A 55956-nucleotide genomic window follows, 5' to 3' on the forward strand; every position below is an offset into this window, starting at 1 on the left:
GGGGGTGTTGTTTTTTTTGGTTGTGGGGGGGGCCGGGGGGGGGGGGGGGGGGGGGGGGGGGCGGGGGGGGCCCCCCCCCCCGCGGACGCTAGGACGGCCCTGCGGCGGGACCGGCCGCGTCGTCCACAGCCGGCTGCCCGTCCACAGACCGCCGCCGCGGGCCTCCGCCCGGCCGGGCCGGGCGGAGGCTCGCGGGGTGGTCTCAGGAAGCGGACGTGGTCAGCGTGCCGGCCGGCTCCCCGGCGGTGCCGCCGACGACGACCGAGCGGCGCTTGGAGACCACGACGGCGCCGATGACCACCAGCGCCGCGGCGCCGGCGATGAGCAGCCGCACCGTGGTGTTGGCGCCCTCCCCCACGTGCAGGCTGACGACCGCCGGCGCGATGAGCAGCGCCACCAGGTTCATCACCTTGATCAGCGGGTTGATCGCCGGGCCCGCGGTGTCCTTGAACGGATCGCCCACGGTGTCGCCGATGACGGTGGCCGCGTGCGCCTCGCTGCCCTTCCCGCCGTACGCGCCGTCCTCGACCATCTTCTTGGCGTTGTCCCAGGCCCCGCCGGAGTTGGCGAGGAAGACCGCCATGAGGGTGCCCGCGGCGATCGCGCCGACCAGGTAGGCGGCCAGCGGGCCGAAGCCGAGGCCGAACCCGACCGCCACCGGCGCCAGCACGGCCAGCAGCCCGGGGGTGGCCAGCTCGCGCAGCGAGTCCTTGGTGCAGATGTCGACGACGGCGGAGTAGTCCGGCCGCTCGGAGAAGTCCATGATCCCGGGGCGGGTGCGGAACTGCTCGCGGACCTCGAACACCACCCGCCCGGCGGCCCGGGACACCGCGTTGATCGCCAGCCCGGAGAAGAGGAACACCACCGCCGCGCCGATGACCGCGCCGACGACGTTGTCCGGCTCGACGAGGCTGAACGCCTGCCCCAGGTCGGCGCCGTCGAGCGCGGCGCGGACCTGCTCGTTGTAGGAGCCGAACAGCGCGGTGGCGGCCAGCACGGCGGTCGCGATCGCGATGCCCTTGGTGATGGCCTTGGTGGTGTTGCCGACGGCGTCGAGGTCGGTGAGCACGCGGGCGCCGTCCTCGTCGATGTCGCCGGACATCTCGGCGATGCCCTGCGCGTTGTCGCTGACCGGGCCGAAGGTGTCCATCGAGACGATCACGCCGGCGGTGGTGAGCAGCCCGCACCCGGCCAGGGCGACGGCGTACAGCGCCGCGCCACCGCCGATGAGGAAGGCTCCGTAGACGGCGGCGCCGATGAGCAGGGCGGCGTAGACGGCCGACTCCAGGCCCAGCGAGATGCCGGAGAGCACCACGGTCGCGGGGCCGGTGAGCGAGCTGCGGCCGACGTCGCGCACGGGCTTGCGGCTGGTCTCGGTGAAGTAACCGGTGAGCTGCTGGATGGCGGCGGCGAGCACGATGCCGATCAGGACGGACACGAAGCCGAGCACCTGGGGGTTGACCACCGAGTCGGGGACGTCGGCGACGCTCGGCAGCACGGTGAAGGCCGCGGCGGCGACGAGGACGAGGGAGACGACCGCGGAGGTGAAGAAGCCGCGGTTGATGGGGGCCAGGCCGCTGGCGTCGCCCTTGCCCGGGTTGCTGGCGAGGATGCCGACGACGGAGGCGAGCACGCCGATCGCGGCGACGACGAGCGGGAAGACCATGCCGACCGCGCCGAAGAAGACCTGCCCGAGGATCAGCGCGGCCACGAGGGTCACCGCGTAGGACTCGAAGAGGTCGGCGGCCATGCCGGCGCAGTCGCCGACGTTGTCGCCGACGTTGTCGGCGATGGTGGCGGCGTTGCGCGGGTCGTCCTCGGGGATCCCGGCCTCGACCTTGCCGACGAGGTCGGCGCCGACGTCGGCGGCCTTGGTGAAGATGCCGCCGCCGACGCGCATGAACATCGCCAGCAGCGCGCCGCCGAAGCCGAAGCCCTCGAGCACGACGGGGGCGGTCTCGTCGAACAGCAGCAGCGCCAGCGAGGCGCCGAACAGGCCCAGGCCGACGGTGATCATCCCGCAGACCCCGCCGGTGCGGTACGCGATGCGGAAGGCCGGCCGGTAGCCGCCGGCGCGGGCGGCGGCCGCGACCCGGACGTTGCCGCGCGTGGCCAGCGTCATGCCGATGAAGCCGACCGTCGCGGAGAACAGGGCGCCGACGAGGAAGAAGACCGCGCGGCCGATGCGGGTGCCCCAGCCGCCGTCGTGGACAGGCAGGACGAGCAGGAGCAGGAAGACGATCACGGCGAAGACGCCGAGCGTGCGGAACTGCCGCCGCAGGTAGGCCCCGGCGCCCTCCTGCACGGCCCGGGCGATGTCCCGCATGCGGGTGGTGCCCTGCTCGGCGGCCAGGACGGCGCGCACGAGGGACCACGCGAACACCAGTGCAGCCAGCGAGACGACGAGGGCTGCCGTCACGAGGACGACGTCCCCGCCGGAGAGATCATTGTCCGGCATCGGTACCTCCCAGCGGTCGGCTGCCGACGGGCGGCTCGCGTCCCCGGTCGGCGGAGAGCACGTCGGCGGGCGGGACCGCCCGGAGACGAGGCGCGAGTGTAAGCGAGATCACACTCCGCAGTCTGCCCCCTCCCCGGAACCGCTGTGGGGGCAGTGCGTGACCGCAGGTGGGCGGAGGGTCGCTCCCCTCCCCGGGACGAGGGGCGGCTTGCCCCCGGGTGTGACAGTGGAGGGGTGACCACGCTCCACCCGGTCCGGTCGGTTGCTCCCCCACCCGGCCGCGGAGGGTCCTCGGGGGGCGAGGCGCCGGGCACCGCGGTGGAGGAGCCCACCGTGGAGGGCACTGCCGTGGACGGCACGCCGGTCCACGGTGCGGCCGCCGCGCACGGGTCCGCGGCCCCCGAGAGCGCCGGGTCCCCGGACGCCGTGCCGCCGGGCGCCGAGCTGCTCGGGGACCTGCTGGCCGGCACCCCGGAGGAGGAGTCCCCGGTCACCCACGTGCACCGGCTGGCGGTGCGGGAGAGCCGGACGCTGCCCTGGCCGGAGTGGGTCGAGCCGGGCCTGCGGGAGCGGCTGGAGCAGCAGGGCGTCCGCGAGCCGTGGCGGCACCAGGTGGAGGCCGCCCAGCTCGCCCACGACGGCACCTCGGTGGTCGTGGCCACCGGCACCGCGTCGGGCAAGTCGCTGGCCTACCAGCTGCCCGCGCTGACCCGCCTGGCCGAGGACCCGCGCGCCTGCGTCCTCTACCTCGCGCCGACCAAGGCGCTGGCCCGCGACCAGCTGGCCTCGGTCGCCGCGCTGGCCGACCCGTCGGTGCGGCCGGCCGCCTACGACGGCGACACCCCCGCCGAGGAGCGCGACTGGGTGCGCCGGCACTCGCGGTGGATCGTCACCAACCCGGACATGCTGCACCGCGGCGTGCTGCCGGCCCACCAGCGCTGGTCCTCGACGCTGCGCCGGCTGGCCTACGTCGTCATCGACGAGTGCCACGCCTACCGCGGGGTGTTCGGCTCGCACGTCGGGCACGTGCTGCGCCGGCTGCGCCGCATCTGCCGCCGCTACGGCGCCGACCCGGTGTTCGTGCTGGCCTCGGCGACCGTGGCCGAGCCGGCCGCGGCGGCCAGCCGGCTGGTCGGGGCGCCGGTCGTGGCCGTGACCGACGACGGTTCCCCGCGCCCGGGCGCGACCTTCGCGCTGTGGGAGCCCCCGCTCACCGAGCAGACCGGCGAGCACGGGGCGCCGCTGCGCCGGTCGGCCGCCGCGGACACCGCCGGGCTGCTGGCCGACCTGGTCGACCGCGGCGCGCGGACGCTGGCGTTCGTCCGGTCCCGGCGCAGCGCCGAGTCGGTGGCCGAGCAGGCCCGCCGGCTGCTGGCCGACCGGGGCCGCGGCGACCTGGTGCGGCGGGTGGACTCCTACCGCGGCGGCTACCTGCCCGAGGAGCGGCGCGAGCTGGAGCGGGCGCTGTCCGCGGGCGAGCTGCTGGGCGTGGCCACCACCAACGCCCTCGAGCTCGGCATCGACATCGCCGGCCTCGACGCCGTGGTGCTCGCCGGCTACCCCGGCACGCTGGCCTCCCTCTGGCAACAGGCCGGCCGCGCCGGGCGGGCGCAGCGGGAGTCGCTGGTCGTGTTCGTCGCCCGCGACGACCCGCTGGACCACTACCTGGCCCACCACCCCCGCGCGGTCTTCGGCCGGCCGGTCGAGGCCACCGTCACCGACCCCGCCAACCCCTACGTGCTGGGGCCGCAGCTGTGCTCCGCGGCGGCCGAGCTGCCGCTGACCCCCGAGGACCTGCCCGACTTCGGCGGCCCCGTGGCCGAGGCGCGGCTGGCGGAGCTCGTCGCCGCCGGGGACCTGCGGCGGCGCCCGGCCGGCTGGTACTGGGCCGGGCGTGGGCGCCCCGAGGTCGACATCCGGGGCAGCGGCGGCGAGCCGGTGGCGATCATCGAGGGCGACACCGGCCGGCTGCTGGGCACCGTGGACGGCGGGGCGGCACACTCCACGGTGCACACCGGCGCGCTGTACGTGCACCGCGGCGAGACCTTCGTCGTCGACGAGTTCGACCCCGAGGACGCCTGCGCCGTCGTGCACGCCGAGAGCCCGGAGTGGACCACCGTGGCCCGCGACGTCACCGACCTCTCCGTCGTGGACGTCGAGCGCACCCGCCGGCTGGGCACGGTCACCGCGCACACCGGCGTCGTCGACGTGACCAACCAGGTCGTGGCCTACCAGCGCCGGCGGGCCGGCACCGGCGAGGTGCTCGCCGAGTTCCCGCTGGACCTGCCGCCGCGCCAGCTGCGCACCCGCGCGGTGTGGCTGACCCTCGACGCCGACGCGGTGGCCCGCGCCGAGGTCGACGACCTGGCGCTGCCCGGGTCGCTGCACGCGGCCGAGCACGCGGCGATCGGCATCCTGCCGCTGCTGGCCACCTGCGACCGCTGGGACCTGGGCGGGCTGTCCACCGCGCTGCACCCGGACACGGGGACCGCGACGGTGTTCGTCTACGACGGGCACCCCGGCGGCGCCGGCTTCGCCGAGCGCGGTTTCGCGGCGCTGCGGCGCTGGCTGCGGGCCACCCGGGCCACCGTCGCCAGCTGCGAGTGCGAGAGCGGCTGCCCCTCCTGCGTGCAGTCGCCCAAGTGCGGCAACGGCAACGACCCGCTGGACAAGGCCGGCGCGGTGCGCGTGCTCGACGTCGTGCTCGACGAGCTGGCCGCGGCCGAGGACACCACGGACGCCGACGACGCCGAGGAGTCCGAGGCCGAGGGCACCGCCCACGTGATGCCGACCGGGCCGGTCCGGGGGCTGCTGCGGCGGCCGGGCACCGGGCGGACCGCTCCCCGGCCCGGGCCCGCGCAGGAGCCCGACGCCGAGGGGCCCGCGGAAGCCGCCGCGGACGCCGGCGCCGGCCACGTCGAGGACGGCCTGGTCTTCTGAGCCCGCGGGCGGCGCCGGCCCGGCGCGCGCGACCGCCTCGGCGCGGCGGGCGCCCAGCGGCCCGAGCGGCACGGTGACCGCGACCCGGACGTCGACGACCGCGCCGTCCCCGACCGTGCAGGCGGCCAGGTCCGCGCCGTTGGCCCGCGCCACCTCGGCGGCGGCCGCGCACGCGGCCGGGTCCCCGGTGACCGCCCGCGCCGTGGCGGCGAGCGCGGCGAGGTCGGCCGCGGACCCGGCGCGGTGGCGGGCCACCACCGCCGCCCCGACGAGGACCGCGGCCAGCCCGACCAGCGCGAGCACGCCGGCCAGGGCCACCGTCCACACCGTCGCCGAGCCCCGCTCCCGCTCGCTCACCCGCCGGCCACCCCGGGCTCCAGCCGGGCGACCGCACTCGCCCCGACCCCGACGGCCGGGCCGACGCCCAGCGGCGCCACCGACGCGCCGACGGTGACCCGGACCTCCTCCCCCGCGACGACCACCGCGGTCACCGCCCCGTCCGGCGCCACCCGGGCGGCCAGCGCACGGACCTGCGCCGCGTCCTCCCCGCGGGCGGCGGCGCGGGCGCCCTCCCGCGCAGCGTCCACGCAGCGCAGGTGCGCGCCGACCACCACGACGGCGGAGACGACGGCCGCGAGCACCAGCACCAGCACGGGCAGCACGACGGCGGTCTCGGCGGTGACCATCCCGGCCTCCCGCCGGCCCGGGGGCACCGCGCGGCGGCGCACGGTCAGGAGAGGGCGCCGAGCGCGGACTCGACCAGGTCGCCGAGCGCGCTGACGACCGATCCCCCGGTCACCACGCGGTAGAGGACCGCGGCGAAGGCGCAGGCCGCGACCGTGCCGACGGCGTACTCGGCGGTGCTCATGCCCGCCTCGGCGGTCGCGCGGACCCGAGCCCAGCGGGCGGCGAGCCCGCGCCGAGCGGGTTCCTCGGGGATCGGCCCGGCCGGGTCCTCAGCGGGCGGGTGGTGGGTGGTCACGGCTCCTCCTCGGGTCGGGCGGCCCCGGTCGCGGGGCGCGTCCCGACCCTCACCGCGCCGGGCGCCTCCGCCGGTGCCCGCCCGCAGGCTGTGGACGACGGGCCGCCTGTGGACGGCGGACGGCGGGGTGTCGGTGCTTCCGCTTCAGGTGGTCCCCGCAGATGCCGAATCAGCGAGGAGGTGGCGCGCACGCGTCACCGCAGGCCGGGAGGAGGACCCGTGGCACACGGCACCGACCGCCCCGAGGGCCGCCCCCTCGTGCTCGCCGGCTACGTCGTGGCGCTCGCCGCCGCGGCCGCCGCGTTCGGGCTGGACCGGACGCTCGGCGTCGTCGCCGGCGCGCTCAACGTGGTGTTCGGCGTCTACTTCTGCCGGCACCTCTCCTTCGCCGTCGCCGCCGCCCGCTGGGCCGAGCGCGACCTGCTCGCCGCCGACGTCGGGCTGGACAGCTACACCCCGCCGGTCGCGGTGCTCGTGGGCTGCAAGAACGAGGAGCTCGTCGTCGACGGGATGGTGTCCGCGCTGCTCGCCCTGGACTACCCGGCCGACCGGCTCACCCTGGTCGTCGTCGACGACGGCTCCGACGACGCGACCGGCGCGAAGCTCGACGCCTGGGCGGCGCGGGAGCCGCGGCTGCGCGTGCTGCACCGCCCGCCCGGCGCCGGCGGCGGCAAGTCCGGCGCGCTCAACGAGGCCCTGCACCTCGTCGACGCCGAGGTCGTGCTGGTCTTCGACGCCGACCACGAGCCCGAGCCCACGGCGCTGCGCCGGCTGGTCCGGCACTTCCGCGACCCGGTGGTCGGCGCGGTGATGGGCCGCTGCGTGATCCGCAACGGCAAGGACTCGTCCATGGCCGGCGTCGTCTTCGTCGACTACCTCTCCGGCTACCTGGTCAACGAGTACGGCCGCCAGGCGCTGTTCGAGCTGCCCGCCTACGGCGGCGCCAACTGCGCGGTGCGGATGAGCACGCTGCGCGCGCTCGGCGGCTGGAACCCGGAGACCGTCACCGAGGACACCGACCTGACGCTGCGCATCCTCATGGCCGGACAGCGGGTCCGCTACGACGTCTCGGCCATCGACTTCGAGGAGGCGGTGGTCAGCGCCCAGCGGTTCTGGAAGCAGCGCTACCGCTGGGCCCGCGGCCACCAGAAGTGCCTGCGCGACTACTGGCGGCCGCTCATGCGCACGCGGCACCTCTCCCCGCTGGAGAAGGTCGAGACGTCGCTGTTCCTCGCCGTCTACCACGTGCCGCTGCTGTCCGGCCTGGGCCTGCTGCTCACCGCCCTGCGGGCCTTCGGGATCGGTGACCTGCCGGTCGTCGGGCTGCTGCCGCTGTCGATGCTGCTGTTCATCGGCCCGCTCGCCGAGCTGTGCGTCGGGCTGCTGGTCGGCCGGGTCGAGCGGCGGTCGGCCTGGCGGCTGCTGGGCTTCCTCCCGGCGTTCGCGCTGTCGATCTGGATCACCTCTCGCGCCTACGTCGACGGGATGCTCGGGCGGCCCTACAGCTGGGTGAAGACCAGCCGGTCGGGCGCCACCTCGACCGTGCTGCCGGCAGCCGTCCCGGCGCCCGCCGTGGAGGAGAGCGCCGCCTTGCCCGCCGGCCGGCCGCGGTCGTTCGCCGTCACTGCCTGGGAGGAGCGGTGAGCGCCGCCGGTCTCGCGGTCCCGCCCGTCCGCCGCAGGGCGTGGCGCGGGACGAACCGCCGGCTGGTGCCGGTGCTGTTCGACCTCGCGCTCGCCGCCGCGATCTGCGTGCTGGGCTTCCGCTACCTGTCCGGCCCGCTGCAGGTGGTCGAGGCGGCCGGGGTGGCGACGGTGCTCGGCTGGATCGCGCCGGGGCAGGTGTCGGGGGTGCTGCCGCAGCACGTGCTGCTCTTCCCCGGCGACGGCGGGATCATCGACGCGGTCGTGACGGCGTCGTGCTCGTCGGTGCTGTCGGTGCTGGGGCTGACCGCGCTGACCGCCGTCGTGCTGCGCAGCCGCAGGCTGCACGCCGTCGGGGGGCTGTTGGTCGCCGTCGCGGCGCTGTTGCTGCTCAACCACGGCCGGCTGCTGCTGTCGGCGGGGGCGGGCCTGCTGTGGGGCGAGGGCGCGCTGGTCCTCTTCCACGACTGGGTCGGCACGGTGTGGAACCTCGTGGCCACCCTCGGCGGCTTCCTGCTCATGGTGTGGATCACCCTGCCGACCCTCGAGCGGGCCGAGCAGGACGTGTCGGGCCGGCACACCGCCCGCCGTCCCGACAGCTGGGCGCGTCCCGGCCTCGGCTACCGCGACCCGGGTGGTGACGAGCGGCGCGCCCGGAAGCGGCGCACCACGGTCACCGGGCTGCTGCACCGCCACGTCTACCCGCGCCGGCTGTCGGCCTGGCTGGCCGCCCGCCGGGAGTCCGGGCGGGTGGACTACCGGCTCGGCCACCTCCCTCCGGACCGCCGGGCCGAGCGCGTCCGCGAGCTGGCCGCCGACGGCCTGGGCGCGCACAGCGCCTCGCTGGTGGCCGTGGCCACCTACGAGACCGACCTCGCCGTCCTGGACTGCCTGGCCGAGTGCGTCGCCGCGCGGCAGTGGGAGCCGGTCACCGGCAGCCGGGTGGCCTCGCTGCGGCTGTGGGCGCGGGGCTGGCTGCTGGCCCGGCCGGCCGTCGACGACGGGGTGGCGGCCCGGCCGGTCCACGCGCCTCAGCCGACGGTCCCGGTCGCGCGGATCGCGGTGCCGCCCGCCGCGTCCCCGGCCGCACCGCCGCCCGCCGCCCTGCCGCCGCCCGGCCCCGCCGCCCCGCACCCCGCCAGCTTCGCCCGCCCGAACGACTCGGAGACGCCCCGGTGACCTCGACCCTGCACCCCGCGCCCACGCCTCCGGCCCGCGGTCGGCACGCGGACCCGGACGCGGCGCGCCCCGCCGTCCTCGTCACCGGGGCGGGCGGCCCGGCCGGCGTCGCGGTCGTCCGCCGCCTGGTCGCCCTCGGGCACCGGGTGGTCGGCGTGGACGCCGACGGGACCGCCGCCGGCGCGGCGCTGGCCACCGTCGGTGCGGTCGTCCCGCGCGCGGACCACGTGCGCTTCGTCGACGCCCTCGTGTCCCTCGCGACGACGCACGGCGTGGATGCGCTGATCGGCACGGTCGCCGAGGAGTTGCCCGCCCTCATCGCCGGTGCGGAGCAGCTGGCCGCGGCCGGGGTGGCCACCTGGCTGCCGTCGGCGGACAGCGTGGAGCTGTGCTGCGACAAGGCCGCGTTCGCCCGCGCGCTGCGCGACGCCGGGGTCCCCCACCCCGCCACCACCGGCACTCCCGCCGGGCTGGTGCGGGTCCCGGGCCCGTGGGTGGTCAAGCCGCGCGCCGGGCGCGGCAGCCGCGGGGTGCGCCTGCTCGACGCCCGCTCCGCGGTCGCCGAGGCCCTGTCCGAGGACGCCTCGCTCATCGCGCAGACCCGGCTCGAGGGGTGCGAGTTCACCGCCGACGCCCTCGTCGGCCGCGACGGCGGGCTGCTCACGGTGGTGCCGCGCTGGCGCGACGACACCCGGGCCGGCATCTCGGTCAAGGGCACCACCTTCGACTCCCCCGCCGTGACCGACGTGGTCGCCGCCGCGCTGGAGGCGGTGCGGCTGACCGGCCCGGCGAACGTGCAGGGCTTCGTCGCCGACGACGGCCGCGCCACCGTCGTCGAGATCAACCCGCGGTTCTCGGGCGGGCTGCCGCTCACGCTGGCCGCCGGGGCCGACGTCGTCAGCGCCCACCTCACCGGCATCCGCGACCCGCAGGCCCGGCTGCCGCACCTGTGGTTCACCCCGGGCGTGCGGATGAGCCGCTACTTCGCCGAGACCTACACCGCCGAGGACGGCACCCCGGTGACCGACCCGTGCGCCGCGCAGGCGGTGTCCGCGTGAGCCGCCGGCGGCACGTGCTCGTGCCCTTCGGGACCCGCCCCGAGGTGGTCAAGCTCGCCCCGGTGGTGGCGGCCCTGACCGCCGCGGGGCACCGGGTCGACGTCGTCGACACCGGCCAGCACACCGACCCGGCGCTCTCCACCCGGCTGCAGGAGACCCTCGGCCTCGCGCCGACCTGCCGGTTCGCGCTGCCCACCGACGACCCCGCGGCCCGGTACGGCGCGCTGCACGCCGACGCCGCCCGCGCGGTGGCCCGGTTCCGGCCCGACGTCGTCCTGGCGCTGGGCGACACGAACACCGTGCCGGCCTACGCGCTGGCCGCCCGCGGCGCCGGCGTGCCGTTCGCGCACCTGGAGGCCGGGCTGCGCAGCCTGAACCCGCGCAGCGTCGAGGAGGTCAACCGGCGGGTGGCCGCGGCGGTGGCCGCCCTGCACCTGGCCCCGACCCGGCGGGCCGCCGCGTTCCTCGCCGCCGAGGGCGTGCCCGCGGAGCGGGTGTTCGTGGTCGGCAACCCGGTCGTGGACACGCTCGTGGCCCGCGGCGTCCGCCCGGTCCCGGTGGCGCAGCGGTCCGGCGTGCTGGTGACCGCGCACCGGCCCACCAACGTCGACGACCCGGTGCGGCTCAAGCGGCTGGTGGGGGTCGTCCGCGCGCTGGCCGACCAGGTCGGGCCGGTGACCTTCCCGGTGCACCCGCGGACCGCGGCCCGACTGGCGGCCGCCGGCCTGGACGCCGAGCTCGACCACCCGGCGATCACCCGCACCGGCCCGGTCGACTACGACACCCTGCTGGCCGCGCTGGCCTCGGCCCGGCTGGCGGTGACCGACTCCGGCGGCATCCAGGAGGAGGCCGCCTTCCTCGGCGTCCCGGTGGTCGTGCTGCGCGGCTCGACGCCGCGGTGGGAGGGCGTCGAGGCCGGCACCACCACGCTGGCCGGCCTGGCCGACGACTCCGCCGCCGACGCCGTCCTGGCCGCGGCCGCCGCGCACACCAGCCCCGCGGGGCAGGCCCGCGCGGCCGGCCTGCCTTGCCCCTACGGCGACGGCACGACCGGGCCGCAGGTGGCCGCCGTCCTCGCCGACGAGGCCACCGACGCGCTGCTGGCGCTGGACGAGCCCGACTTCACCGACGGCCGGCTGCCGTGGTGAGCACCGCGCCGGACTGGGACGGCCCGCCACCGCTGGCCGTCGTCGTCGACCTCGACGACACCCTCTACCCGCAGGCCGCCTACCTGGCGGCGGCCGCGGCGGACGTCGGGGCCGCCGCCGGCGCGGCCGGGCTGGACGGCGACGCGGTGCACGCCGCGCTCGTCGCGGAGCTGGCCGCCGGGTCCGACGCCGGCGGGACGATCGACCGCGCGCTGCTCGCCGCCGGGGTGCCCGCCGGCGACCTGCCCCGGCACCTACCGCCGCTGGTCGCCGCGTTCACCGCCTGCACGCCGGCGTCGCTGGACCCCTACCCCGGCGCCCCGGAGGCCCTCGCGGCGCTGGCCCGGGCCGTGCCCGTCGGCTGCCTGACCGACGGCAACCCGGTCATCCAGGCGGCCAAGCTCGCCGCGACCGGGCTCGGCCCGCTGCTGACCGAGGTGCTGGTCACCGACACCCTCGGCGGCCGGGCCGCGCGGAAGCCCGCCCCGCAGGGGCTGCTCGCGCTCGCCGCGCGCCTGGGTGTCCCCGCCGACCGGGTGCTGGTGATCGGCGACCGCCCCGGCAAGGACGTCGCCGTCGCCGCGGCCGTGGGCGCGCGGGCGATCCGCGTCCGGCAGGGCGAGTACGCGGCGGCGCCGGACGTCCCCGCCCCGTGGGCGGGGACCGGCACGTTCCCCGAGGCCGCGGAGCTCGCCCTGGCGGTGGTCGCCCGGGCCGTCGCGGTCTGAGCACGGCCGGTCCCTCCTCGGGGGGACCGGACCCGCGGCCGCCTGCACGCGGCGCCCGGGCCGTTCTTCGGACCTCCGGCGGGGCCGGGGGCGCGCCGGTCCGGGAGGAGCCCCACGGCAGGCAGGACACGGCGGCGCGCGGTCCCCGCCGTCTCCTGGCAGGTCCACGGCTCTTACCACGTCGCCTGGCGGGACCTCGGGCCCCGCTGCCCGCCCTCGACGGAGCTGCCGGCCGACGGCAACGGCATGCGCACCGTCGTCACCCTCGCGGCCACCGGCGCGGTGGGCGGCACCTCGGTGGGCCCCTCCCGGCGGCGCCACGACCGCGGGACGACCGCGGGACGCCCGCGCCCACCACCGGCTGACCGGTTGCGCACGACCGGGTCTCCCCCCGAGGGGGGAGGTCCGGTCGCCGCGCTGGAGGGCGCCGCCGGCGGCGCCGATGCACAGGTGTCGGGCGGGGATGCCGCCCCTGGCGAGCAGAGGACGGCTGTCGTGGACGGCACGACGACGAGGGGCCCGGGACGCAGTGTCCTGGCGATCGGCGCCCACCCCGACGACATCGAGCTCGGCTGCGGCGGCGCGCTGATGGCGCACGTGGCGGCCGGGGACACGGTGACCATGCTCGTGATGACCGGCGGTGAGAACGGCCCCGGCGACGACGGCCAGATCGCCGGCCGGCGTGCCGAGCAGCAGCGCGCGGCCGAGCTGATCGGCGCGCGGCTGGCCTGGGGCGGGCTGCGCGACTGCGAGGTCGTGGCCGACTCGGACACGATCCGCCGCATCGAGCAGGTGCTGCAGGAGACCGCCGCCGACCTCGTCTACGTGCACGCCCCCGACGACAGCCACCAGGACCACCGCGCCATCGCCGCCGCCACCCTGGGTGCCGCCCGGCGCCTGCCGCGGATCCTGCACTACCAGAGCCCGTCGACGCTGGCCTTCGCGCCGAGCGTGTACGTCGACGTCACCGCGCACCTCGCCGGCAAGCTCGACGCCCTCGCCGCGCACGCCTCCCAGGTGGAGCGCTCGGCGATGGTCGAGCCGGACGCCGTCGTGGCCTCCGCCCGCCACTGGGGCGCGCAGGCCCGCATCGGCTACGCCGAGGCCTTCCAGCCCACGCGGATGGTGCTCGACCTCGCCCCGGTCGCGCCGGCGGTCCCCGCGGCGGTCCCCGCGGCCTGGGCGCTGGTGCCCCACACCTCCGCGATGGCCGCCGGCCGCCGCTGACGACCCCCGGGGGGCTCACCCGAACACCTGGCCCGCGATGCCGATGGCCATCGGCGCGATGCCCAGGCACACGAACGCCGGCAGGAAGCACAGCCCGAGCGGCGCGAGCACCCACACCCCGGCCCGGCGCACGCCCGCCTCCGCTCGGCTGCGCTCCACCGTCCGCGCCTCCGCCGCCAGCACGCGCAGAGCCGGCACCGCCGCCGCGCCCGACTCCCCCGCGCGGACCAGGACCCGGCCCAGCCCGGCCAGCTCCGGTGGCGCGTCGTGCCACGCCGTGCGGGGCGCGGCCCCGAGGCGCAGCCGGCCGGCGACGTCGGCCAGCGCGGGACCCAGCGGCCCCGGCACCGCGGCCGCGACCGCGCCGAGCGCGGCGCCGACCGGCAGCCCGGCGCCCAGGCAGACCCCCAGCAGGTCGCAGGCCACCGGCAGGTCGGCGGTCACCAGTGCGGGCGCCGGGCCCCTGCCGGGCGCCCGCCGCAGCCACCGGTCGGCGAGGACCGCCCCGACCGCTCCCAGCGCCACCCCGGCCCCACCACCGACGAGCAGCGCCGTGGCGGCACCGGCCAGGAGGGGGAGCACCAGCCGCCGGAGCGGACCGGGAGACGTCTCCGGCGGCCGCTCCGGAGTGGCGGGCGCGCCGAGGGCACGCAGCCGGGCAGTGCGGCGCGCCGCCGGCGTCGGCCACGCGGCCACCGCGCCGGCGACGGCCAGCAGCGCCAGCGTGTGGGCGCCCGCGGCGCTCACCGCAGCGCCCGCCGGACCAGCCGCGCCGACCAGGCCAGCCCTGCCGCCTCCAGCGCCACCCCCGCGACGAGCAGCGCCTGGCCGGGCACCGTCGTGGTGAGCACCGCCCACGGGTCCGCGCCGATGCCGCTGCCCATGGCGAGCGCCAGCAGCGGCAGCCCGGCCAGCAGCGCGGCGCTGGCCCGCGGCCCGGCGGTCACCGAGCGCAGCTCCTCCCGCCGGCGCCGGCGGGCCCGCAGGTCGTCCTCGACCGCCCCGGCGACCGCGGCCAGCGAGCACCCCGTCCGGGCGCTGAGCTCGACCGCCGCCGCGAGCCGCCCGTGCGCCGAGCCGAGCTCCGACGCCGCCTCCGCCGGCACCGTTCCCGGCGCGCGGAGGGCGCGGGCGAGCGCACGGGCGCCGTCCGCGTCGGGGACCACCGCCACCGCCGCCGCGGTCGCCGCGTCGAGCGGCCGGCCGCCGCGCAGCTCCGCGGCCAGGGCGGCCAGGGCGTCGGCGAGGACGTCGAGGTCCCGCTCGTCCCGTTGCCGCGCGCGCTGCCGGACTGCCGCCCGGGCGGCGCCGGCGGCGGCCGCACCGGTCAGGACGGCCAGCAGCGGCGGGCCGGCCAGCGCCCCGGCGGTGGCGCCCGCGGCCGCGGCGAGGACCGGCCAGGACCGCGGCGCCGTGACCAGCGGTCCCCGCGCCGGGCGGCCCGCCCCGGTGAGCCGGCGCAGCCGCGCCCGCCGTCGGGCCGCCCCGCCCGGCCACAGCAGCAGCGCCAGGGCGCCCGCGGCCAGCGCCGCGGTCATGCCGTCCCGCCGTCGAGGAGGGCGGCCAGCCGGTCCGCGCCCGGGCACGGGCCGCCGTCGGCCCGCCAGCCGGCGTCGACGGCCACCAGGTCGCCGTCGCGGCGGACCACCCCGACCTCGGCCACCCGGCGGCCCGCGGGGGTGCGCCGCAGGTGCACCACCACCGCGAGCGCGGCCGCGGCCTGGCTGTGCACCGCCCGCCGGTCCAGGCCGGCCGCCACGCCCAGCGCCTCGAGCCGGGCGGGCACCTCCCCCGGCCGGTTGGCGTGCAGGGTGCCGCAGCCGCCGTCGTGCCCGGTGTTGAGCGCGGCGAGCAGGTCGGTGACCTCCGCGCCGCGGACCTCGCCGACCACCAGCCGGTCGGGTCGCATGCGCAGCGCCTGGCGCACGAGGTCGCGCAGGGTCACTTGCCCGGCACCCTCCACGTTCGGCGGGCGGGTGAGCAGCCGGACGACGTGCGGGTGCGCCGGGGTGAGCTCGGGGGCGTCCTCGCAGAGGACCACGCGCTCGTCCGGCGGCACCTCGCCGAGCAGCGCCGAGAGCAGGGTGGTCTTGCCCGACCCAGTGCCGCCGGTGACGAGGAAGGCCAGCCGCCGCCGGACCACCGCCCGCAGCAGCGCCTCCGACCGCCCGGGCAGCGTCCCGCGCACGGCGAGGTCGGCGAGGCCGAGGGAGCAGCGCCGCAGCACCCGCAGCGACAGGCAGGTGCCCGCGGCCGAGACCGGCGGCAGCACCGCGTGCATCCGGGTGCCGTCGGGCAGGCCCGCGTCGACCCACGGCGCGGCGTCGTCGAGGCGGCGCCCGGCGCTGGCGGCCAGCCGGACCGCGAGCCGGCGGACGGCGTCCTCGTCGGGGAACCGCACGTCCGCGGGTTCCAGGCCGCTCCCCCGGTCGACCCACACCTCGGCGGGGCCGTTGACCAGCACGTCGGTGACGCCGGGCGCCCGCAGCAGCGGCTCCAGCGGCCCGGCGCCGGCCAGCTCGGCGACCGCGTCGCGCACCGCGGCGAGGACGTCGGTCTCGCCGAGCAGACCGGCCTCCTCCCGCACGAGCGCCGCCACTGCGGCCCGGCTCGGCGGGCCCGGCTCGAGCGCCAGCCGAGCGCGCACCCGCTCGACCAGTGGCAGGCCGCTCACGCCGCCCGCTCCGGCCGGGACAGCTCCCCGAGCAGCCGGCGGACGAGCGCGCCCAGCGGGCTGCGCGGGACCACCGACGGCGGCTCGCCGCGCTCGCCCCGGGGCAGTGCGCCGCGGTCGTGCCCCAGCTCGGCGAGCACCGGCCGCCCGGCCACGGCGGCCACCTCGGCGGCGGACAGGCCGCCCGGGACGGTGCGCACCACCAGCCGGGCCGCCGACCAGGGCGCCCCGGCCACCAGTGCCCGGGCGGCCGAGGCGGCGCGCAGCCGCGCGGGCACGACCAGCAGCGCCAGGTCGGCCTCGGCCAGCACCGCCTCCGCCGCGGGGTCGGGCGCCGCCGCGCGCGGCAGGTCCACCACCACCGGCAGGCCGTGGTCCCGGGCGGCGTCGACGACGGCGGTGAGCGCCTCGGCCGGCACCGGCGCCGGGTCGTCGCGTGCCGCGGCGAGGACGTGCACCCCCGCGGCGACGGGCAGCGCGGCGAGGAGGGCGTCCCCGGCCACCCGGCCGCGCACCCCGGTCAGCTCCGGCCAGCGCAGCCCCTCGGCGTTCTCAGCACCGAGCAGCAGGTCCAGCCCGCCGCCCCACGGGTCGGCGTCGACCAGCAGGACGCCCTCGCCCCGGCCGGCGGCGGCCACGGCGAGCGCGGTGGCCAGCGTGCTGCCGCCCGCCCCTCCGCAGCTGCCACCGACGACGGTCAGCCAGCCGCGCGCCACCGGCGACCGCCCCGCCTCCCCCGCCCGGGCGGCGAGCCAGGCCTCGTCGTCGGGCAGCACGGCGACGCGCTCGGCGCCGCGCTCCACCGCGGCCGCCCACGCCGGCGCCGGCAGGGCGTCGGGCGCGACGACGACCACGCCCGGGCGGCGGGGCAGGGCGCGCACCGCCGGGCTGTCGAGGACGTCGGCGCCGAGCAGCACCAGCGCGGCCTCGCGGTGGGCGCGGCGCAGCGCCGCCCCGCCGGTGGCCACCTCGGGCTCGGTGCCGGCGGCGGCGAGGACCCGCAGGACCTCGTCGAGGAGGTCCTCGTCGGCGCTGACGACCAGCGGGCGGGACGGCGGGGGGACCGGAGGCGCGGGCACGCCCCGGAGCCCATCGCGGACTGCCGGTGCGCGCGTGCCGGACGGGGCAACTGTGGACGACCCGAAAGGGTGTGGACGGAGATGCGAGCCCCGTCACACCCGGGGCGTCCGCTTACAGTCGTGAACCGTGACGCACGCCGCGGCGTTCTTCGACCTGGACAAGACGGTCATCGCCAAGTCCAGCACCCTGGCCTTCGGCCGCCCCTTCTTCGCGGGCGGGCTGATCAACCGCCGGGCGGTGCTCAAGGGCGCCTACGCGCAGTTCGTCTTCTCCCTCTCCGGCGCCGACGCCCAGCAGATGGAGCGGATGCGGGCGCAGATCACCGACATGGCGACCGGCTGGGACGTCGCGACGGTGCACGAGATCGTCCGCGAGACGCTGCACGAGGTCGTGGACCCGCTGGTCTACGCCGAGGCGGCCGACCTCATCGAGTCCCACCGGGCGGCGGGGCGGGAGATCGTCATCGTCTCCAGCAGCGGCGCGGAGATGGTCGAGCCGATCGGCGAGATGCTGGGCGCCGACCGGGTGGTGGCCACCCGGATGGTGACCGTCGACGGCCGCTACACCGGCGAGATCGAGTTCTACGCGTACGGGGAGAACAAGGCGGAGGCGATGCGGCAGGTGGCCGCCGAGAACGGCTACGACCTGGCCGACTGCCACGCCTACAGCGACTCGGTCACCGACCTGCCGATGCTCACCGCGGTCGGGCACCCGACGGCGGTCAACCCCGACCGGGCGCTGCGCAAGGTGGCCGCCGAGCGGGGCTGGCCGGTGCTGGAGTTCACCCGGCCGGTGTCGATGCGCTCGCGGTTCGCGGTGCCGCCGGCCCCGGTGGTCACCGGCGCCGCGATGGGCGTGGGCGCCGCGGTCGCCGGGCTGGCCTGGTACGCGCGGCGGCGGGCGCTGCGCGCGGTACCCGCCGTGGCGGCCGCCGCGACGGCGGCGGTCCCGGCCGCCGGCCGGTGGCGGCGCCGGGGCGCCTGAGGCCCGTCCGCTCAAACGCCCAGCCGCCCGCGGAGCCCGTCCACCCGCTCCCGGACGCCGTCCACCAGCGTGCGCACCGCCGACACCGGCGTGAACGCCCGCGCCGCCGCGGTGAGCGCCGCCTGCTCGTCGGGCCGCAGGTCGACGTCGCCGGCCGCGGCGTTCGCCTCCACCTGCTCCACGCTCGAGGCGCCGGGGATGACCACCACCTGCGGCAGCGAGACCAGCCAGGCCAGCGCGATCGTCCCGGGCCGGACCCCGTGCGCGTCGGCGACCTCGCGCAGGACGTCGAGCAGCGGCCCGGCGCGCCGCAGGTTCTCCGTGCCGAACAGCGGGTTGGCCGCCCGCACGCCGCCGGGCCGGTCGTCCACGTCGTACCGGCCGCCGAGCAGGCCCTGCGCCAGCGGGCTGTAGGCGATGACGACCCGCCCCTCGCGCTCGGCGAAGGGCACGAGGTCCTCGATCGCCCCGGGCCGGGCTAGGGAGAACTGCACCTGGTTGGTGAGGACCGGCCGGCCCAGCGCCGCGTCGGCCGCCCGCCAGCGGGCCAGGGAGTAGTTGGAGACGCCGGCGGCGCCGATGCGGTCCTCGTCGAGCAGCTGCCGCAGGCCCGGCATGACCACGCTGTCGGGGACGACCGGGTTGGGCTGGTGCACCTGGTACAGCGGGATCCGCGTCAGGCCGAGCCGCCGGGCGCTGCCCTCGAACCGGGACCGGACCACGGGCGGGAACGGCGCCACGGGGAACACCTTCGAGGCGACGACGACCTCCCCGCGCTCCTCCCCCAGCGCCTCGCCGAGGATGCGCTCGCTGCGGCCGAAGCCGTAGACCTCCGCGGTGTCGAACAGCGTGACGCCGAGCTCCCGGGCCCGGCGGACGATGTCGTGCGCCGCGCCCTCGGCGTAGCCCTCGCCGTAGCCCCACTCGCGGGACCCGAACTGCCAGGTGCCCAGCCCGATCCGGCTGACCGGGCCGAGCCCGTCGACGTCGAGGTAGCGCATCTGCCCACTGTGCGCCGCGGCCGGACCGGGCGCAGGGCGGGCCGGTCAGCCGCGCAGGATCGCCTCGGCGATGGCCAGCCCCTCGCGGGCGCCGAGCTCGGTGGCGCGGCAGCAGTGCACCAGCCAGGCGGCGACGCCGTCGGGACCGCCCGCGGCGTAGCCGGCCAGCCGCTCGCGGTAGGCGTCGGCGCCCAGCTCGACGAAGCCGACCTCGGGGACCGACACGGCCTTGGGGTCCAGGCCGCGGCCGATGGTGGTGAGCCGGGCCGCCGCCCGGGCGACGACGCCGTCGGCGGTGCCGAACGGCGCCAGGGCCGCGAGCTCGCCGTGCACCAGCCCGGCCACCAGCACCGCCGGCACGGTGGAGGTGCCGGTCACCACCTGGAACAGGCCGGACAGCCGCGGGCCGGCGTGCAGGCCGGGGCGGCCGAGGCCGGCCCGGTCGGTGAGGTCGGCGGCGGCCAGCACGTGCAGCCGGGCGAGCACCTGCCCGGGGGCCTTCGCCCACGTGTCGACCAGGGAGCCCAGCCCCACCGACACCCGCAGCGAGCCCTGCACGACCGGGTCGTCGACCGAGCCCGCGCGCAGGTCGGCCAGCGGGACGTCGACGCCGTCCAGGGCCGCGGACGCGCGGGCCCCGCGCAGCGCCGACTCGGTGCTGACCTCGGCCGACCGGTTGCGCATGAGCCGGTGGGCCAGCAGCCGGTCGATGCCGGAGCGAGCGGCGTCGGCGGCGTCCCGGACCCCGGGGAGGTCGAGCAGCGGGGCCAGCGGGTCGGGGCCGGTCGGCGCGGCGGCGGGACGGCCGGCGCCGGGACGGACGGGGATGCTCACGTCCCGACGGTACGAGCACCGGCCCCGGGGCCCGCGCCCGCCTGCCCTACGCTCGGCGACCACCATGGCCCGCCCGCTCACCCTCCTCCTCGTCCGGCACGGGCAGAGCACCTGGAACGCCGCCGGGCTGATGCAGGGCCAGACGGCGCACGTCCCGCTCACCGGCCAGGGGCACGACCAGGCGCGGGCCGCGGCCCGCGAGCTCGCGACGCTCGGGCCGGGCGCGATGCTGTCCAGCGACCTGCTGCGGGCGGTGCAGACCGCCGAGCACTGCGCCGCCGCGACCGGGCTGGCGTTCACCACCACGCCGGCGCTGCGCGAGCAGGGCTACGGCGTGCTCGAGGGGCGGCCGTCGCGGGAGCTGTGGGACGTCGTCGACTGGACCGACCCGCACTGGGCGGCCGAGGGCGGCGAGAGCCTGGCCGACCTGCACGCCCGGGTCGCGGCCCTCCTCGACCGGCTGCGGGCGGACCCGCCGGCCGACGTCGTCGCGCTCGTCACCCACGGCGACACCATCCGCGCCGCGCAGGCGGTGGCCGCCGGGCGGGGCCCCGCGGAGATGCCGGCGGTGACGCCGCACAACGGCACGGTCACCCGGCTGGAGCTCGCGGCGGCGGTCGCCTGATGGCCCGGGTGCTGGTGCTGGGCGGCTCGCGGTCGGGGAAGTCGGCGCACGCGGAGTCGCTGGTGGCCGACCGGCCCGGCGTCGTCTACCTGGCCACCTCGACGCCGCCGCCGGACGACGCCGAGTGGACCCGGCGGGTCGCCGCGCACCGCGCCCGCCGGCCGGCCGGCTGGACGACGCTGGAGACGACGGCGCCCAGCGAACTGCTGCGCGGCGGGACGGTGCTGGTCGACAGCGTGACCACGTGGGTCGCGGCGCTCATGGACGAGACCGGCGTCTGGACCGACGAGCAGGGCGCCCTCGACCGGCTGGCCGGGCGGGTCGACGCCCTGGTCAACGCCTGGGCGATGACCCCGGCGCACGTGGTCGCGGTCAGCGACGAGGTGGGCCTGGGCGTGGTGCCGGAGACCCGCGCGGGCCGGCTGTTCCGCGACACCCTCGGCGAGGTCAACCAGCGGCTGGCCGGCACCGCCGACGAGGTGTGGTTCGTCGTCGCCGGGCTGCCGCAGCGGCTGCGGTGACGCGCCGGCCGAGATGGGCCGGCCCGCTGGAGTCGGTCGCGCTGCTCACCGTGGTCCGCGTGCCCGCCGCCGGGACGACGTCCACCCGCGGGGTGCTGCCCTGGGCGCCGCTGGTCGGGCTGGGGTTGGGCGGCGCCGCGGCCGGGGTCGGCGTGCTCGGCGCGCTCCTGGTGTCCCCGCTGACCGGGGCCGTGGCGGCGCTGGCCGTGCTCGCCTGGCTGACCCGGGCGCTGCACCTGGACGGCCTGGCCGACACCGCCGACGGCCTCGGTCCGCTGCGCGGCCGGGAGCGGGCGCTGCAGGTCATGCACCAGGGCGACGTCGGCCCGTTCGGCGTCGTGACGCTGGTCCTCGCGCTGCTGCTGCAGGCGGCGGCGGGCGCGGCGCTGCTGGCGGCCGGCGGCGGCTGGCTCGCGCTGTGGACGGCGGTGGTCGTGGCGCGGCTGGCGATGGCCCGCACCGGGCTACCCGGCACGCCGACGGCCGAGGGCTCGTCGCTGGGGCGCGCGGTGGCCGGCACCGTGTCGGCGCCCTGGCTCGCGGGGTGGGGACTGCTCGTGGTCGGCGGTGCGGCCGCGGCGGGGTGGGCGGCCGGCGGTCCCGGGACCGGGGCGGCGCTGGCGGGGGCCGCGGGAGCCGGCCTGCTCGCGGCCGAGCTCGTCCGCGCCCGCGCGACGGCCCGCCTCGGCGGCGTCACCGGGGACGTGATGGGCGCGATGGGCGAGGCGGCGGCGACCGTCGTGCTGCTGGTCGCCGCCGCCTCGCTGGCCTAGGAGGTCCGCCCGCCGGCCAGCGGCGGCCGGTCGGGGCGGCTCGTCAGCGGCGGCCGGTCAGCGAGCCGAGCAGGCGGCTCAGCCCGCCGGAGGCAGCGGTCGTCGGCGTGCCGCGGCCGAAGCGCCGGGTCGGCGTCGGGGTCGCCATCTTGGAGCGGCCCATGCCCCGGCCGGACGGCATGCCGCGCCCGGCGGTGCCCCGGCCCATCCCGCGCCCGGAGGCGCGCCCGGAAGCGCGGCCGGCGGCGGCGCGGCCCCCGGCGGCTCCGCGACGAGCCGTGGTCTCAGCAGTGCCCAGGAGTCGGTTCAGGATGCCCATGGAGATCGACTACCCGGCCACACGGGGACCCGAACCGTTTCCGGATCGGTACCGCGCGTCGTCACGAGCCGTGATCACCCCTGCTCAGGCGGGCGCCCCCGACTGCGCCGGCGTCTCGCCGCCCTCGAGGTCGCCCTCGGTGTCGAGGTAGGCCTGCCGCAGCCCGGCCAGCAGCGCCGGGTCCGGCTCGGCCCACATGCCCCGGTCCACCGCCTCCAGCAGCCGCTCGGCGATGCCGTGCAGCGCCCACGGGTTGGACCGCTCCATGAACTCGCGGTTCTCCGGGTCGAGCACGTAGGTCTCGGTGAGCTTCTCGTACATCCAGTCGGCCACCACGCCGGTCGTGGCGTCGTACCCGAACAGGTAGTCGACGGTCGCGGCCAGCTCGAACGCGCCCTTGTAGCCGTGCCGGCGCATCGCCGACAGCCACTTCGGGTTGACCACCCGGGCGCGGAACACCCGCGAGGTCTCCTCGGTCAGCGAGCGGGTGCGCACCTGCTCGGGCCGGGTCGAGTCGCCGATGTAGGCCGCCGGCGCCGAGCCGGTCAGCGCGCGGACCGTCGCGACCATCCCGCCGTGGTACTGGAAGTAGTCGTCGGAGTCGGCGATGTCGTGCTCGCGGGTGTCGACGTTCTTCGCCGCCACCGCGATCCGCCGGTACGCCGCCTCCATGTCCGGGCGCGCCTGCACGCCGTCGAGGTCGCGGCCGTAGGCGTAGCCGCCCCACACCGCGTACACCTCGGCGAGGTCGGCGTCACCGCGCCAGTCCCGCGAGTCGATGAGCGACAGCAGCCCCGCGCCGTAGGCGCCGGGCTTGGAGCCGAACACCCGCGTGGTGGCCCGCCGCCGGTCCCCGTGCTCGGCGACGTCGGCGTCGACGTGGGCGCGGACGAAGTTCTCCGACGCCGGCTCGTCGAGCCCCGCCACCAGCGTCACCGCGTCGTCCAGCATGGTCACCACGTGCGGGAAGGCGTCCCGGAAGAAGCCGGAGATGCGCACGGTGACGTCGATCCGCGGCCGGCCGAGCTCCTCCAGCGGCACCGGCTCCAGTGCGGTCACCCGCCGCGACGCGTCGTCCCACACCGGGCGGACGCCGAGCAGCGCGAGCACCTCGGCGACGTCGTCGCCGGAGGTGCGCATCGCCGAGGTCCCCCACACCGACAGCCCGACCGAGCGCGGCCACTCCCCCGTGTCGGCCCGGTACCGCTCCAGCAGCGAGTCGGCCATCGCCTGGCCGGTCTCCCACGCCAGCCGCGACGGCACCGCCCGCGGGTCGACCGAGTAGAAGTTCCGCCCGGTCGGCAGCACGTTGACCAGCCCGCGCAGCGGCGAGCCCGACGGCCCGGCCGGCACGTAGCCGCCGTCGAGGGCGTGCAGCGTGGCGTCGAGCTCGTCGGTCGTCCGCTCCAGCCGCGGCACCACCTCGTCGACGGCGAACCGCAGCACGGCGGCCACGCCCTCGTCCTCGCGCCCCAGCACCTCCCGCACGACCGGGCCCACGGCGCCGATCGTCCAGCCGGCCTCCTCCATGCCCGCGACGAGCGCGTGCGCCTGCGACTCGACGAGATCGGTGGCCGCGCGCCCGGCCGTGCCGTCCTCGGTCAGCCCCAGCGCCTCGCGCAGCCCGGGCAGGGCCACGGCACCGCCCCAGATCTGCCGCGCCCGCAGCATCGCCAGCACCAGGTCCACCCGGTCCTGGCCCGACGGCGGGACACCGAGCACGTGCAGGCCGTCGCGGATCTGCGAGTCCTTGATCTCGCAGAGCCAGCCGTCGACGTGCAGGATCATCTCGTCGAAGTGGTCGTCCTCCGGCCGCTCGGCCAGCCCGAGGTCGTGGTCGAGCCTGGCGGCCTGCAGCAGCGTCCAGATCTGCGCCCGGACGGCGGGCAGCTTCGCCGGGTCCATCGCGGCCACGTTGGCGTGCTCGTCGAGCAGCTGCTCGAGCCGGGCGATGTCGCCGTAGGAGTCCGCGCGCGCCATCGGCGGCACCATGTGGTCGACCAGCGTGGCGTGCGCCCGGCGCTTGGCCTGCGACCCCTCGCCCGGGTCGTTGACCAGGAACGGGTAGACCAGCGGCAGGTCGCCGATCGCGGCGTCGGGCCCGCACGACGCCGACAGCCCGACGGTCTTGCCCGGCAGCCACTCCGTGTTCCCGTGCTTGCCGACGTGCACCAGCGCGTGCGCCCCGAACACCGACCGCAGCCACCAGTAGGCGGCCAGGTAGTGGTGCGAGGGCGGCAGGTCGGGGTCGTGGTAGATCGCGATCGGGTTCTCACCGAAGCCGCGCGGCGGCTGCACCATCACGACGACGTTCCCGGCCCGCAGCGCGGCGAAGACGATGTCGTCCCCGTCGACGAACAGCGACCCCGGCGCCTCGCCCCAGTGCGACACCATCGCCTCGCGCAGGTCGGCGGGCAGCGTGTCGAAGAAGCGCCGGTACTCGGCGGCCGGGATGCGCACCGGGTTGCCCGACAGCTGCTCCTCGGTCAGCCAGTCGGCGTCCTGCCCGCCCGCGGCGATCAGCGCGTGGAACAGCGCGTCGCCGTCGAGGTCGGCCACGCCGGGCAGCGCGTCGGGCCCGTCGAACGGGCCGATGTCGTAGCCCTGCCCCTGCATCGCGGCCAGCAGCCGCACCACCGACGCCGGGGTGTCCAGGCCGACCGCGTTGCCGATCCGCGCGTGCTTGGTCGGGTAGGCCGACAGCATCAGCACGATCCGGCGCTCGGCCGGCGGCGTGTGCCGCAGCCGGGCGTGCGCCACCGCCGTCCCGGCCACCCGCGCCGCCCGCTCGGGGTCGGCCACGTAGGAGGTCAGGCCGTCCTCGTCGGTCTCCTTGAAGGAGAACGGCACGCTGATCAGCCGGCCGTCGAACTCGGGGATGGCCACCTGGTTGCCGACGTCGAGCGGGGAGAGGCCGTCGTCGTCGGCCAGCCACTCCTCGCGCGAGCGGGTCAGGCACAGGCCCTGCACCACCGGCACGTCGAGCGCGGCGAGCTGCCCGACGTCCCAGGCGCCGTCGTCCCCGCCGGCGGACGCCGTCGCCGGGCGGGAGCCGCCGGCGGCGAGCACCGTGACGACGAGCGCGTCGGCGGTGCGGAGCACGTCGAGCAGGTCGGCGGGGACGCTGCGCAGCGAGCTCACGAACACCGGCAGCGCCTGCCCGCCGGCGTCCTCGACCGCGGAGCAGAGTTCCTCGACGAACGCGGTGTTCCCGGCCAGGTGGTGCGCCCGGTAGTAGAGGACGGCGATCCGCGGGCCGCTCCCCCGGCCCGCGCGCTCCACCACGCCCCAGTCCGGCGCCACCGACGGCGGCTCGAAGCCCTCGCCGGTGAGCAGCACGGTGTCGGACAGGAAGCGGTGCAGCTGCACGAGGTTGTCCGGCCCGCCCTGCGCCAGGTAGCCGTGCGCCTCGGTGGCCACGCCCATCGGGACGGTGGACAGCTCCGTCAGCTCGGCGTCGGGCACCTGCTCCCCGCCGAGGACCACGACCGGCGCCGGCCCGGCCAGCAGGGGGCTGAGCACCTCCTCGTACTGCCGCCGCACGCCGAGGATCCGGACGACGACGAGCCGGGCGCCCGCGGTCAGCTCCGCGATGCCGTCGGCGCCGAGGCGGACCGGGTTGCCCAGCCGCCAGTCGGCGCCGCTGGCGCGGGCGGAGAGCAGGTCGGTGTCACTGGTGGAGAGCAGGGCGAACACGCAGCGTCCTCACTCGGGGTCCGCGCCCCGGGCCGTCGGGCACGGCAGCCGGAGTGTCTGGCTCCCCCGGTCGCCCGGGGTCACAGTGGCGGGACCGCGCCGGGCTCGCACCGGCTTCCTGCGCGCACTGCCGTGATGGGGAGACGGTACCGCCCTGGTCGGCCCGCCCCGGCCGCGTGGCCGGGGCGGGGCGTGGACCTCAGCCGAGGACCGGGACCGTGGTGGACGGGTCGCCGTCCGCGGCGGCGGCCAGGGCCGGCACCACCTCGTCCAGCAGGTAGGGCAGCGAGAGCGGGCTGCCGAAGCCGAGCGCGGCGGACACGTCACCGGAGTAGCCGCCGAGCAGGACCGTGCGGCCCTGGGTCACCACGTCGAGGGCGGAGAACAGCGCGTCCCCGTCGGCGGCGGCCTCGTCGTAGCCGTTCACCGCCAGCACGTCCGCCTCCAGCAGGTCCAGCCGCTCCTGGCTGACGTCGGTGCTGGTCTCCGGGACGGTGAAGCCGAGGTCGGTGAAGAACTGGGTGCGCAGGTCGTCAGCGCCGAGCAGGTAGTGGCCCGAGCCGACGCCGGTCAGGTCCACGGCGAGCGAGCTGCCGGCGAAGTCCGGGTTCTCCTCGATCGCCTGCTGGAACCGGCCCTCGACGTCGTCGACGAGCTGCTGTGCCTCGTCCTCGCGGCCGAGCGCCCGACCGGTGAGGAGGGTCTGCTCCTGCCACGGGGTGGCGCCGTCGGCGTACTCGCCGGTCTGCGCGAGCGTCGGCGCGATGCCCGACAGCTGCTCGTAGTCCGCCTCGTCCATGAAGGAGTACACGCCGACGATCAGGTCGGGCTCGAGCGCGGCGACGGCCTCGAGGTCGATCTCCTCGCCGCCCACGGTCGGGATCTCCTCGTCCGGCAGCTGCTCCTGCGCCCAGGGACGGGTCGTGGCGTCGTAGTCGCCCAGGAGCTCGCGCTCGCCGACCGGGGTGACGCCCAGGGCCAGCACGAAGTCCTGGTCGTTGAAGCCGACGGTGACCACGCGCTGCGGCTCGGCGGGGATCTCGGTGGTGCCGAACCTGTTCTCGATGGTGACCGGCCAGGCGCCGTCGCCGCCGTCGGCGGCCGAGGCCGCGGGCTCGTCGTCGGCGGTCCCGCCGCAGGCGGCGAGCCCGGTGACGAGGAGGGCGGCGGCCGCGGTCAGCGACACACGCCGCACGCGGTTCCGGAGGGGGTGGTGCAGCACGGTCGGCTCCTGACCTCGGTGATCACTCGTGGTCAGGTTAGCCTGCCCTTACCCGATCCCGGAGCCCGGTTCCCGTCCGGTCGCGTCCGCTACCGGTCGGGGTGCTGCCGGTCGCCGGTCGTCCGACCGAGGGCGTCGAGCACCGCCCCGCGCAGCCGGAGGTACTGCGCGCGGTTGTAGCCGGGCAGCCCGGGCGGGCGGACGACGACCCGCGGCTCCCCCACGACCTCGTGCGGGGCGAACTGCTCGCGGGTGAGGTCGACCTCGCGGCCGCCGGGCAGCCGGTTCCACCAGTGCACGCCCTGCCGGGAGCCGTCGGTCCGGCGCACCTCGGCCAGCAGCAGCTCGCCGCCGAGCAGGTCGTGCACCGTGAGCGCGGTGGCGCCGCACTGGCCGCGCGCGGGGTTGCCCGGCGTCCAGTCGGCGAGGTCGCTGTCGTCGCAGGTCTCCCGGCACCAGGCCGCGCGCACGGCGGCGGTCACCTCGTCGAGCGTGGGCACGGGCAGCACCCTGCCACCGCGCACCGACACCGTCAGCGCAGCAGCAGCCGCTCCACCGCGCCGGGCAGCCAGTCGGCGTACCGCTCCGGCGGCCAGCCGCAGCCGCGCACCAGCCGGGACTGCGTCTGCGGGGAGAACACCGACCACACGACGTCGACGGCGGCCTCGACGTCGAGGCCGGCGCGCAGGTCGCCGGCGAAGGCCTCGACCAGCGCGGTCGTGTCGGCGCGCCGCCGGCGCTCGTAGTCGGCGTACGCCGCCCCGACCTCCGGGTCGACCGCGGCCGCGGCGGCGAAGACGTCCTGCATCGGGAGCGTGGCGGCGGTCGTCTGCAGCGCCAGCCGGTGCAGCGCCGCCAACCGGCCGGCCCGGTCCGGCGCGGCGAGCAGCTCGGCGAAGGGGCCCAGCTCGCGGACGGGGCGCTCGTCGTCGGAGCCGACGAGCGCCCGGTCGACGCACGCGAGGAGCACCGCCGCCTTCCCGCCCTGCGCGAACACGGTCGGCACCGAGACCCCGGCGGCCGCGGCGACGTCGCGCATCGTCGTCGCCGCGTAGCCGCGCTCGACGAAGCAGCGGGTCGCGGCCTCCAGCACCTGCACCCGCGTGCGCTGCGCCTGCTCGGCCCGCAGCGCGGAGCGGTAGACCCTCTTGCCCTCGACCACGGGTCCACCTTACCGTGCCGCCATTCGATTTACCGACACTCAACCCGAAAGGGGTCCCCGTGACCGCAGCTCCGCCGCTCCCCGTCCAGCTCCGCCTCGAGGGCCAGGCCGCCGCGCCCGACGGCCCGGTCGACCTGGCCGCCATGTACGTCATGCACCGCGCCTTCCGCCGGGACCTCGACGCGTTCGCCGCCGTCGTCCCCACGGTGCCCGTGGCGGACCGGCGGCGGTGGCGGCGGCTGGCGCGCCGCTTCGCGCAGTTCGGCTCCTACCTGCACAAGCACCACTCCGGCGAGGACGCGGGGCTGTGGCCGCTGCTGGCCGAGCGCGGCGCCGACCGCGCCGTCCTCGACGCCCTGGAGGCCGAGCACGCGGGCATCGACCCGGCGCTGGCCGCGGTCACCGCGGGCCTCGAGGCGCTGGCCACCGGCCGGGGTGACGCCGCCACCCGGGACGAGCTCGCCCGGCAGACGGTGGCGCTGCGCGACGGGCTGGGCGCCCACCTCGCCCACGAGGAGAGCGACGGGATGACCCAGGTGCAGCGGCACCTGACGCCGGAGGACTGGGACCGCCTCGACCGCGAGGTCTTCGCCAGGGAGTACCGCCCGACCGAGGTTCCGGGCGCGCTGGGCTGGACCGTGTCGGCCATCCCGGACGAGGCCGTCGACCGCCTGCCGGTGCCGCACCCGGCGCTGCTCGCCGTCGCCCGGTTCGCCGGCCGGCGCGCCGCCCGGCGGGACGCGCGGCTGTTCGGGACCGCCCGGTGACCGCGACGACGAGCACCGGCCTGTCCCGCGCCGACCGCGCGGCCACGGTGCTGTCCCGGCACGTGGCGGCCCTGCACACCGCGCTGCTGCGGCGCACCGGCGGCCGGGTCGGCAACCGCTTCCGCGGCGGCGACGTCGTCCTGGTGACCTGCCGCGGCCGGCGCACCGGGCAGCCGCGCACCACCCCGCTGCTGCACGTGCGCGACGGCCGGGACCTGGTGGTGGCGGCGTCCAACGGCGGCATCGACGCCGAGCCGCAGTGGTGGCTGAACCTGCAGGCCGACCCGCGCGGCGAGGTCGAGGTGCGCGGCCGGCGGTGGGCGGTCACCGCGGGCGAGGTGGACGACGCCGACCGGCCGCGGCTGTGGGCGGCGCTCATGGCCAACTGCGGGACCTACGACGCCTACCAGGCGAGGGTGTCCCGCCGGATCGCGCTGGTGCGCCTGTCCCCGGCGGGCTGAGCCTCAGGCGGCCAGCGGCTGACCGAACTGGGTGCGGTACAGCTCGGCGTAGCGGCCGCCGAGGGCGAGCAGGTCCTCGTGCCGGCCGCGCTCGACGACCCGGCCGCCCTCCAGCACGAGGATGCAGTCGGCCGCGCGCACGGTGGACAGCCGGTGCGCGATGACGATCGCCGTCCGCCCCTCGAGCGCCTCGTCGAGGGCCGCCTGCACCGCGGCCTCCGACGTGGCGTCGAGGTGGGCGGTCGCCTCGTCGAGCAGCACCACGCGCGGGCGGGCGAGCAGCAGCCGGGCGATGGTCAGCCGCTGCCGCTCGCCGCCGGAGAAGCGGTAGCCGCGCTCGCCGACGACGGTGTCCAGGCCGTCGGGCAGCGCGCGGACCAGGTCGGCCAGCCGGGCGCGGGCGAGGGCGTCCCACAGGTCGTCGTCGGTGGCGTCCGGCGCGGCCAGCAGGAGGTTGTCCCGCAGCGACTCGTGGAACAGGTGCCCGTCCTGGGTCACCACCCCGACGGTGCGCCGGATCGAGGCGGCGGTCAGGTCGCGGACGTCGACGCCGCCGAGCCGGACGGCGCCGGCGTCCACGTCGTACAGGCGCGGCACCAGCGAGGCGATCGTCGACTTGCCCGCGCCCGAGGACCCGACCAGCGCGACCACCTGCCCCGGCCGCACGGTGAACGAGACGTCGTGCAGCACGTCGACGCCGCCGCGGCCGTCGAGCCGGGCGACGTCCTCCAGCGAGGCCAGCGACACCCGGTCGGCCGCCGGGTAGGCGAAGGTGACGCCGTCCAGCTCCACCGACACCGGCCCGCCGGGGACGTCGACGGCGCCGGGGCGCTCGCGGACCAGCGGCACCAGGTCGAGCACCTCGAAGACCCGCTCGAAGCTGACCAGCGCCGAGGAGACGTCGACGCGGGCGCTGGCCAGCGCGGTCAGCGGCGCGTAGAGCCGGGTGAGCAGCAGCGCCAGCGCCACCACCGAGCCCGGGTCGAGCGCGCCGGCCAGCGCGTACGTGCCGCCGAGGCCGTAGACCAGGGCGAGCGCCAGCGCCGAGACCAGCGTGAGCGCGCTGATGAACGCCCACTGCACCATCGCCGTCCGCACCCCGACGTCGCGGACCGCCCGGGCCCGGCCGGCGAACCGGGCCGACTCGCGGCCGGGGTCGCCGAGCAGCTTGACCAGCGTCGCGCCGGGAGCGGAGAACCGCTCGGTCGTCTGGCCGGTCATCGCCGCGTTGGCGACGGCGGCGGTCCGGCTCAGCGCGGCCAGGCGGCGGCCGATCCGGCGGGCGGGGAGCAGGAACACCGGCAGCAGGAGCAGCGCCAGCAGGGTCACCTGCCAGGACAGGGTCAGCATCGCGACCAGCGCGAGGGCGAGCGTGACGGTGTTGCTGACGATCCCGGAGAGGGTGTCGCTGAAGGCCCGCTGCGCGCCGAGGACGTCGTTGTCCAGGCGGGACACCAGCGCGCCGGTGCGGGTGCGCGTGAAGAAGGCGACCGGCATCCGCTGCACGTGGTCGAACACGGCGGTGCGCAGGTCGAGGATCAGCCCCTCGCCGAGGCTCGCCGACAGGTACCGGCCGACCAGCCCGAGCGCGGTGGCGAGGACGGCGAGCGCGGCGATCGTGACGGCGAGGCCGACGACCACGGAGGTGGCGGCGCCGTCGACGATCGCGTCGACGACCCGGCCGGCCAGCAGCGGCGAGGCCACCGTCAGCACCGCCTCGACGACGCCGACGGCGACGTAGCCGGTGATGCGCGCCCGGTGCGGGCGGGCGAAGGCGAGCACCCGGCGCAGCGTCGCGCGGGTGACGGCGCGGCGGTCGGGACGGGCGTGCGTCGCGCGGGACAGCGCCGACCACGCCGTCATCTCCATGCTCACGCGGCGGACGCTAGGACCTCCGGTCGACTGGAGGTCAAGCGTCCGCCGGTGACGGAGCAGGAACGGTCAGGCGGCGCCCAGGGCGTCGGCGACGCGGTGGTGGGCGACGGCCTCGTCGCGGCGGCTCTGCCGCTCCAGCGTGCGGGCCAGCGCGCGGCGGGCCCACCCGTTGGCCGGTGCGAGGTCGACCAGCCGGCGCAGCGCCGTCTCCGCGCGCTGCAGCTGGGCCGAGCCGAAGTAGCTGCGGGCCAGCAGCTCGAGGGCGGCCTCGTTGCCCGGCTCGGCCTCGACGAGCGGCTCGAGCAGGCGGGCGGCCTCGATCGGCTGCCCCATGGAGAGGAAGAGGTCGGCGCGGAGGAACTCCGAGTGCAGGTCGGGGGAGAACGGCTGGGTCACGCCGGCGGAACGACGGCGCGGTGCCCGCTCTTCCCGAGATCACGACACGCCCGGTGGGCAGGAGGGACGAGAAGGTCCGGAACGAACTGCATCCGGACACGACCGGGTTGGGAACAACCGATGTCAGCACCACCGACCCGAGGAGCACGACCATGGCCCTGTCGCTGCACCGCCACCGGACGGCCGACCGCGCACGGACCGGCGCCGCCGACCCCGCCCCGCGCACAGACGCCCCGCGGCGCCCCGAGCGCGGGTCCGCCTCCGGCAACCGCGTCTACGCCGTCCAGCGCACCGGGGCGTTCGTCGTCGCCGGCATCATCGCCGTCTTCGGCGTCCTGGGGCTGGCCAACGGCCTGGCCTTCTTCTCCACCGAGGGCCAGCGCATCCTCGGCATGTCGTCCAACGGCCTGCTGTCGCTGATCTCGCTGGTCACCGCGGTCGTGCTGGTCGTCGCCGCCTTCCGCAGCCCCCGCACCGCCTCGACGGTCATGATCGTCATCGGCGTGCTGTTCCTGGTGTCGGCGTTCGCCAACCTCGCGGTGCTCGACACCGGGCTGAACTTCCTGGCCTTCCGGCTGAGCAACGTCGGCTTCTCCGTCGCCGCGGGCCTGGTGCTGCTGCTGCTCGGCGCCTACGGCCGGGTGAGCGGCAACCTGCCGCCCGACAGCCCGTACGCCCGCGAGCGGGACGAGGTGCCGCCGGTCCCGGCCGACGAGTACCCGTCGACGCCGGCCGAGTTCGCCGCCGAGCGGGCGATGCGCGACGCCGAGGTCGCCGTCGTCCAGCACGTGGCCTCCTTCGACCAGCGCCGCCGGGTCGCCGCCATGGCGCAGGTCACCAGCCGCAGGGAGCGCCGCGAGGTGTGGATGTCCTTCGACCGGGCCCGCCGGGACGCCTGACCCCGGCACGGTGCGGGGGTGACCGTCCGCCTGGCGCACTGGCCCACCCCGCTCGACCCGGCGCCGCGGCTCGCCGCCGCCCTCGGCCTGCGGCCCGGGGACCTGGTGGTGGAGCGCGACGACCTGACCGACCTCGGCGGCGGCGACGAGGTGCGCGAGCTCGAGGCACCCGGTGGCCGCCGAGCTCGCCGCCGGGGTGGTGGGCGCGTCGTAGCCTCGCGGGCGCGATGACGACGCCCCGACCCCGCGCCGACGCCTGCCCCGGCGCGCTGCAGACGCACTCCGCCGCCGACGGCGAGCTCGCCCGCGTGCGGGTGCCCGGCGGCCTGCTCACCGCCGCCCAGCTGCGGGTGCTCGCCGCCGCGGCGCGCGACCTCGGCAACGGCGCCCTCGAGATGACCAGCCGGGGCAACCTGCAGCTGCGCGGGCTGGCCGCCGGCGCCGCCCGGGAGCTCGGCGACCGGCTCGCCGGCGGGGGCCTGCTGCCCAGCGAGACGCACGAGCGGGTGCGCAACGTGCTGGCCAGCGCGCTGACCGGCCGCGCCGGCGGGCTGCTGGACGCCCGGCCGTGGGTGGCCGCGCTCGACGCCGGCCTGTGCGCCGACCCCGCCCTCGCCGCGCTGCCGGGCCGCTACCTGGCGACGCTGGACGACGGCCGCGGCGACGTGTCCGGGCTCGGCGGCGACGTCGGCCTGCTGGCGCTGTCGCCGTCCTCGGTCGCGCTCCTGCTCGGCGGGGCGGACAGCGGGCTGCGCGCGGACGCCGACGGCGCCGTCGGCCTGCTGCTCGCCGCCACCCGCGCCTTCCTCGCCGAGCGCGCCGCGCAGGGCGGCACCGCCTGGCGGCTGGCGGAGCTCGTCGACGGGCCCGCCCGCGTCGCCGCGCGGCTGGGCGGCACCCCGGCCGCGCCGGTCGCGGTCCCCGCCGCACCGGAGACCGGCCCGGTCGGCGCGGAGACGCAGGCCGACGGGCGGACCGCGCTGATCGGCGTCGCCCCGCTCGGCCGGCTCTCCGCCGACCAGGCCGACCTGCTCGCGTCGCTGACCGGCGAGGTGCAGCTGACCCCGTGGCGCAGCGTCGTCGTGCCCGACCTGGCCGAGGACCGCGTGGACGACGCCGCCGTCGACCTGTACCGCACCGGCGTGGTGTTCGACGCCGAGAGCCCGTGGGCGCGGGTCACCGCGTGCGCCGGCCGGCCCGGGTGCGCCAGGTCGCGGGCCGACGTCCGGGCCGACGCCGCCGCGGCCGTCGCCTCGGGCACCGTCCCGGAGGGCGTCCGCGTGCACTGGGCCGGCTGCGAGCGCCGCTGCGGCCGCCCCCGCGGGGAGGTCCTCGACGTCGTGGCGACCCCCGAGGGGTACCGCGTCGGCTAGTCGTCGTCGGGGTCCGGGTACCGCGCGCCGGCGGCGACCTCGGCGCCCTCGGGGACCCGCACCGCGCGGCCGACCAGGGCGACGTCGCCGTCGCCGCCGACCGTGGCGCCGCGGCCGACGTCCACGCCGTCGTCGACCACCGCGCGGGTGACCGTCGCGCCGGAGCGCACCCGCACGCCGGGCAGCAGGACCGAGTCGACGACGGTCGCCCCGGCCTCGACCACCACGCCGGGCGAGAGCACCGACCCGCGGACGTTTCCGGACACCCGGGTGCCGCCGGACAGCAGGCTGTTCTCGATCTGGCCGTCGTCGAGGACCCGGGCGGCGCTGTGCCGGCCGCCGCGGGTGTGGATCGGCCAGCCGGGGGCGTCGAGGTCGATCGGCGGCTCGTCGGTCAGGAACTCCTGGTGCGCCTCCCAGTACGCCGGGACGGTGCCGACGTCCCGCCAGTAGCCCTTGAGCGGGTGCGCCCGCGCGCCGCCGTCGCGGGTCTGCGCCGGGAGCAGGTGGGTGCCGACGTCCTCGAGCCCCTCCTCGCCGACCTCCGACCGCAGCTGCTCCAGCCGGTCCAGGGTGGGCCCGGGGTCGAAGACGAACACCTCGTTGGTGGCGGTGGTCGTGGCCGGCTCGTCGGGCTTGTAGGCGTAGCCGGTCACGCGGTCGCCGTCCACCTCGACGATGCCGTAGCGGGACGCGTCGTCGGCGGCGACCTCGGTGGTCACCATCGTCACCTCCGCGCCCGACTGCAGGTGCGCCTCGGCGACCTCGCGGTAGTCGAGCTCGTAGACGGCGTCCGCGCTGACCACGACCAGCGCCTCCGGGCCGAACTGGCGGATCAGCTCGGCCTGCCGCCACAGCGAGTTCGCCGTCCCGGTGTTCCAGCCGCCGCGCTCGGTGCCCTGGAACGGCGGGAGCGTCATCAGCCCGCCGGTGGTGCGGTCGAGGTCCCACGGCCGGCCGTTGGCCAGGTGGTCGGCCAGCGACGCCGGGTGCTGCTGGATCGACACCCACACGTCGGGGATGCCCGAGTGCTGGCAGTTGCTCAGCGGGAAGTCGATCAGCCGGTACACCCCGGCGAACGGGACGGCGGGCTTGGCGCGGTGCTCGGTGAGCAGCTGCAGGCGCCCACCGGCACCACCGGCGAGGACGAGGACGAGCAGGCGGGGAAGGGCCATGCCCCCGGCTACCCGCTCCGCGCGCGACGTAGCCTCCTGCCCGATGTACGAGTACGAGAAGGACGGCGCCGAGATCTACCGGCAGTCGTTCGCGACGATCCGCGCCGAGGCGGACCTCGCCGGCCTGCCCGAGGACCTCGCGCGGGTGGTCGTCCGGATGATCCACGCCTGCGGCCAGGTCGACCTGGTCGCCGACGTCGCCGCGAGCCCCGACGTCGTCCGGCTCGCCCGCGAGGCCCTCGACGCCGGCGCGCCCGTCCTGTGCGACGCGCAGATGGTCGCCTCCGGCGTCACCCGCCGCCGGCTGCCGAAGGACAACGACGTCGTCTGCACCCTGGGCGACCCGCGCGTGCCGGCGCTGGCCGCCGCGCTCGGCACCACCCGCACCGCCGCCGCGCTGGAGCTGTGGCGCGACCGGCTCGGGGGCGCCGTCGTCGCCGTCGGCAACGCGCCCACCGCGCTGTTCCACCTGCTGGAGATGGTCGCCGCGGGCGCGCCCCGCCCGGCCGCCGTCCTCGGCATCCCGGTCGGCTTCATCGGCGCGGCCGAGTCCAAGGAGGCGCTGGCGGCCTCCGGCCTGCCCTTCCTCGTGGTCCGCGGCCGGCGGGGCGGCAGCGCCATGACCGCGGCCGCGGTCAACGCGATCGCGAGCGACGTCGAGTGAGCGGCCGCCTGTACGGCGTCGGGTTGGGCCCCGGCGACCCCGAGCTGGTCACCGTCAAGGCCGCCCGGCTGATCGCCGCCGCCGACGTCGTCGCCTTCCACGCCGCGCAGCACGGCCGCTCGGTCGCCCGCGCGCTGGCCGCCCCCTACCTGCGGGAGGGGCAGGTCGAGGAGCTGCTGGTCTACCCGGTCACCACCGAGGGCACCGACCACCCCGGCGGCTACCAGGGCGCGATCGACGAGTTCTACGAGGCCGCCGCCGCCCGGCTGGCCGCGCACCTCGACGCCGGCCGCGACGTCGTCGTGCTCGCCGAGGGCGACCCGTTCTTCTACGGGTCCTACATGCACATGCACAAGCGGCTCGCGCACCGGTACCCGACCGAGGTGGTGCCCGGCGTCACCAGCGTCAGCGGCGCCGCCGCCGTCGTCGGGCGGCCGCTGGTGGAGCGGGACGAGGTGCTCACCGTGCTGCCCGGCACGCTGCCCGCCGACGAGCTCGCCGAGTGGCTGGCCACCACCGACTCGGCCGCGGTGGTGAAGCTCGGCCGGACGTTCCCCCAGGTCCGCGAGGCGTTCGAGGCCGCCGGCGTGCTGGACCGGGCGCTCTACGTCGAGCGGGCCACCACCGACCGCCAGCGCACGCTGCCGCTGGCCGACGTCGACCCCGCGACCGTCCCCTACTTCTCGCTGGCGCTGCTGCCCTCGCCGCTCACCGGGACCACGCCGGGCCCCGCGGACCTCCCGGACGCCGCCCCGCGGGCCGGCGAGGTGGTCGTCGTGGGCCTCGGCCCCGGCGCCCGCGGCTGGACGACGCCCGAGGTCGCCGACGCGCTCGCCGCCGCCGACGACCTGGTCGGCTACGGCCCCTACCTGGACCGGGTGCCGGCCAACCCGCGGCAGACCCGCCACCCCAGCGACAACCGGGTGGAGGCCGAGCGGGCCGCGCACGCGCTGGAGCTGGCCCGGTCCGGACGGCGGGTCGCGGTCGTCTCCAGCGGCGACCCGGGCGTGTTCGCGATGGCCGCCGCGGTGCTCGAGGTGGCCGCCCGTCCCGAGCACGCCGGCGTCCGCGTGCGGGTGCTGCCCGGGCTGACCGCCGCGCAGGCCGTGGCGTCCCGGGTCGGCGCGCCGCTCGGCCACGACTTCGCCGTCATCAGCCTCTCCGACGTGCTCAAGCCGCTCGACGTCGTCCTCGACCGGCTGCGCTCCGCGGCGGCGGCCGACCTGGTGCTGGCGCTGTACAACCCGCGGTCGCGGGCCCGCCCCCACCAGCTGGCCAAGGCGCTCGACGCGCTGCGCGAGGTGCGCGAGCCGGAGACGGTGGTCGTCGTCGGCCGGGACGTCGGCGGGCCGGAGGAGGAGGTCCGGGTGACGACGCTGCGCGACCTGGACCCGGAGACCGTGGACATGCGCTGCCTGCTGCTGGTCGGGTCCTCGCAGACGCGGGTGACGCCGGCCGGGCAGGTCTACACGCCGCGCCGCTACCCGTCCTGACGGGAATGCCGGCCGGATCGGTGGCCTTGGCAACTGTCGTGCCCCGCCTCCCCCGCCCGGTCGCGTTCTGGTCGGTGGCCGGACTCCTCGTGCTGGTGCTGGCCGCCTCCGGCGTCCCGTCCCCGCTGTACCGCGTCTACCAGGAGCAGTTCGGCTTCGGCGCCGGCGTCCTGACGCTGGTGTTCGGCATCTACGCCTTCGCGCTGCTCGCCGCGCTGCTGGTGGTCGGCAGCCTGTCCGACCACGTGGGCCGGCGGCCGGTGCTCGCCGCCGGGCTGCTGCTGCAGGCGGTCGCGATGGCGGTCTTCCTCGCCGCCGACGGCGTGGGCTGGCTGCTGGCCGCGCGCACGCTGCAGGGCCTGTCGACCGGCGCGCTGACCGGGTCGCTCGGCGCCGCGCTGCTCGACCTGCAGCGCCCCTCCGCACGCCCGCTGGGCGCGCTGCTCAACAGCGTCTCGCCGGGCCTCGGGCTGTCGCTGGGCGCGGTGGGCGCGGGCCTGGCGATCGAGGGGATCGCGGAGCCGACGCCGTGGGTGTTCGGCGTGCTGACCGTTGCCTTCGTGCTCGGCTCGGGGCTGGCCCTGCTGCTGCCCGAGACCTCCCCGCGGGTGCCCGGGGCGCTGGCCTCGCTGCGCCCGCGGGTGGAGGTGCCGCGCCCGCAGCGGCGCGCGTTCGCCGTCGGGGTCCCCTGCCTGGTCGCGCTCTGGGCGATGGGCGGGCTGGTGCTGTCGCTGGGGCCGTCGCTGACCGCCGGCGTGTTCGGCGTGGCGGGCCACCTCGCCGGCAGCCTGCTCATCCTCTGCATGCAGGGCGCGGCCGCCGTCGGTGGCGTGCTGGCCCGGGACGTGCCGCCGCGCCGGGCGATGGGCGGGGGCTGCGTCGTGTTCGCGGCCGCCGTCGGCGGCCTGCTGGTCGCGCTGGCCACCGGGACGCTGTGGCTGTTCTTCGTCGCCTCCGGGCTGGCCGGCCTGGGCTTCGGCGCCGCCTTCCTCGGCACCGTGGCCACCGTGACGGCGGGCGTCGCGCCCGGCCACCGCGCGGGGCTGCTGTCGAGCGTCTTCGTCGTCGGCTACCTCGCGTTCAGCATCCCGGCGATCGCCGCGGGCATCGCCTCGGGCGCGGTCGGGCTGCGGCCGGTCGCGGAGGTCTACGGCGCCGTGGTGATCGTGCTGGCGCTGGGCGCGGCGGTGGGCCTGCGGCTGTCGGACCGGCGCGCGCCCGCTCCCCTGCCCGTCGACGAGCCGTCGGAGCCGCTGGCCGCCTGAGGTCCGGCCGCCGGGCGACGGTGTGCGCTCACGCGGGGTTCCCGGCGTGGGAACCCCGCGTGAGCGCACACCGTCGCGGTCCGAGGGCCGTCAGGATCGTGCGCGACCGACCGCGGCGCAGAACCGGTCGTGGTCGGCGCGTGCCGCCGCCAGCGGCGCCAACACCTCCTCGTCGGCCACCTCCGCCACCCGCGCGGTGAGCCGGCGCCGCGCCGTCCGCGCCCGGCGTCTGGCGCCCGCGGCCACCAGCGGCCGGCACAGCAGCGCGAGCAGCAGCCCGGCGAGCAGGCCGCCGGCCAGCAGCAGGGTGGGCAGCGGGATGCCCTGCACCCGCGGCAGCGGGAGGACGTCGTCGAGCTGCAGCAGCCCCAGCCCGGCCAGCGCGAGCAGCCAGAGCGCGCCGACCAGCGCGGTGAGCGCCAGCAGCCACTGCAGGCCCCCGGCCGCGCGCTGCCACAGCGGCGTCCGGTCGGGGCCGAGGTCGGTGCCGGCGACGGCGCGGTCGAGCCGGTCGGGCAGCCGCTCCTCCGTGTCCTCCGACGTGCGGCGCAGCTCGTCGCGCCAGGCCGGCGGCAGCCCGCGGCCGGCGTCGTCGCGCGCCCGGCGCAGCGCGGCGTCCATCCCGGCCCGCTGCACCGCGCCGGCCTGCGGCAGCGAGGTGCGCGACCGCTCGTCGCCCAGGTTGAGCCGGCCCAGCGGGTCGGCCCGCAGCTTCGAGGTCCACCGCAGCACCGGCCAGCCGGTGTGCGCCACGCCGCTGCGGTGCGCCGAGCGCTCGACCGCGGCGACGACCGCCGGCACCCCGGCGGCGTCGGCGAGCGCGCCGGCGAGCTCCTCCCGCGCCGCCCGGTCCGGCCCGCGGTCGCGGCCGGCGTCGGGCGCGCAGTGGGCGGCCAGGGCCGAGGCGGCGCCCCGCGCGTCCGCGGTCAGCCGGTCGGTGGCGGCCTTGCGGGCGCCCACCCGGCGGCCCAGCTCGGCCCGCAGCTGCGGCAGGCCCAGGCCGCTGGACGCCGCGGTCGGCAGCACCGGCACCCCGGTCAGGCCCTCCTCGTCGAGCAGCCGGCGCAGGTCGGCCAGGCACGCGACGGCCGCCGCCTCGTCGAGCCGGTCCACCTGGTTGAGCACCACCAGCAGCACGCCCGAGTGCCCGGCCAGCGGCGCGAGGTAGCGGGTGTGGACGGCGTCGTCGGCGTACTTCTGCGGGTCCAGCACCCACACCAGGACGTCGACCAGCTGCACCAGCCGGTCGACCTCCAGCCGGTTCTCCAGCCGCACGCTGTCGTGGTCGGGCAGGTCGAGCAGCACCAGGCCGTCGAGCGCGGGGTCGGGGTCGGCGACCCGGTGCCGCCGCGGCACCTCCAGCCAGTCGAGCAGCCGGTCCGCGCCGTGGTCCCCCCAGACACTGGCGTGCGCGACGCCGGTGGTCGGCCGCCGCACGCCGGGGGTGCTCACCTCGGCCCCGGACAGCGCGTTGAACAGAGTCGACTTGCCGCTGCCGGTGGCCCCGGCCAGCGCGACGACGGTCGCGTCGCCCAGCGCCTCGCGCGCCCCGGCCTTGGCCAGCAGCGACCGCGCCGTGCCCACCGCGCTGACCTCCCCGCCCGTCCCCAGCCGCCCCTCGGCGACCTCGACCGCCTCGCGCAGCGCGGCCAGCCGGTCGGCCAGCGACGTCCCGCGGCCCCTCACGCGCCGGCTCCCCGGGCCGCGGCCAGCGTGGCGACCGCCGAGCGCAGCTCCTTCGCCGCGCCGGGGGCGTCCGCGGCGACGGCGAGCAGTTCGTCGAAGCGGTCCTGCTCGGCGGCCAGCAGCCGGTCGGCGCGGGTGTCGAGGTCGGCGCGGGCCCGGGCGGCCAGCGAGCGCACCGCGGCGTCGCCGAACACCGCCTCGAGCACCCGCTGCCCGAGCGCCGTCGTCCCGCCGGCGACGGCGAGCTCCGCCCCCGACAGCCCCGCCGTGGACGCGAAGACGGCGACCATGACCACCGCGCCGGCCCCGTTGACGCCCCACGACAGCAGCCGCGCCTGCGAGCGCTTGCCCGCGCCCTCCTCGCGCACCAGGTCGAGCACGTGGCCCTGCCAGTCGCGGACCTCGTCGGCGGCCGCGGGCGCGAAGTCCGGCGACTCCGACCCGAGTTCCTCCTCGCGCCCGGCGACCAGTGCCGGCCCGCCGGGCAGCGCGCGCCACGCGGTCACCGTGCGGTCGGCGGCGCGGCCGGCCTCGGCGCGCAGCAGCGTCTCCACCCCCGACTCCAGCGCGCCGCTCAGCGAGTCCGTCGACGTCGGGCGGCCGGTGAGCGCGGCGCCCAGCCGGTCGCGCAGCCGGCCCACCCGGTTCTGCAGCGAGCGCATCCACTCGCCGGTGCCCACGAAGTCCTGCCAGCGGGCCAGCACCTCGCCGCGCAGCAGGCTGCCGTTGCCCACGCCCTCGGCGACCGCGTCCCGCGCCGCGTCGTAGGCGGCGTCGGCGGCGTTCCCGAGGGCGGCCGCCGCCGCGGCCTGCTCGTCCACGCCGTCGGCGACCGCGGCCACCCGCGCGTCCAGGCTCTCCAGCGCCCCGGCCAGCGTCTGCCGCACGACGGCGGCGCGCTGCTCCTGGTCGGCGGCCAGCCCGCGCAGCCAGTCGCGCAGCGGCGCCACCTGCTCCTCGGGCAGGAAGCCGTCGCGCAGCGGCCGCTCCTCCACCACGAACAGCCGCGCCGTCCCCAGCCCGCCGCGCTGCAGCATCCCGGCGAGGTCGGCGGCCACCTCGGTCACCGCCTCGGGCGGCACCCGGTCCAGCACGACCGCCAGCGCGGTGCCCCGCTCCTGCGCGGTGCGCAGCAGGTCCCACGGGACGGCGTCGGCGTAGCGGGCCGCCGTCGTCACGAAGACCCACAGGTCCGCCGCCGACAGCAGCTGCCCGGCGAGGTCGCGGTTGGTCTCCACGACCGAGTCGACGTCGGGGGCGTCGATGAGCGCGAGCCCGGCCGGCAGCGCCTCGCTCGGGACCAGGCGCAGCCCGCCGGTGACGTCCCCCTCGCCGGTCGTGCGCGGCAGGCCGGGGAGCACGCGGTCGCCGGAGAACGCCGGCACGTCGGCCGGCGAGCAGACGAGCACGGGGGCGCGGGTGGTCGGCCGGAGCACACCGGGCGTGGTCACCCGCGCGCCGAGCACACTGTTGACCAGCGTGGACTTGCCCGCGCCGGTCGAGCCGCCGACGACGGCGAGCAGCGGGGCGTCGAGGTCGCGCAGGCGGGGCAGCAGGTAGTCGTCGACCTGGTCGACCACCGCCCGGGCGGTCCGCACGGTCGCGTCCCGCGCGGGGGTGGCGAGGCCGAGCGGCGCCGCGGCGACGGCGTCGCGCAGGTCCTGCAGCGCGTCGGTCAGCGGGACGGTCATGCCCGGTGACTAGCCAGGACGGCGGTCCGCTACCCGTCGAGCGCCGCCAGCGCGGCCGGCACCTCCCCCGGCGTCGCGACGACGACCGCCGCGCCGGCTCCCTCCAGCTCGCCCGGACCGCCCGGTCCCCAGCCCGCGCCCACGCACGCCAGCCCGTGCGCCGCCGCGCCGAGCACGTCCTGCGCGCGGTCGCCGACGAGCACGGCCGGACGCCGCGCGGGGTGTGCGGCGAGCGCCGCGGCGACCACCTGGTCCTTGTGCCGCACCGCGCCGTCGAGGGTGGCGCCGTGCACGGTCGCGAACGCCGCGCGCAGGCCGGTCGCCTCGAGCACGCGCACGGCGAACACCTCGGGCTTGCTGGTCGCCACGGCGAGGGTGGCGCCGCCGTCGCGGAGGGTGGCCAGCAGCTCCGGGACCCCGTCGTACACGGCGACGTCGAGCAGCGCGCCGGCCGCGTAGTGCGCCCGGTAGGCGGCCACCGCGCGGCCGACGTCGGCCGGCGGGACCCCGAGCACCGTGGCGAAGCCGTCCTGCAGCGGCGGGCCGACCATGTCGCGCAGCTGCGCCGGCGTCGGCTCGGGCAGGCCGAGCCCGGCCGCGGCCACCCGCACCGAGGCGGCGATGCCCGGCGTCGAGTCGACCAGCGTGCCGTCGAGGTCGAACAGGACCAACGGGAGCTCGTTCGGCACGGGACCTGCGCCTCCGGTCGGTCGGGATCCCCGGTCGGGGGCGCGACACCGAGCGCCCCTTGTCCGCAGCTTCCCCCGGGGGAACGCTGGGCGCATGAACGGGTCCGAGGAGCGGACCGCGGACCAGCGCACGCCGGACGAGCCGGCGCGCGCTCCGCACGGCCGCCACACCGAGCAGGCCTCACAGCGCCTCCAGCAGGACGCCCGGCAGCTCCAGGAGCGGCTGGCCCGGGGCGCCGAGGCGATGGCCACGACCGAGCACGCCGTCGCCGCCACCCATCTCGCCCTGGCCGAACGAGCCCTGCGCAAGGGCCGCGTCGAGGACGCGCAGGGGTACCTGCGCGAGGCCGCGGCGGCGCTGCGGGCCGTCGAGCACGAGCGGGACCGGGCCGTCCGGTGGCCGGCGGCCACCACCCCGGGGGACGCGGACGCGGCGCACGCCGAGCAGGCGCGGAGGGCCGCCGACCGGGCGCGGGAGGACGCGGCCGGTCGTCGCGACCAGGCGGCCCGCCGGTGGGAGGGCGCGGCGCTGTCCCGCGAGGAGGCCGCGCGACAGCGCGACGAGGCGGCCGTCGAGCGTGACCGGCAGGCCACGGCGCGGACCGCCGCCTCCCGGGCCCGGGAGGCGGCCGCCGACGTGCGCCGGGCCGAGCAGGAGCGCTGGCGGGAGCGGGCGGCCGCCTCGGCCGGCGGGCTGCCGTCCGAGCAGCGGGAGCACCAGCAGGCCATCGACGTCCAGGTCGCCGAGAGCTACCGCGCCCACACCGAGGACGACCGGGCGCGGGCGGAGGCCGACCGGGCGGCCGACGTCGCCGACCGGCGGGCGGCGGAGCGGGACCGCCGGGCGGCGGCCCGGGACCGGGACGACGCCCGCGCCGACCGCGAGCGGGCCGCCCGCGACCGCGCCGCGGCGAGGGCCGACCGCGACCGGCACCCCGGCGCTGGCCCCGCGGGACGCTGACGCGCCGGGTCAGCGGGTGACGGCGTCCAGGAAGGTGTGCACCCGCTCCCTCAGCTCGGCGACCCGCTCCTCGGCCACCTCGTCCGGGTCGCGGTCACGCAGCCACGGCGGGATCTCGGTGCGGGCCCGGGAGCCGCAGCCGAGGTCGGCGCACACGTAGGTGCCGACCGTGTTGCCGTTGCGGCCGGCCTCCCCGGCGCGGCGCGCGGTGAACAGCGAGACGGCGTCGCCGGAGTGGGTGGACTGGCACAGCAGGCACATGACGGTCCGGCGCGCGGACATCCGCGACTCGGCCGCGCGCAGCGCGATGCCGACCGGCTCCCCCTGGCGCTGGACGACGAGGTAGCCGCGCAGCGGCGCCTTGGGGTCGCGCCAGCCGAGCACCTCGAGCTCGTCCCACGGCAGGTCGGCGAGGTCGCGCGGGAGGGTGGCGGCGTTGGCCTCGCCCTTCGAGCAGTTGACGAAGGAGCGCCGCACCTGCTGCTCGGTCATCGGTTCCACGAGGGGCCATCCTCCGTTCCGGCACCGTCGCGTCTCAACGCATTTAGCCACTCCACCGCCTCCTCCACGGTGGTCACGACGTCGACCCCCGGGGGCAGCGGCGGGCGGCGGACCAGCACCACGGGCAGCCCGAGCCGCCGGGCGGCGACCAGCTTGGCCTCGGTCATGTGCCCGCCGGAGTCCTTGGTCACGACGACGTCGACGCCGTGCTCGCGCATCAGCGCGACCTCCTCCTCGACCGTGAACGGGCCGCGGGCCAGCAGCAGCACCGCCCCGGCGGGCAGCGGCTCGTCCGGCGGGTCGACCGAGCGCACCAGCACCCGCCCGGGCAGCGCCGCGAACGCGCCGACCCCCTGCCGGCCGGTGGTGAGGAAGACGGTGCCGGCGTCCCGGACCGCCGCGGCCGCGTCGGTCAGGGAGTCCACGTACGTCCACCGGTCCCCCGGCCCCGGCGTCCAGCCCGGCCGCTGCAGCCGCAGCAGCGGCACGCCGCGCCGCCGCGCCGCGGCCGCCGCGTTCGCGGTGATCCGGGCGGCGAAGGGGTGGGTCGCGTCGACGACGGCGCGCGGCCGGTGGGTGGCCAGCCAGTCGGCCAGCCCGTCGGCGCCCCCGAAGCCGCCGACCCGCACGCCGCCCTCGGGCAGGACCGGGTCGGCCACCCGCCCGGCGAGGCTGGACAGGACGTCGACCCCGCGGTCGACGAGCGCCGCGGCCAGCCGCCGCGCCTCCCCGGTGCCACCGAGCACGAGCACCTGCCCGGTCATGCAGCGCCGCCGGGGATCATGGACCGGTGAGCAGGGACGGCGCCTCCGGGCTGCGGCACGGCTGGACCACCGGCGCGTGCGCGACGGCGGCCGCCACCGCGGCCTACACCGCGCTGCTCACCGGCGAGTTCCCCGACCCGGTGACCATCGACCTGCCCAACGACCGGCACCCGGCCTTCGCGCTGGCCCGCGAGTCCCTCGAGCCCGGCGCGGCCACCGTCGGGATCGTCAAGGACGCCGGCGACGACCCCGACGTCACCCACGGCGCGCTGGTCAGCGCGCGGGTGACCCACGGCGAGCCGGGCACCGGCGTCGTCTTCCGCGCCGGCGAGGGCGTGGGCACCGTGACCAAGCCCGGCCTGCCGCTGGCCGTCGGCGAGCCGGCGATCAACCCGATGCCGCGGCGGTTCATGCGGGAGCACGTCGCGGCGGTCGCGGCGCGGCACGGCGGCAGCGGCGACGTCGTCGTCGAGGTGTCCATCGAGAACGGCGCGGAGCTGGCCAGGAGGACGTGGAACCCGCGGCTGGGCATCCTCGGCGGGCTGTCGGTGCTCGGCACGACCGGCGTCGTCGTCCCGTACTCGTGCTCGTCGTGGATCGACTCGATCCGGCGCGGCATCGACGTCGCCCGCGCGGCCGGGCACACCCACGTGGCCGGGTGCACCGGGTCGACCAGCGAGCGGACCGTGCAGGAGCTCCACGGCCTGCCCGAGGACGCGCTGCTGGACATGGGCGACTTCGCCGGCGCGGTGCTCAAGTACCTGCGCCGCCACCCGGTGCCGCGGCTGACCGTCGCCGGCGGCATCGGCAAGCTGGCCAAGCTCGCCGACGGCCACCTCGACCTGCACTCGGGCCGCTCGCAGGTGTCCTTCGACTCGCTCGCCGCCCGGGTGGCCTCCGCGGGCGGGTCCCCCGAGCTGGTCGAGGGCGTGCGCGGGGCGAACACGGCGCTCGACGCGCTGCAGCAGTGCCAGGCGGCCGGGCTGCCGTTGGGCGACCTGGTGGCCGCGGGCGCCCGGCAGACGGCGCTCGGCGTGCTGCGGGGAGCCCCGGTCGCGGTCGACGTCGTGGTCATCGACCGCGCCGGCGCGGTGGTGGGACGCGCCTAGCCGCGGCATCTCGTCGTCGAGTAGAGGTGGCTGTCGGGGAACTGCGCGGCGGTGAGCACCGGGCCCACGACGACGATCGCCGTCCGCCTGACGCCGGCTGCCTCGACCTGGCCGGCGATGTCGGCGAGCGTGCCGCGCAGCACCAGCTCGTCGTCGCGGCTGGCCCGGGCGACGACGGCGACCGGGCCGTCGTCGCCGTAGTGCTCGGCCAGCTGCGGCGCGAGCTCGGCCATCCGCTGCACGGCCAGGTGCAGCACCAGCGTCGCGCCGGTGGCGGCGTAGGCGGCCAGCTCCTCCCCCGGCGGCATCGGCGTCGAGCGGGCGGAGGTGCGGGTCAGGACGACGGTCTGGCCGACGCCGGGCACGGTGAGCTCCCGCTTGAGGGCGGCGGCCGCGGCGGCGAACGCGGGCACCCCCGGGACGACGTCGTAGGGCACCCCGGCGGCGTCGAGCCGGCGCATCTGCTCGGCCATGGCGCTGTAGACCGAGGGGTCGCCGGAGTGCAGCCGGGCGACGTCGTGGCCGGCCTCGTGCGCGGCGACGAGCTCGGCGGTGATCTGGTCCAGGTCGAGGTCGGCGGTGTCGACCAGCCGGGCGCCGGGCGGGGCGGTGTCGAGCAGCTCGCGGGGCACCAGCGCGCCGGCGTAGAGGCAGACCGGGGCGCTCGCGATGACCCGCGCCGCCCGCAGCGTGACCAGGTCCGCGGCCCCGGGCCCGGCCCCGATGAAGTACACGGTCACGGGAGCGCCCTCCGGTGCACTTCCGCGGAGGTGCACGGTGCACTTCCGCGGAGATGCCCGCTCACCACCGGGTCACCGACCAGATCGTCACGGGCATCGCGGGCTTCCAGCCGGTGAACGACCCGACCGGCTCGGCGCGCTGCACCTCGACCCGCACCAGCTCCCCGCCGACCCGGGCGTGCCACTGGGCGAGCACCGCCTCGCTCTCCACCGTGACCGCGTTGGCCACCATGCGGCCGCCCACCGGCAGCGCGTCCCAGCAGGTCTCCACCAGCAGCGGCGTGGTGAGCCCGCCGCCGATGAACACCGCGTCCGGGGCGCCCAGCCGGGACAGGACGTCCGGCGCGTGCCCGTGCACCACCCGCAGGTACGGGACGCCGAGCCGGCCGGCGTTGCGGGCGATCCGCTCGGCCCGCTCGGCGGAGGCCTCGACGGCGACGGCGCGGCAGGTCGGGTGCGCGCGCATCCACTCGATGCCGATCGAGCCGGCGCCGGCCCCGACGTCCCACAGCAGCTGCCCGGGGACGGCGGCCAGCCGGGCGAGGGTGATCGCGCGGACCTCCGACTTGGTCAGCTGCCCGTCGGACTCGTAGGCGCCGTCGGGCAGGCCGGGGGTGGTGGGCAGCGGCATGGTGCCGCGGTCGGCCCGGCACTCGACGGCGGTGACCACCAGCGCCGGCGCCGGCTGCGACCAGGTGGCCGCGGTGCCGGTGCGCACCTCCTCGTCCGGGCCGCCGAGTCCCCCGAGCACGGTGATCAGGCTCTGCCCGTAGCCGCGGCCGGCCAGCAGCGCGGCGACCTGCGCCGGCGTCTCGCCGTCGGAGCCGAGCACGAGCAGCCGGCGGCCGGGCTGCACGTGCGGGTGCAGCAGCTCGATCGGCCGGCCGACCAGGCTGACCACCTCGGTGTCCTCCACCGCCCAGCCCAGCCGCGCGCAGGCCAGCGACACCGACGACGGCGCCGGCAGCACCCGCACCCGGCCGGCGCCCAGCAGCCGGGTCAGCGTGGTGCCGATGCCCGACAGCATCGGGTCGCCGCTGGCCAGCACCACCAGCGCGCGGCCGGCGTGCTGCTCGACCAGCCCGGGCAGCGCCTCGGTGAGCGGCGAGGGCCACGGCACCCGCTCGGCGGGGACCTCCGCCGGGACCAGGTCGAGCTGGCGGGAGCTGCCGAGCAGCACCTCGGCCCGCTCGACCTCCGCCCGCGACGTCGGCGCCAGCCCGTCCCAGCCGTCCGCGCCGATCCCGACGACGACGATCGGGGTCGCCGCGGTCTCCTCCACCGCCTCCGCCTGCTGGACCCCGCTCACGCCGGCAGCTCGCCCTCGGGCCCGGCGGCCTCGGCGAGCAGCCGCTCGCGCAGCTCCTCGGGCAGCCGGTCCACGTAGACGACCCCGTCGAGGTGGTCGACCTCGTGCTGCAGGCAGCGCGCGGCCATGCCGGTGGCCTCGATGGAGACCGGCTCCCCCTTCACGTCGACGCCGTCCACCCGGGCGCGGAAGGCGCGGGCGAGCTCGGCGTAGGGGCCGGGCACCGACAGGCAGCCCTCCTCGGTGACCTCCTCGGCCGGCTCGTCGCCCGTCGGCTCGAGCAGCGTGAGCCGCGGGTTCACGGCGTAGCCGACGACGTCCTCGCCGTCGGCGTCCGGGCAGTCGATGACGAACACCCGCGCGTCGACGCCGATCTGGTTGGCCGCCAGCCCCACCCCGTCGGCCTCGCGCATCGAGGCGAACATGTCGAGGACCAGCCGGCGCAGCCGCTCGTCGAACTCGGTGACCGGGGCGGTCGGGCGGTGCAGCACCTCGTTGCTGCCGTAGGTGACGATCGGCCGGGCGACGCCGTCGTAACGGCCGGGCAGGCGCATGGCCGCGATCCTAGGAAGCCCGGTCGGGAGGATGGACGCCGTGCTCCACCGCCGAGGCCCCCGCCGCAGAGACGTCCCCACCGCCCTCGGCCTGGCGCTCGGCGCGGCCGCCGACCTGCTGCTCGCCGATCCCGCGCGGCGTCACCCGGTGGCCGGGTTCGGCACGGCCGCCGCGGCGCTGGAGCGGCGGGTCTGGCGGGACTCCCGCGGGGCGGGCGCGGGGTACGCGGCGGTGCTCGTGGCGGGCGCGGCGGGGCTGGGGGCGGCGGTGGACCGCGCCAGCCGGGGCCGGCCGGCGGTGCGCACCGCCGCCGTCGCCGCCGGCACGTGGGCGGTGCTGGGCGGCACGTCGCTGGGCCGGGCGGCGACGGCGATGGCCGGCGCGCTGGAGGCCGGCGACCTGCCCGCGGCCCGGGCGCTGCTGCCCACGCTCGCCGGGCGGGACCCCTCGGCCCTCGACGAGGGCGAGCTGGCCCGGGCCACCGTCGAGTCGGTCGCGGAGAACACCTCCGACGCCGCCGTCGCGCCGCTCGTGTGGGGCGCGCTGGCCGGGCTGCCCGGGCTGCTGGGCTACCGCGCGGCCAACACCCTCGACGCGATGGTCGGCCACCGGTCCCCGCGGTACGCCCGGTTCGGCTGGGCCGCCGCCCGCGCCGACGACGCCGCCAACTGGCTGCCCGCCCGGCTCACCGCGGCGCTGACCGTCGCCTGCGCCCCGCTCGCCGGCGGGTCGGCCCGCGGGGCGCTGCGGGTGTGGCGTCGCGACGGCGCCGCCCACCCCAGCCCCAACGCCGGCCGCTGCGAGGCCGCGGCGGCCGGCGCCCTGGGACTGCGGCTGGGCGGGCGCAACGTCTACGGCAGCCGGGTGGAGGACCGGCCGGTGCTGGGCGACGGGGCGGCGCCGGCCAGCAGCGACGTCGCGCGGGCGGTGCGCCTGTCGCGCGCGGTGTGGCTGGCCGCCGCGGCCCTCGCCGTCGCGAGCAGGGCCGCCCGCGGCCGCTGAGGGGACCGGGTCCGCGGCCCGCGGCCGTGCAGGGCGCCGCGCGGCGCCGGCGGCACGGGGAAGCCGGACGGGTCGACGCGGAGGTGGCTGGCCGGTGGGTCGGCCGGGCCGCGGCCGCCGCGGGCGGCGACCACCAGCGTGGTCACCGCCAGGGCGGCCAGGGCCAGCAGGAACAGCAGGACGAGGACGGCGCCAGGAGTCATGGACAGGACAGTGGCACCATCCGGCCTGGACGGAAGCGGTCCAATCCGGCATGGTGGCCTGCATGCCACCGGCCACTGACCAGTCCACCGCTCCCGAGCTGGCCGGCCTGGTCGGTCCACTCGGTGCCCTGCCGGGCCCGCGGTACGCCGCGCTGGCCCGGCGCATCCGCGAGCTGGCGGCCCTCGGGCAGCTCGCGCCGGGCACCCGGCTCCCGGCCGAGCGCGACCTCGCGGCGGCGCTCGCGGTCAGCCGGGTGACCGTCGCCTCGGCCTACCGGCTGCTGCGCGAGGAGGGGCACGCGAGCACGCGGCACGGCGCGGGCACCGTCGTCGAGGCGCCCCCGGCCGACCCGGTGTGGACCGCCCCCACCACCGACCCGGCCGTGCTCGACCTGGCGCACGCCGCGCCCGAGGCGGCGCCACAGCTGCTGCCCGCCTACCGGGAGGCGCTGGAGCGGCTGCCCGCCGTCGCCGCCGGGCACGGCTACGCGCCGGGCGGGCTGCTCGAGCTGCGCGCGGCGATCGCCGACCGCTACACCGCCCGCGGCCTGCCCACCGACCCCGAGCAGGTGGTGGTCACCGCGGGCACCGGGGACGCCACCGCGCTGGTGTTCGAGACGCTGCTGCAGCCCGGCGACCGCGTGCTGGTGGAGCACCCCACCTACCCGGGGGCGCTGGGTCTGGTCACCGCCGCCGGCGGCCGGTGCGTCCCGGTGGCCGTGGACGCCGCCGACCCCGACGCGGTCGTCGGCGCCGCGCACATCGCCGTCCGGCAGAGCAGCCCGCGGATGGCCTTCCTCATGCCCGACTTCTCCAACCCCAGCGGCACCCGGCTGTCGGCCGCCGGGCGCCGCCGCCTGGCCGCGACGCTGTGGCAGCAGGGCGTGCTGACCGTCGTCGACGAGGTCACCGCGGAGCTGCACCTCGACGACGGGCCGCTGCCCCCGTACGCCGCGGGCCTGCCCGACGCCGCGACGATCACCGTCGGCGGGCTGTCCAAGGCGGTGTGGGGCGGGCTGCGGGTCGGCTGGCTGCGGACCGACGCCGCCCTCGCCGGCTCGCTCGGCGCGGCGCTCGGCCGCCGCCAGCTCTCGGTGGGCCTGGTCGACCAGCTCGCCGCGGCGACCCTGGTGCGGGACCTCGACGCTGTCCTCGACCAGCGGCGGGCGCTGCTGCGCGAGCGCCGGGAGGTGCTGCTGGCCGAGCTGGCGGCCCGCCTGCCGGCGTGGACCGCGACGCTCCCGCGCGGCGGCCTGTCGGTCTGGTGCGCGCTCCCGCCGGGCACCAGCTCCGCCGCGCTGGCGGCCGCCGCCGCCCCGCTCGGGCTGCTGCTGGCCGAGGGCCGCGCGTTCGGCACCGGCACCGCCTTCGACGACCACCTGCGGGTGCCCTTCACGCTCCCCGCGGCGGACCTGCGCAGCGCCGTCGCGACCCTCGCCGCCGTCGACGCCGCACTGCGCCGCGATCCGGTGGTGCGACACCCGGCGCGGCCCCTCACGGTCGTGTGACACGTACCGGACCGGTGCCGTCCGACGGCCGTGCGCCCCCGGTCCCGGGGGACTACCGTCATGGAGGTCCCCGAGCGGCCGGGCTCTCCCCCGGCGATCCGCAGATGGTCGAACAGCCGGCTGCGCGGCGCTCTCGCCGGGCCTCGCGCCCGGCGCGTCCCCTCGGAGCCCGCCATGACGTCGACGCAGTCGCGTGTCACCTCCAGACACCACCCACCGGCCGGCCGGACGACGGCCCCGTCCCTCCCCCGTCCCCCCGCTCCTCCGCCGTTGCCCGCGCGGCGCACCCCCGTCGCCGGCCGCTGGCGCTACGACCGCGCCACCGGGGACTGGTGGTGGTCGGCCGAGATGGCCGCCCTGCACGGCCTCGCCGACGACGGTCCCGGTCCCTCCACCGAGGTGCTCGTGGCCGCTCAGCACCCCGACGACCGGGCACGCACCATCGACGCGCTCTCCGCGGCGGTCACCGGGCAGGCCTTCTGCCTGGAGGTCCGGCTGCGCTCCGGCGAGGGCCACCGGCCCGTCGTCTTCCTCGGCGAGCCGCGGACGGACGACGACGGCCGGGTGGTCGCGGTCGAGGGCCTGATGGTCGAGGCCCCGCGGCCGGCGGTGCCGTCGGCCGAGGAGCAGGTCGCGGCGCTGGAGACCGAGGTGGCCCAGCTGCGCACGGCGATGGCCAGCCGGGCGCCGATCGAGCAGGCCAAGGGCGTGCTCATGCTGCTCACCGGGTGCGGCGACCAGGTGGCCTTCGACCTGCTGGCGCACATCTCCAGCCACGTCCACCGCAAGGTCCGCGACGTCGCCCTCGACCTCGTCGCCTCCGCCTCGGGGGCGCGGCCCCTGGCGCCCGAGGTGCGCGCGATCCTGCGCGACGCCTGCCCACCCCAGGGACACGTCGAGCGCTGACCCCCGCCCCGCCCGCGCGGCCCTGCCTCCCGGACCGCGCGGGCGTCGGGGGAGGATGCCCGGGTCCGGGCCGGCGGGCAGACGCCGGCCCGGTCCCTGGGAGGGGGCGGACGGCGTGTTCTACCTGCTCGCGCGGTTCCTGCTGCGGCCGCTGTTCCGGGTCGTGTTCCGGCCGCGGGTCACCGGGCGGCAGCACGTGCCGGCCACCGGCGCGTTCATCATCGCCAGCAACCACCTGTCGTTCATCGACAGCATGGTCATCCCCCTGTCGGCACCGCGCCGGGTCCGCTACCTGGCCAAGGACGAGTACTTCACCGGCCGCGGCCCGGGCGGCTGGTTCACCCGCACGCTGTTCACCGCGCTGGGCGCGATGCCCGTGGAGCGGAAGGCCTCCCGCGCGGCGCAGGAGGCGCTGGACACCGCCCTCGGCGTGCTGCGCGCCGGTGAGGGCTTCGGCATCTACCCCGAGGGCACCCGCTCCCGCGACGGCCGGCTCGCGCGCGGCAAGACCGGCGTCGCGTGGCTGGCGCTCACCGCCGGCTGCCCGGTGGTGCCGGTGGCCGTCACCGGCACCGACCGGGTCCAGCCGGTCGGCGCCCGCTGGCCGCGGCCGCACCGGTTCTCGATCGAGTTCGGCGAGCCGATGACCTTCCCCGAGCACGCCGGCCGGGCGGGCAACGGCCGGGCCCGCCGCGAGGTCACCGACCGGATCATGGAGACGATCGCCGGGATGTCCGGGCAGGAGAAGGCGGGCTGGGGCAGCCCGCGCCCGGCCGCGTGAGCGGGGCGCTGCTGGTCGCCGGGACGACGTCGGACGCCGGCAAGTCCGTCGTCACCGCCGGCATCTGCCGCTGGCTGGCCCGGCAGGGCGTGCGGGTGGCGCCGTTCAAGGCGCAGAACATGAGCAACAACTCGGTGGTCACCGCGGACGGCGCCGAGATCGGGCGGGCGCAGGTCATGCAGGCCGCAGCGGCGCGGGTGGAGCCCGAGGCGGCGATGAACCCGGTGCTGCTCAAGCCCGGCGGCGAGGACGCCAGCCAGGTCGTGGTGCTCGGCCGGCCGGTCGCCGACGTCACCGCGCTGTCCTACCGGCCGATGAAGGCGGCGCTGCTGGAGCAGGCGCTGGCCTGCCTGGCCGACCTGCGGTCGCGCTTCGACGTCGTCGTGTGCGAGGGGGCCGGCTCCCCCACGGAGATCAACCTGCGCGCCGACGACATCGCCAACATGGGCCTGGCCACCGCCGCGGGGCTGCCGGTGGTCGTCGTCGGCGACATCGACCGCGGCGGGGTCTTCCCCGCCCTCTACGGCACCGTCGCGCTCATGCCGCCGGCCGACCAGCGGCTGGTCGCCGGGTTCCTGGTCAACAAGTTCCGCGGCGACGTCCGGCTGCTGCGGCCCGGTCTCGAGCAGCTCACCGCGCTCACCGGCCGGCCGACGCTCGGCGTCCTGCCCTGGCTGCCCGGCGCGGCGCTGGACGTCGAGGACTCCCTCGGCATCCCCACCGGCGTCCTCGCCGCCGGGCCGCCGCACGGCGAGGAGGTGCTGCGGGTGGCCGTCGCCCGGCTGCCCCGGCTGTCCAACTCCACCGACGTCGACGCGCTGGCCGCCGAGCCCGGCGTCCTCGTCCGGTTCGTCACCCGCCCCGAGGAGGCCGCCGACGCCGACCTGCTGGTGCTGCCCGGCAGCCGCGCGACGGTGTCCGACCTCGCCTGGCTGCGCGCGACCGGGCTGGCCGACGCGGTGGCCCGCCGCGCCGCCGAGGGCCGGCCGGTGCTCGGCATCTGCGGCGGGCACCAGATGCTCGCCCGCACCATCACCGACGACGTCGAGTCGCGGGCGGGCACCGTGCCCGGGCTGGGGCTGCTGCCGGCCGACGTCCGGTTCGCGCGGGAGAAGACGCTGGGCCGCCCGTCCGGGGAGGCCCTGGGCCACCCCGTGCACGGCTACGAGATCCACCACGGCGTCGTCACCTACGGGGACGGGGCCGAGCCGTTCCTCGACGGCGGCCGGGCTGGGTCGGTGTGGGGCACCACCTGGCACGGGGCGCTGGAGAACGACGGGTTCCGCCGCGCCTTCCTCGCCGAGGTCGCCCGGGCGACCGGCCGCCGGTTCACGCCGGCGCCGGAGACGTCCTTCGCCGCGGTCCGCGAGCAGCGGCTGGACGCGCTCGGCGACCTGGTGGCCGAGCACGCCGACACCGACGCGCTGTGGCGGCTGCTCGAGGAGGGCCCGCCGGCGGACCTGCCGGTGCTGCCGCCCGGGGACGCGCTCGGCCCGCGCTGAGTCCGGCAGCGGCGTGCGGAGGGTGGGGACCGGTCACCAGGACGGCGGGGTGAGGCCGTAGCGCCGGATCACGTCGGCCTGCCAGTCGGGATCGGCCACCTGGAGGCCGTACTCGTCCGCGAGCGCGAGGAACCTCGCGACGTCGGTCTCGCCGGCATCCGCGAGGTCGGCGACGTCACGGAAGAAGCGCTCGAACCCGGCCGGGCTGATGATCTCGATCATCCGCGCGGGCACCGAGCCGGCGTTCCACATGGCGTGCAACTCCCCGCGGGGCTTGGTGATGTAGCCCCCGGGGCCCAGCACCACCTCGCGGTCTCCCGAGCGGAAGCCGATCTCCCCCTCGGTGACGATCGAGTACTCGTCCTCGCGCGTGTGCAGGTGGGCGGACACGTACGCACCGACCGCGAATGGGTGCTCGACCACCGCGATCGATCCGTGGGTGTCCTCCCCCCACAGCTTGAACGCGACACCCACGCCGTCCGGGAGGTCCACCACCCGCCCCTGGCCCGGTCGCACGATCGTCAGCGGCGGCGGGGTGCTCTCGTCCATGCCGCGTCCTCGCTCTGGCTCCTCCGGGCGTGCATGGTCCCGCTCCCGGCGCCGGGAGTCGAGAGGCGCCGTGCCCCGGAGCCCGGCATGCGCTGCGGCGGGCGTGCCCGGTAGAGGCCGCTCCCGGGACCCGTTCCCCGGCTCAGCCCGCGCTGAGCGCGGCCTCGAGACGCTCCCGGACGTCGTCGGGCCACGGCACGGACTCCCCGCCGGCGCGCGCGACGTAGGTGTTGCGGACGACGCAGCAGACCCGCTCCGCCACGCGCACGGTGAACCGCACGGTCACGCTCGTGCGCCCCAGCCGCTCGGCCTGCGCGTCGACCTCGACCGTGTCGCCCCAGCCGGCCGACGACGACCACTCGAGCGTGCTGGCCTTGACCACCGGGTCCACCCGCGGCGCCAGCTCGTCCCACGGCAGCCCGATCGACGCCCACCACGCGGTGGAGGCCTCGTCGGCCCAGACGAGGTAGTGCGCGTTGAAGACGACGCCCTGCTGGTCGCACTCGACGAAACGGACCGGGGAGCTCCACGTGACCGGCACGGCGCGACGCTAGCGGGGGCTACCGTCGTCGCGTGCAGCCCGACCCGGTCCTCGCCTCCTACCGCCCGCCCTCGCAGCTGGTGCTGGACAAGGAGATCGACCACCTCGACGTCCACTGCCGGACCCTGATCGGGCTGTCGCCGTTCCTCACCCTCTCGACCGCCGACGCCGACGGCTGGCCGGAGGTCTCCCCGCGCGGCGGCGACCCTGGCTTCGTCAAGGTGCTCGACGAGCACCGGCTGGTGCTGCCCGACCGGCAGGGCAACAACCGGCTCGACAGCCTGCGCAAGGTGGCGGTCAACCCGCGGGTGGCGCTGCTGTTCTTCGTGCCCGGCCT

The 55956-nt window shown here is 77.9% G+C and carries 53 protein-coding genes, 1 pseudogene and 1 riboswitch (1 of these 55 only partly in view); of the genes and pseudogenes, 27 read left to right on the forward strand and 27 right to left on the reverse strand.

Annotated features, from left to right (window positions below; all coding sequences use genetic code 11):
- Positions 1 to 202: 202 nt before the first annotated feature.
- Positions 203 to 2458 (reverse strand): sodium-translocating pyrophosphatase, encoded by a 2256-nt coding sequence (locus ACI79B_RS20105; protein ID WP_456929813.1) that lies wholly within the window; start codon positions 2456 to 2458, stop codon positions 203 to 205.
- A gap of 333 nt (positions 2459 to 2791) precedes the next feature.
- Here ACI79B_RS20105 and ACI79B_RS20110 point away from each other — a divergent pair, with 333 nt between their 5' ends.
- Positions 2792 to 5398 carry a DEAD/DEAH box helicase gene (locus tag ACI79B_RS20110; RefSeq protein ID WP_456929814.1) on the forward strand — a complete coding sequence of 869 codons (2607 nt, stop codon included), beginning with the start codon at positions 2792 to 2794 and terminating at the stop codon, positions 5396 to 5398.
- A gap of 27 nt (positions 5399 to 5425) precedes the next feature.
- Here the strand turns inward: ACI79B_RS20110 and ACI79B_RS20115 are convergent.
- From ACI79B_RS20115 to ACI79B_RS20125, 3 genes and pseudogenes are all read right to left on the reverse strand, one after another.
- Positions 5426 to 5755 (reverse strand): annotated as a pseudogene (locus tag ACI79B_RS20115) (Rv3654c family TadE-like protein); the annotation flags it as partial.
- On the reverse strand, positions 5752 to 6084 hold the full coding sequence (locus ACI79B_RS20120) for a TadE family type IV pilus minor pilin (RefSeq protein WP_456929815.1): 333 nt from the start codon (positions 6082 to 6084) through the stop codon (positions 5752 to 5754). The gene ACI79B_RS20120 and the pseudogene ACI79B_RS20115, both read right to left, overlap by 4 nt.
- Before the next feature lie 44 nt (positions 6085 to 6128).
- Positions 6129 to 6380 (reverse strand): DUF4244 domain-containing protein, encoded by a 252-nt coding sequence (locus tag ACI79B_RS20125; protein WP_456929816.1) that lies wholly within the window; start codon positions 6378 to 6380, stop codon positions 6129 to 6131.
- A 219-nt stretch (positions 6381 to 6599) separates the two neighbouring features.
- Between ACI79B_RS20125 and ACI79B_RS20130 the strand changes: the two genes are divergently transcribed.
- The 6 genes from ACI79B_RS20130 to ACI79B_RS20155 all read left to right on the forward strand — a co-directional run bounded on the left by ACI79B_RS20130 (position 6600) and on the right by ACI79B_RS20155 (position 13363).
- Complete coding sequence (locus ACI79B_RS20130) at positions 6600 to 8024, forward strand: glycosyltransferase (protein WP_456929817.1); 1425 nt, start codon at positions 6600 to 6602, stop codon at positions 8022 to 8024.
- The gene (locus tag ACI79B_RS20135; protein ID WP_456929818.1) at positions 8021 to 9202 is read left to right on the forward strand and encodes a hypothetical protein; all 1182 of its coding nucleotides are present in this window, start codon (positions 8021 to 8023) and stop codon (positions 9200 to 9202) included. Before ACI79B_RS20130 ends, ACI79B_RS20135 begins: the two co-directional genes overlap by 4 nt.
- Positions 9199 to 10260: an ATP-grasp domain-containing protein gene (locus ACI79B_RS20140; protein ID WP_456929819.1), complete on the forward strand. Its 1062-nt coding sequence runs from the start codon at positions 9199 to 9201 to the stop codon at positions 10258 to 10260. Before ACI79B_RS20135 ends, ACI79B_RS20140 begins: the two co-directional genes overlap by 4 nt.
- Positions 10257 to 11408 (forward strand): non-hydrolyzing UDP-N-acetylglucosamine 2-epimerase, encoded by a 1152-nt coding sequence (wecB, locus tag ACI79B_RS20145; protein ID WP_456929820.1) that lies wholly within the window; start codon positions 10257 to 10259, stop codon positions 11406 to 11408. The genes ACI79B_RS20140 and wecB overlap by 4 nt, the downstream gene beginning before the upstream one ends.
- Complete coding sequence (locus tag ACI79B_RS20150) at positions 11405 to 12136, forward strand: HAD family hydrolase (protein ID WP_456929821.1); 732 nt, start codon at positions 11405 to 11407, stop codon at positions 12134 to 12136. The genes wecB and ACI79B_RS20150 overlap by 4 nt, the downstream gene beginning before the upstream one ends.
- Positions 12137 to 12631: 495 nt before the next feature.
- Positions 12632 to 13363 carry a PIG-L deacetylase family protein gene (locus tag ACI79B_RS20155; protein WP_456929822.1) on the forward strand — a complete coding sequence of 244 codons (732 nt, stop codon included), beginning with the start codon at positions 12632 to 12634 and terminating at the stop codon, positions 13361 to 13363.
- Between the two features lie 15 nt (positions 13364 to 13378).
- Here the strand turns inward: ACI79B_RS20155 and ACI79B_RS20160 are convergent, their stop codons facing one another.
- The 4 genes from ACI79B_RS20160 to ssd are packed head-to-tail and all read right to left on the reverse strand — an operon-like array spanning position 13379 to position 17116.
- Positions 13379 to 14110 (reverse strand): type II secretion system F family protein, encoded by a 732-nt coding sequence (locus ACI79B_RS20160; RefSeq protein ID WP_456929823.1) that lies wholly within the window; start codon positions 14108 to 14110, stop codon positions 13379 to 13381.
- Positions 14107 to 14901 (reverse strand): type II secretion system F family protein, encoded by a 795-nt coding sequence (locus tag ACI79B_RS20165; protein ID WP_456929824.1) that lies wholly within the window; start codon positions 14899 to 14901, stop codon positions 14107 to 14109. The genes ACI79B_RS20160 and ACI79B_RS20165 overlap by 4 nt, the downstream gene beginning before the upstream one ends.
- Positions 14898 to 16037, reverse strand: a complete 1140-nt coding sequence (locus ACI79B_RS20170) for a TadA family conjugal transfer-associated ATPase (protein WP_456929825.1) — start codon at positions 16035 to 16037, stop codon at positions 14898 to 14900. Before ACI79B_RS20170 ends, ACI79B_RS20165 begins: the two co-directional genes overlap by 4 nt.
- The gene (gene ssd / locus ACI79B_RS20175) at positions 16034 to 17116 is read right to left on the reverse strand and encodes a septum site-determining protein Ssd (protein ID WP_456929826.1); all 1083 of its coding nucleotides are present in this window, start codon (positions 17114 to 17116) and stop codon (positions 16034 to 16036) included. Before ssd ends, ACI79B_RS20170 begins: the two co-directional genes overlap by 4 nt.
- Before the next feature lie 127 nt (positions 17117 to 17243).
- Between ssd and ACI79B_RS20180 the strand changes: the two genes are divergently transcribed.
- Positions 17244 to 18101: an HAD family hydrolase gene (locus ACI79B_RS20180; protein WP_456929827.1), complete on the forward strand. Its 858-nt coding sequence runs from the start codon at positions 17244 to 17246 to the stop codon at positions 18099 to 18101.
- An 11-nt stretch (positions 18102 to 18112) separates the two neighbouring features.
- Here ACI79B_RS20180 and ACI79B_RS20185 read toward each other — a convergent pair whose 3' ends face one another.
- Together ACI79B_RS20185 and ACI79B_RS20190 are read right to left on the reverse strand one after the other, a co-directional pair.
- Positions 18113 to 19102: an aldo/keto reductase gene (locus ACI79B_RS20185; RefSeq protein ID WP_456929828.1), complete on the reverse strand. Its 990-nt coding sequence runs from the start codon at positions 19100 to 19102 to the stop codon at positions 18113 to 18115.
- Positions 19103 to 19147: 45 nt separating this feature from the next.
- Complete coding sequence (locus ACI79B_RS20190) at positions 19148 to 19936, reverse strand: oxidoreductase (protein WP_456929829.1); 789 nt, start codon at positions 19934 to 19936, stop codon at positions 19148 to 19150.
- A 64-nt stretch (positions 19937 to 20000) separates the two neighbouring features.
- Here ACI79B_RS20190 and ACI79B_RS20195 point away from each other — a divergent pair, with 64 nt between their 5' ends.
- Genes ACI79B_RS20195 through ACI79B_RS20205 form a run of 3 tightly spaced genes read left to right on the forward strand, consistent with a single transcriptional unit; the run spans position 20001 to position 21855 of the window.
- Positions 20001 to 20561 carry a histidine phosphatase family protein gene (locus ACI79B_RS20195; protein WP_456929830.1) on the forward strand — a complete coding sequence of 187 codons (561 nt, stop codon included), beginning with the start codon at positions 20001 to 20003 and terminating at the stop codon, positions 20559 to 20561.
- Positions 20561 to 21082 carry a bifunctional adenosylcobinamide kinase/adenosylcobinamide-phosphate guanylyltransferase gene (gene cobU, locus ACI79B_RS20200; RefSeq protein ID WP_456929831.1) on the forward strand — a complete coding sequence of 174 codons (522 nt, stop codon included), beginning with the start codon at positions 20561 to 20563 and terminating at the stop codon, positions 21080 to 21082. Before ACI79B_RS20195 ends, cobU begins: the two co-directional genes overlap by 1 nt.
- The gene (locus tag ACI79B_RS20205) at positions 21079 to 21855 is read left to right on the forward strand and encodes an adenosylcobinamide-GDP ribazoletransferase (protein WP_456929832.1); all 777 of its coding nucleotides are present in this window, start codon (positions 21079 to 21081) and stop codon (positions 21853 to 21855) included. Before cobU ends, ACI79B_RS20205 begins: the two co-directional genes overlap by 4 nt.
- Before the next feature lie 403 nt (positions 21856 to 22258).
- Here ACI79B_RS20205 and cobN read toward each other — a convergent pair whose 3' ends face one another.
- The 4 genes from cobN to ACI79B_RS20225 form a co-directional block, all read right to left on the reverse strand.
- Positions 22259 to 25870: a cobaltochelatase subunit CobN gene (cobN, locus tag ACI79B_RS20210; RefSeq protein ID WP_456929833.1), complete on the reverse strand. Its 3612-nt coding sequence runs from the start codon at positions 25868 to 25870 to the stop codon at positions 22259 to 22261.
- Between the two features lie 52 nt (positions 25871 to 25922).
- A riboswitch (cobalamin riboswitch) is annotated at positions 25923 to 25990 on the reverse strand.
- Positions 25991 to 26069: 79 nt separating this feature from the next.
- Positions 26070 to 27092 (reverse strand): ABC transporter substrate-binding protein, encoded by a 1023-nt coding sequence (locus ACI79B_RS20215; RefSeq protein ID WP_456929834.1) that lies wholly within the window; start codon positions 27090 to 27092, stop codon positions 26070 to 26072.
- 89 nt (positions 27093 to 27181) lie between these two features.
- Positions 27182 to 27592, reverse strand: a complete 411-nt coding sequence (locus tag ACI79B_RS20220) for a YunG family protein (protein ID WP_456929835.1) — start codon at positions 27590 to 27592, stop codon at positions 27182 to 27184.
- A gap of 32 nt (positions 27593 to 27624) precedes the next feature.
- Positions 27625 to 28254: a TetR/AcrR family transcriptional regulator gene (locus ACI79B_RS20225; protein ID WP_456929836.1), complete on the reverse strand. Its 630-nt coding sequence runs from the start codon at positions 28252 to 28254 to the stop codon at positions 27625 to 27627.
- A 59-nt stretch (positions 28255 to 28313) separates the two neighbouring features.
- Here ACI79B_RS20225 and ACI79B_RS20230 point away from each other — a divergent pair, with 59 nt between their 5' ends.
- Complete coding sequence (locus tag ACI79B_RS20230; RefSeq protein ID WP_456929837.1) at positions 28314 to 29021, forward strand: hemerythrin domain-containing protein; 708 nt, start codon at positions 28314 to 28316, stop codon at positions 29019 to 29021.
- Positions 29018 to 29482: a nitroreductase family deazaflavin-dependent oxidoreductase gene (locus ACI79B_RS20235; protein ID WP_456929838.1), complete on the forward strand. Its 465-nt coding sequence runs from the start codon at positions 29018 to 29020 to the stop codon at positions 29480 to 29482. The genes ACI79B_RS20230 and ACI79B_RS20235 overlap by 4 nt, the downstream gene beginning before the upstream one ends.
- A 3-nt stretch (positions 29483 to 29485) precedes the next feature.
- On the opposite strand, the gene ACI79B_RS20240 is transcribed toward ACI79B_RS20235, so the two are convergent.
- A complete protein-coding gene (locus ACI79B_RS20240) occupies positions 29486 to 31351 on the reverse strand; it encodes an ABC transporter ATP-binding protein (protein ID WP_456929872.1) in 1866 nt (621 codons plus the stop codon).
- A 72-nt stretch (positions 31352 to 31423) separates the two neighbouring features.
- Positions 31424 to 31753: a tetratricopeptide repeat protein gene (locus ACI79B_RS20245; RefSeq protein ID WP_456929839.1), complete on the reverse strand. Its 330-nt coding sequence runs from the start codon at positions 31751 to 31753 to the stop codon at positions 31424 to 31426.
- Between the two features lie 152 nt (positions 31754 to 31905).
- On the opposite strand from ACI79B_RS20245, the gene ACI79B_RS20250 reads away from it, so the two are divergent.
- From ACI79B_RS20250 to cobG, 3 genes are read left to right on the forward strand one after another with little or no spacing between them, the layout of a single operon-like run.
- Positions 31906 to 32652 carry a DUF4383 domain-containing protein gene (locus ACI79B_RS20250; RefSeq protein WP_456929840.1) on the forward strand — a complete coding sequence of 249 codons (747 nt, stop codon included), beginning with the start codon at positions 31906 to 31908 and terminating at the stop codon, positions 32650 to 32652.
- Positions 32653 to 32670: 18 nt separating this feature from the next.
- Positions 32671 to 32883: a hypothetical protein gene (locus ACI79B_RS20255; protein WP_456929841.1), complete on the forward strand. Its 213-nt coding sequence runs from the start codon at positions 32671 to 32673 to the stop codon at positions 32881 to 32883.
- Entirely contained in the window at positions 32880 to 34025 is a 1146-nt protein-coding gene (cobG, locus tag ACI79B_RS20260; protein ID WP_456929842.1) for a precorrin-3B synthase, read from the forward strand. Before ACI79B_RS20255 ends, cobG begins: the two co-directional genes overlap by 4 nt.
- Here cobG and ACI79B_RS20265 read toward each other — a convergent pair.
- Complete coding sequence (locus tag ACI79B_RS20265; protein WP_456929843.1) at positions 34022 to 35200, reverse strand: glucose-1-phosphate adenylyltransferase family protein; 1179 nt, start codon at positions 35198 to 35200, stop codon at positions 34022 to 34024. The genes cobG and ACI79B_RS20265 overlap by 4 nt on opposite strands.
- Positions 35201 to 35243: 43 nt before the next feature.
- Here ACI79B_RS20265 and ACI79B_RS20270 point away from each other — a divergent pair, with 43 nt between their 5' ends.
- From ACI79B_RS20270 to ACI79B_RS20280, 3 genes are read left to right on the forward strand one after another with little or no spacing between them, the layout of a single operon-like run.
- The gene (locus tag ACI79B_RS20270) at positions 35244 to 35864 is read left to right on the forward strand and encodes a precorrin-8X methylmutase (RefSeq protein WP_456929844.1); all 621 of its coding nucleotides are present in this window, start codon (positions 35244 to 35246) and stop codon (positions 35862 to 35864) included.
- On the forward strand, positions 35861 to 37357 hold the full coding sequence (locus tag ACI79B_RS20275) for a precorrin-2 C(20)-methyltransferase (RefSeq protein ID WP_456929845.1): 1497 nt from the start codon (positions 35861 to 35863) through the stop codon (positions 37355 to 37357). Before ACI79B_RS20270 ends, ACI79B_RS20275 begins: the two co-directional genes overlap by 4 nt.
- 38 nt (positions 37358 to 37395) lie before the next feature.
- The gene (locus tag ACI79B_RS20280; protein WP_456929846.1) at positions 37396 to 38622 is read left to right on the forward strand and encodes an MFS transporter; all 1227 of its coding nucleotides are present in this window, start codon (positions 37396 to 37398) and stop codon (positions 38620 to 38622) included.
- A 90-nt stretch (positions 38623 to 38712) separates the two neighbouring features.
- Here the strand turns inward: ACI79B_RS20280 and ACI79B_RS20285 are convergent, their stop codons facing one another.
- The 3 genes from ACI79B_RS20285 to ACI79B_RS20295 are packed head-to-tail and all read right to left on the reverse strand — an operon-like array spanning position 38713 to position 42688.
- Complete coding sequence (locus ACI79B_RS20285) at positions 38713 to 40308, reverse strand: GTPase (protein ID WP_456929847.1); 1596 nt, start codon at positions 40306 to 40308, stop codon at positions 38713 to 38715.
- A complete protein-coding gene (locus ACI79B_RS20290) occupies positions 40305 to 41999 on the reverse strand; it encodes an ABC transporter (protein ID WP_456929848.1) in 1695 nt (564 codons plus the stop codon). Before ACI79B_RS20290 ends, ACI79B_RS20285 begins: the two co-directional genes overlap by 4 nt.
- 29 nt (positions 42000 to 42028) lie before the next feature.
- Positions 42029 to 42688, reverse strand: coding sequence for an HAD hydrolase-like protein (locus tag ACI79B_RS20295; protein WP_456929849.1), 660 nt, complete (start codon positions 42686 to 42688; stop codon positions 42029 to 42031).
- Between the two features lie 94 nt (positions 42689 to 42782).
- Between ACI79B_RS20295 and ACI79B_RS20300 the strand changes: the two genes are divergently transcribed.
- Positions 42783 to 43649, forward strand: a complete 867-nt coding sequence (locus tag ACI79B_RS20300; protein WP_456929850.1) for a hypothetical protein — start codon at positions 42783 to 42785, stop codon at positions 43647 to 43649.
- A gap of 9 nt (positions 43650 to 43658) precedes the next feature.
- Here the strand turns inward: ACI79B_RS20300 and ACI79B_RS20305 are convergent, their stop codons facing one another.
- Together ACI79B_RS20305 and ACI79B_RS20310 are read right to left on the reverse strand one after the other, a co-directional pair.
- Positions 43659 to 44141 carry an FBP domain-containing protein gene (locus ACI79B_RS20305; RefSeq protein WP_456929873.1) on the reverse strand — a complete coding sequence of 161 codons (483 nt, stop codon included), beginning with the start codon at positions 44139 to 44141 and terminating at the stop codon, positions 43659 to 43661.
- Positions 44138 to 44914, reverse strand: a complete 777-nt coding sequence (locus tag ACI79B_RS20310) for a cobalt-precorrin-6A reductase (RefSeq protein ID WP_456929851.1) — start codon at positions 44912 to 44914, stop codon at positions 44138 to 44140. The genes ACI79B_RS20305 and ACI79B_RS20310 overlap by 4 nt, the downstream gene beginning before the upstream one ends.
- A gap of 26 nt (positions 44915 to 44940) precedes the next feature.
- Here ACI79B_RS20310 and ACI79B_RS20315 point away from each other — a divergent pair, with 26 nt between their 5' ends.
- Entirely contained in the window at positions 44941 to 46023 is a 1083-nt protein-coding gene (locus ACI79B_RS20315; RefSeq protein ID WP_456929852.1) for a cobalt-precorrin-5B (C(1))-methyltransferase, read from the forward strand.
- Here ACI79B_RS20315 and cobM read toward each other — a convergent pair.
- The 3 genes from cobM to def form a co-directional block, all read right to left on the reverse strand.
- Entirely contained in the window at positions 46020 to 46763 is a 744-nt protein-coding gene (cobM, locus tag ACI79B_RS20320) for a precorrin-4 C(11)-methyltransferase (RefSeq protein ID WP_456929853.1), read from the reverse strand. The genes ACI79B_RS20315 and cobM overlap by 4 nt on opposite strands.
- A 61-nt stretch (positions 46764 to 46824) precedes the next feature.
- Positions 46825 to 48072, reverse strand: coding sequence for a precorrin-6y C5,15-methyltransferase (decarboxylating) subunit CbiE (gene cbiE, locus ACI79B_RS20325; protein ID WP_456929854.1), 1248 nt, complete (start codon positions 48070 to 48072; stop codon positions 46825 to 46827).
- Positions 48069 to 48626 carry a peptide deformylase gene (gene def / locus ACI79B_RS20330; RefSeq protein ID WP_456929855.1) on the reverse strand — a complete coding sequence of 186 codons (558 nt, stop codon included), beginning with the start codon at positions 48624 to 48626 and terminating at the stop codon, positions 48069 to 48071. The genes cbiE and def overlap by 4 nt, the downstream gene beginning before the upstream one ends.
- 40 nt (positions 48627 to 48666) lie before the next feature.
- Between def and ACI79B_RS20335 the strand changes: the two genes are divergently transcribed.
- From ACI79B_RS20335 to ACI79B_RS20355, 5 genes are all read left to right on the forward strand, one after another.
- On the forward strand, positions 48667 to 49629 hold the full coding sequence (locus ACI79B_RS20335; RefSeq protein WP_456929856.1) for a cobalamin biosynthesis protein: 963 nt from the start codon (positions 48667 to 48669) through the stop codon (positions 49627 to 49629).
- A gap of 265 nt (positions 49630 to 49894) precedes the next feature.
- The gene (yczR, locus tag ACI79B_RS20340) at positions 49895 to 51340 is read left to right on the forward strand and encodes a MocR-like transcription factor YczR (protein WP_456929857.1); all 1446 of its coding nucleotides are present in this window, start codon (positions 49895 to 49897) and stop codon (positions 51338 to 51340) included.
- A 270-nt stretch (positions 51341 to 51610) separates the two neighbouring features.
- Positions 51611 to 52246: an ANTAR domain-containing protein gene (locus tag ACI79B_RS20345; RefSeq protein WP_456929858.1), complete on the forward strand. Its 636-nt coding sequence runs from the start codon at positions 51611 to 51613 to the stop codon at positions 52244 to 52246.
- Positions 52247 to 52361: 115 nt separating this feature from the next.
- Complete coding sequence (locus tag ACI79B_RS20350; RefSeq protein WP_456929859.1) at positions 52362 to 53027, forward strand: lysophospholipid acyltransferase family protein; 666 nt, start codon at positions 52362 to 52364, stop codon at positions 53025 to 53027.
- A complete protein-coding gene (locus ACI79B_RS20355) occupies positions 53024 to 54529 on the forward strand; it encodes a cobyric acid synthase (protein ID WP_456929860.1) in 1506 nt (501 codons plus the stop codon). Before ACI79B_RS20350 ends, ACI79B_RS20355 begins: the two co-directional genes overlap by 4 nt.
- 33 nt (positions 54530 to 54562) lie before the next feature.
- Here the strand turns inward: ACI79B_RS20355 and ACI79B_RS20360 are convergent, their stop codons facing one another.
- Positions 54563 to 55078 carry a cupin domain-containing protein gene (locus ACI79B_RS20360; RefSeq protein ID WP_456929861.1) on the reverse strand — a complete coding sequence of 172 codons (516 nt, stop codon included), beginning with the start codon at positions 55076 to 55078 and terminating at the stop codon, positions 54563 to 54565.
- 142 nt (positions 55079 to 55220) lie between these two features.
- Positions 55221 to 55619, reverse strand: coding sequence for an acyl-CoA thioesterase (locus tag ACI79B_RS20365; RefSeq protein ID WP_456929862.1), 399 nt, complete (start codon positions 55617 to 55619; stop codon positions 55221 to 55223).
- 32 nt (positions 55620 to 55651) lie between these two features.
- Between ACI79B_RS20365 and ACI79B_RS20370 the strand changes: the two genes are divergently transcribed.
- Positions 55652 to 55956, forward strand: the 5' portion of a protein-coding gene (locus ACI79B_RS20370) for an MSMEG_1061 family FMN-dependent PPOX-type flavoprotein (RefSeq protein ID WP_456929863.1). The gene runs 292 nt beyond the window's last position; the window shows 305 of its 597 coding nt (coding positions 1–305); it begins with the start codon at positions 55652 to 55654; its stop codon lies beyond the right edge, outside the window.

The organism is Geodermatophilus sp. SYSU D00879, assembly GCF_054050375.1.

Coding starts and splice junctions, on each gene's coding strand:
- ACI79B_RS20105 (WP_456929813.1), bottom strand. CDS start 2,458: ATGCCGGACAATGATCTCTCCGGCGGGGACGTCGTCCTCGTGACGGCA.
- ACI79B_RS20120 (WP_456929815.1), bottom strand. CDS start 6,084: ATGGTCACCGCCGAGACCGCCGTCGTGCTGCCCGTGCTGGTGCTGGTG.
- ACI79B_RS20165 (WP_456929824.1), bottom strand. CDS start 14,901: ATGACCGCGGCGCTGGCCGCGGGCGCCCTGGCGCTGCTGCTGTGGCCG.
- ACI79B_RS20185 (WP_456929828.1), bottom strand. CDS start 19,102: ATGCGCTACCTCGACGTCGACGGGCTCGGCCCGGTCAGCCGGATCGGG.
- ACI79B_RS20195 (WP_456929830.1), top strand. CDS start 20,001: ATGGCCCGCCCGCTCACCCTCCTCCTCGTCCGGCACGGGCAGAGCACC.
- cobU (WP_456929831.1), top strand. CDS start 20,561: ATGGCCCGGGTGCTGGTGCTGGGCGGCTCGCGGTCGGGGAAGTCGGCG.
- ACI79B_RS20240 (WP_456929872.1), bottom strand. CDS start 31,351: ATGGAGATGACGGCGTGGTCGGCGCTGTCCCGCGCGACGCACGCCCGT.
- ACI79B_RS20250 (WP_456929840.1), top strand. CDS start 31,906: ATGGCCCTGTCGCTGCACCGCCACCGGACGGCCGACCGCGCACGGACC.
- cobG (WP_456929842.1), top strand. CDS start 32,880: ATGACGACGCCCCGACCCCGCGCCGACGCCTGCCCCGGCGCGCTGCAG.
- ACI79B_RS20265 (WP_456929843.1), bottom strand. CDS start 35,200: ATGGCCCTTCCCCGCCTGCTCGTCCTCGTCCTCGCCGGTGGTGCCGGT.
- ACI79B_RS20270 (WP_456929844.1), top strand. CDS start 35,244: ATGTACGAGTACGAGAAGGACGGCGCCGAGATCTACCGGCAGTCGTTC.
- ACI79B_RS20290 (WP_456929848.1), bottom strand. CDS start 41,999: ATGACCGTCCCGCTGACCGACGCGCTGCAGGACCTGCGCGACGCCGTC.
- ACI79B_RS20300 (WP_456929850.1), top strand. CDS start 42,783: ATGAACGGGTCCGAGGAGCGGACCGCGGACCAGCGCACGCCGGACGAG.
- ACI79B_RS20305 (WP_456929873.1), bottom strand. CDS start 44,141: ATGACCGAGCAGCAGGTGCGGCGCTCCTTCGTCAACTGCTCGAAGGGC.
- ACI79B_RS20310 (WP_456929851.1), bottom strand. CDS start 44,914: ATGACCGGGCAGGTGCTCGTGCTCGGTGGCACCGGGGAGGCGCGGCGG.
- def (WP_456929855.1), bottom strand. CDS start 48,626: ATGCGCCTGCCCGGCCGTTACGACGGCGTCGCCCGGCCGATCGTCACC.
- yczR (WP_456929857.1), top strand. CDS start 49,895: ATGCCACCGGCCACTGACCAGTCCACCGCTCCCGAGCTGGCCGGCCTG.
- ACI79B_RS20360 (WP_456929861.1), bottom strand. CDS start 55,078: ATGGACGAGAGCACCCCGCCGCCGCTGACGATCGTGCGACCGGGCCAG.